Source organism: Paenibacillus sp. R-74696 (assembly GCF_055814915.1).
The window spans coordinates 115,343-173,013 of record NZ_JBPULM010000045.1 but is presented as its reverse complement, the minus strand read 5'-3'; the positions used below and the strand labels follow the sequence as shown (position 1 = coordinate 173,013).

The 57,671-nt window shown below is 50.5% G+C and carries 48 protein-coding genes (2 of these 48 running past the window's edge); 45 read left to right on the top strand and 3 right to left on the bottom strand.

Going from position 1 to position 57,671, the window contains the following annotated elements; genetic code table 11:
• The 9 genes from ACSR9A_RS20915 to ACSR9A_RS20875 form a co-directional block, all read left to right on the top strand.
• Positions 1-631, top strand: the final stretch of a protein-coding gene (locus tag ACSR9A_RS20915) for a M16 family metallopeptidase (protein ID WP_473759308.1). The gene continues 635 nt to the left of window position 1, outside the view; the window shows 631 of its 1,266 coding nt (coding positions 636-1,266); its start codon lies beyond the left edge, outside the window; it ends in the stop codon at positions 629-631.
• Positions 612-1,055 (top strand): dUTP diphosphatase, encoded by a 444-nt coding sequence (gene dut / locus ACSR9A_RS20910; protein WP_341282517.1) that lies wholly within the window; start codon positions 612-614, stop codon positions 1,053-1,055. Before ACSR9A_RS20915 ends, dut begins: the two co-directional genes overlap by 20 nt.
• Positions 1,056-1,156: 101 nt before the next feature.
• Entirely contained in the window at positions 1,157-2,056 is a 900-nt protein-coding gene (gene dpsA, locus ACSR9A_RS20905; RefSeq protein WP_473759307.1) for a dipicolinate synthase subunit DpsA, read from the top strand.
• Positions 2,053-2,646 carry a dipicolinate synthase subunit B gene (locus ACSR9A_RS20900; RefSeq protein WP_046230765.1) on the top strand — a complete coding sequence of 198 codons (594 nt, stop codon included), beginning with the start codon at positions 2,053-2,055 and terminating at the stop codon, positions 2,644-2,646. The genes dpsA and ACSR9A_RS20900 overlap by 4 nt, the downstream gene beginning before the upstream one ends.
• A gap of 47 nt (positions 2,647-2,693) precedes the next feature.
• Positions 2,694-3,728, top strand: a complete 1,035-nt coding sequence (locus ACSR9A_RS20895; protein ID WP_341282519.1) for an aspartate-semialdehyde dehydrogenase — start codon at positions 2,694-2,696, stop codon at positions 3,726-3,728.
• A gap of 67 nt (positions 3,729-3,795) precedes the next feature.
• A complete protein-coding gene (gene dapG / locus ACSR9A_RS20890) occupies positions 3,796-5,007 on the top strand; it encodes an aspartate kinase (RefSeq protein WP_473759306.1) in 1,212 nt (403 codons plus the stop codon).
• Positions 5,008-5,189: 182 nt separating this feature from the next.
• On the top strand, positions 5,190-6,080 hold the full coding sequence (gene dapA / locus ACSR9A_RS20885; RefSeq protein WP_473759305.1) for a 4-hydroxy-tetrahydrodipicolinate synthase: 891 nt from the start codon (positions 5,190-5,192) through the stop codon (positions 6,078-6,080).
• A 134-nt stretch (positions 6,081-6,214) separates the two neighbouring features.
• On the top strand, positions 6,215-6,379 hold the full coding sequence (locus ACSR9A_RS20880) for a hypothetical protein (protein ID WP_473759304.1): 165 nt from the start codon (positions 6,215-6,217) through the stop codon (positions 6,377-6,379).
• 315 nt (positions 6,380-6,694) lie between these two features.
• Entirely contained in the window at positions 6,695-8,374 is a 1,680-nt protein-coding gene (locus ACSR9A_RS20875; protein ID WP_473759303.1) for a ribonuclease J, read from the top strand.
• A 91-nt stretch (positions 8,375-8,465) separates the two neighbouring features.
• On the opposite strand, the gene ACSR9A_RS20870 is transcribed toward ACSR9A_RS20875, so the two are convergent.
• Complete coding sequence (locus ACSR9A_RS20870; protein WP_341282523.1) at positions 8,466-9,701, bottom strand: nitrate/nitrite transporter; 1,236 nt, start codon at positions 9,699-9,701, stop codon at positions 8,466-8,468.
• A gap of 463 nt (positions 9,702-10,164) precedes the next feature.
• Between ACSR9A_RS20870 and ACSR9A_RS20865 the strand changes: the two genes are divergently transcribed.
• The 24 genes from ACSR9A_RS20865 to ACSR9A_RS20750 all read left to right on the top strand — a co-directional run bounded on the left by ACSR9A_RS20865 (position 10,165) and on the right by ACSR9A_RS20750 (position 37,464).
• Positions 10,165-11,475: a molybdopterin molybdotransferase MoeA gene (locus tag ACSR9A_RS20865; protein WP_473759302.1), complete on the top strand. Its 1,311-nt coding sequence runs from the start codon at positions 10,165-10,167 to the stop codon at positions 11,473-11,475.
• Between the two features lie 52 nt (positions 11,476-11,527).
• The gene (locus ACSR9A_RS20860; protein ID WP_473760204.1) at positions 11,528-13,672 is read left to right on the top strand and encodes an FAD-dependent oxidoreductase; all 2,145 of its coding nucleotides are present in this window, start codon (positions 11,528-11,530) and stop codon (positions 13,670-13,672) included.
• A 16-nt stretch (positions 13,673-13,688) separates the two neighbouring features.
• Positions 13,689-15,830, top strand: a complete 2,142-nt coding sequence (gene nasC / locus ACSR9A_RS20855; protein ID WP_473759300.1) for an assimilatory nitrate reductase catalytic subunit NasC — start codon at positions 13,689-13,691, stop codon at positions 15,828-15,830.
• An 83-nt stretch (positions 15,831-15,913) separates the two neighbouring features.
• Positions 15,914-16,660 carry a ClpP family protease gene (locus tag ACSR9A_RS20850; RefSeq protein ID WP_473759298.1) on the top strand — a complete coding sequence of 249 codons (747 nt, stop codon included), beginning with the start codon at positions 15,914-15,916 and terminating at the stop codon, positions 16,658-16,660.
• Positions 16,660-16,878: a YlzJ-like family protein gene (locus ACSR9A_RS20845; RefSeq protein ID WP_473759297.1), complete on the top strand. Its 219-nt coding sequence runs from the start codon at positions 16,660-16,662 to the stop codon at positions 16,876-16,878. Before ACSR9A_RS20850 ends, ACSR9A_RS20845 begins: the two co-directional genes overlap by 1 nt.
• 87 nt (positions 16,879-16,965) lie before the next feature.
• The gene (locus ACSR9A_RS20840) at positions 16,966-19,785 is read left to right on the top strand and encodes an FtsK/SpoIIIE family DNA translocase (protein WP_473759296.1); all 2,820 of its coding nucleotides are present in this window, start codon (positions 16,966-16,968) and stop codon (positions 19,783-19,785) included.
• A 109-nt stretch (positions 19,786-19,894) separates the two neighbouring features.
• Positions 19,895-20,686 (top strand): spore cortex-lytic enzyme, encoded by a 792-nt coding sequence (sleB, locus tag ACSR9A_RS20835; protein WP_473759295.1) that lies wholly within the window; start codon positions 19,895-19,897, stop codon positions 20,684-20,686.
• A gap of 133 nt (positions 20,687-20,819) precedes the next feature.
• Positions 20,820-22,130, top strand: coding sequence for an EF-P 5-aminopentanol modification-associated protein YfmF (yfmF, locus tag ACSR9A_RS20830; RefSeq protein ID WP_473759294.1), 1,311 nt, complete (start codon positions 20,820-20,822; stop codon positions 22,128-22,130).
• A 5-nt stretch (positions 22,131-22,135) separates the two neighbouring features.
• On the top strand, positions 22,136-23,422 hold the full coding sequence (yfmH, locus tag ACSR9A_RS20825; RefSeq protein WP_473759292.1) for an EF-P 5-aminopentanol modification-associated protein YfmH: 1,287 nt from the start codon (positions 22,136-22,138) through the stop codon (positions 23,420-23,422).
• Between the two features lie 14 nt (positions 23,423-23,436).
• Positions 23,437-24,165 carry an elongation factor P 5-aminopentanone reductase gene (gene ymfI / locus ACSR9A_RS20820; protein ID WP_473760202.1) on the top strand — a complete coding sequence of 243 codons (729 nt, stop codon included), beginning with the start codon at positions 23,437-23,439 and terminating at the stop codon, positions 24,163-24,165.
• 106 nt (positions 24,166-24,271) lie between these two features.
• Positions 24,272-24,523 (top strand): DUF3243 domain-containing protein, encoded by a 252-nt coding sequence (locus ACSR9A_RS20815; protein WP_473759291.1) that lies wholly within the window; start codon positions 24,272-24,274, stop codon positions 24,521-24,523.
• Between the two features lie 197 nt (positions 24,524-24,720).
• Positions 24,721-25,488: a DUF3388 domain-containing protein gene (locus ACSR9A_RS20810; RefSeq protein WP_046230848.1), complete on the top strand. Its 768-nt coding sequence runs from the start codon at positions 24,721-24,723 to the stop codon at positions 25,486-25,488.
• A gap of 20 nt (positions 25,489-25,508) precedes the next feature.
• Positions 25,509-26,408 (top strand): helix-turn-helix domain-containing protein, encoded by a 900-nt coding sequence (locus ACSR9A_RS20805; RefSeq protein ID WP_473759290.1) that lies wholly within the window; start codon positions 25,509-25,511, stop codon positions 26,406-26,408.
• 37 nt (positions 26,409-26,445) lie between these two features.
• Positions 26,446-26,937, top strand: a complete 492-nt coding sequence (locus ACSR9A_RS20800) for a YajQ family cyclic di-GMP-binding protein (protein ID WP_046230783.1) — start codon at positions 26,446-26,448, stop codon at positions 26,935-26,937.
• Positions 26,938-27,159: 222 nt separating this feature from the next.
• Positions 27,160-27,735: a CDP-diacylglycerol--glycerol-3-phosphate 3-phosphatidyltransferase gene (gene pgsA / locus ACSR9A_RS20795; protein ID WP_341282534.1), complete on the top strand. Its 576-nt coding sequence runs from the start codon at positions 27,160-27,162 to the stop codon at positions 27,733-27,735.
• Between the two features lie 109 nt (positions 27,736-27,844).
• Positions 27,845-29,092 carry a competence/damage-inducible protein A gene (locus ACSR9A_RS20790; protein WP_473759289.1) on the top strand — a complete coding sequence of 416 codons (1,248 nt, stop codon included), beginning with the start codon at positions 27,845-27,847 and terminating at the stop codon, positions 29,090-29,092.
• A 360-nt stretch (positions 29,093-29,452) separates the two neighbouring features.
• Positions 29,453-30,514, top strand: coding sequence for a recombinase RecA (recA, locus tag ACSR9A_RS20785; RefSeq protein WP_341282536.1), 1,062 nt, complete (start codon positions 29,453-29,455; stop codon positions 30,512-30,514).
• 119 nt (positions 30,515-30,633) lie between these two features.
• The gene (locus ACSR9A_RS20780) at positions 30,634-31,263 is read left to right on the top strand and encodes a RecX family transcriptional regulator (RefSeq protein ID WP_473759288.1); all 630 of its coding nucleotides are present in this window, start codon (positions 30,634-30,636) and stop codon (positions 31,261-31,263) included.
• 231 nt (positions 31,264-31,494) lie between these two features.
• Complete coding sequence (gene rny, locus ACSR9A_RS20775) at positions 31,495-33,036, top strand: ribonuclease Y (RefSeq protein ID WP_341282538.1); 1,542 nt, start codon at positions 31,495-31,497, stop codon at positions 33,034-33,036.
• A gap of 77 nt (positions 33,037-33,113) precedes the next feature.
• Positions 33,114-33,908 carry a TIGR00282 family metallophosphoesterase gene (locus ACSR9A_RS20770; protein ID WP_473759287.1) on the top strand — a complete coding sequence of 265 codons (795 nt, stop codon included), beginning with the start codon at positions 33,114-33,116 and terminating at the stop codon, positions 33,906-33,908.
• A gap of 139 nt (positions 33,909-34,047) precedes the next feature.
• The gene (locus ACSR9A_RS20765; protein ID WP_025335291.1) at positions 34,048-34,308 is read left to right on the top strand and encodes a stage V sporulation protein S; all 261 of its coding nucleotides are present in this window, start codon (positions 34,048-34,050) and stop codon (positions 34,306-34,308) included.
• Positions 34,309-34,525: 217 nt separating this feature from the next.
• A complete protein-coding gene (locus tag ACSR9A_RS20760) occupies positions 34,526-35,101 on the top strand; it encodes a phosphate propanoyltransferase (RefSeq protein ID WP_341282540.1) in 576 nt (191 codons plus the stop codon).
• A gap of 229 nt (positions 35,102-35,330) precedes the next feature.
• On the top strand, positions 35,331-36,920 hold the full coding sequence (gene miaB, locus ACSR9A_RS20755; protein WP_473759286.1) for a tRNA (N6-isopentenyl adenosine(37)-C2)-methylthiotransferase MiaB: 1,590 nt from the start codon (positions 35,331-35,333) through the stop codon (positions 36,918-36,920).
• A gap of 52 nt (positions 36,921-36,972) precedes the next feature.
• Positions 36,973-37,464: a YlbF/YmcA family competence regulator gene (locus ACSR9A_RS20750; protein WP_341282542.1), complete on the top strand. Its 492-nt coding sequence runs from the start codon at positions 36,973-36,975 to the stop codon at positions 37,462-37,464.
• Positions 37,465-37,604: 140 nt separating this feature from the next.
• On the opposite strand, the gene ACSR9A_RS20745 is transcribed toward ACSR9A_RS20750, so the two are convergent.
• Positions 37,605-38,234, bottom strand: a complete 630-nt coding sequence (locus tag ACSR9A_RS20745; RefSeq protein ID WP_473759285.1) for a biotin transporter BioY — start codon at positions 38,232-38,234, stop codon at positions 37,605-37,607.
• Between the two features lie 124 nt (positions 38,235-38,358).
• Here ACSR9A_RS20745 and ACSR9A_RS20740 point away from each other — a divergent pair, with 124 nt between their 5' ends.
• The 3 genes from ACSR9A_RS20740 to ACSR9A_RS20730 all read left to right on the top strand — a co-directional run bounded on the left by ACSR9A_RS20740 (position 38,359) and on the right by ACSR9A_RS20730 (position 41,584).
• Positions 38,359-39,219 carry an ATP-binding cassette domain-containing protein gene (locus tag ACSR9A_RS20740; RefSeq protein ID WP_473759284.1) on the top strand — a complete coding sequence of 287 codons (861 nt, stop codon included), beginning with the start codon at positions 38,359-38,361 and terminating at the stop codon, positions 39,217-39,219.
• A complete protein-coding gene (locus ACSR9A_RS20735) occupies positions 39,216-41,006 on the top strand; it encodes an ATP-binding cassette domain-containing protein (protein ID WP_473759283.1) in 1,791 nt (596 codons plus the stop codon). The genes ACSR9A_RS20740 and ACSR9A_RS20735 overlap by 4 nt, the downstream gene beginning before the upstream one ends.
• A gap of 119 nt (positions 41,007-41,125) precedes the next feature.
• On the top strand, positions 41,126-41,584 hold the full coding sequence (locus tag ACSR9A_RS20730; protein ID WP_473759282.1) for a GNAT family N-acetyltransferase: 459 nt from the start codon (positions 41,126-41,128) through the stop codon (positions 41,582-41,584).
• A gap of 320 nt (positions 41,585-41,904) precedes the next feature.
• Here ACSR9A_RS20730 and ACSR9A_RS20725 read toward each other — a convergent pair whose 3' ends face one another.
• The gene (locus ACSR9A_RS20725; protein WP_473759281.1) at positions 41,905-43,092 is read right to left on the bottom strand and encodes an MFS transporter; all 1,188 of its coding nucleotides are present in this window, start codon (positions 43,090-43,092) and stop codon (positions 41,905-41,907) included.
• 256 nt (positions 43,093-43,348) lie between these two features.
• On the opposite strand from ACSR9A_RS20725, the gene ACSR9A_RS20720 reads away from it, so the two are divergent.
• The 9 genes from ACSR9A_RS20720 to ACSR9A_RS20680 all read left to right on the top strand — a co-directional run.
• A complete protein-coding gene (locus ACSR9A_RS20720; RefSeq protein WP_473759280.1) occupies positions 43,349-46,561 on the top strand; it encodes an efflux RND transporter permease subunit in 3,213 nt (1,070 codons plus the stop codon).
• A 170-nt stretch (positions 46,562-46,731) separates the two neighbouring features.
• Positions 46,732-49,113 (top strand): hypothetical protein, encoded by a 2,382-nt coding sequence (locus tag ACSR9A_RS20715; protein WP_473759279.1) that lies wholly within the window; start codon positions 46,732-46,734, stop codon positions 49,111-49,113.
• A 73-nt stretch (positions 49,114-49,186) separates the two neighbouring features.
• Positions 49,187-50,119 carry an ABC transporter ATP-binding protein gene (locus ACSR9A_RS20710; RefSeq protein WP_473760199.1) on the top strand — a complete coding sequence of 311 codons (933 nt, stop codon included), beginning with the start codon at positions 49,187-49,189 and terminating at the stop codon, positions 50,117-50,119.
• Positions 50,116-51,009: an ABC transporter permease gene (locus ACSR9A_RS20705; protein ID WP_473759278.1), complete on the top strand. Its 894-nt coding sequence runs from the start codon at positions 50,116-50,118 to the stop codon at positions 51,007-51,009. The genes ACSR9A_RS20710 and ACSR9A_RS20705 overlap by 4 nt, the downstream gene beginning before the upstream one ends.
• Positions 51,010-51,047: 38 nt before the next feature.
• Positions 51,048-52,796 (top strand): coiled-coil domain-containing protein, encoded by a 1,749-nt coding sequence (locus tag ACSR9A_RS20700; protein WP_473759277.1) that lies wholly within the window; start codon positions 51,048-51,050, stop codon positions 52,794-52,796.
• A gap of 16 nt (positions 52,797-52,812) precedes the next feature.
• The gene (locus ACSR9A_RS20695; RefSeq protein ID WP_473759276.1) at positions 52,813-53,802 is read left to right on the top strand and encodes an AAA family ATPase; all 990 of its coding nucleotides are present in this window, start codon (positions 52,813-52,815) and stop codon (positions 53,800-53,802) included.
• Entirely contained in the window at positions 53,799-54,842 is a 1,044-nt protein-coding gene (locus ACSR9A_RS20690) for a DUF58 domain-containing protein (protein ID WP_473759275.1), read from the top strand. Before ACSR9A_RS20695 ends, ACSR9A_RS20690 begins: the two co-directional genes overlap by 4 nt.
• Before the next feature lie 60 nt (positions 54,843-54,902).
• Entirely contained in the window at positions 54,903-56,888 is a 1,986-nt protein-coding gene (locus ACSR9A_RS20685) for a BatA domain-containing protein (RefSeq protein ID WP_473759274.1), read from the top strand.
• On the top strand, positions 56,878-57,671 hold the start of the coding sequence (locus ACSR9A_RS20680; protein ID WP_473760197.1) for a VWA domain-containing protein. It continues 2,230 nt past the right edge of the window; only the first 794 of its 3,024 coding nucleotides appear in the window; it begins with the start codon at positions 56,878-56,880; its stop codon lies off the right edge, out of view. The genes ACSR9A_RS20685 and ACSR9A_RS20680 overlap by 11 nt, the downstream gene beginning before the upstream one ends.

Below are 57,671 nucleotides of genomic sequence, written 5' to 3'. Positions count from 1 at the left end.
GCCTCAGCTGGTGGAGGCGCCGGATTTCCGTGGAGATTATATTTTCTATAAGAAGAAAACCGAGCAAAACCATCTTTGCCTGTCCTTTCAAGGCTGTTCGATTTCTGATGAGAAGCTGTATGCGATGGTGCTGCTCAACAATGCGCTTGGCGGCGGCATGAGCTCGCGCCTGTTCCAAGAAATTCGTGAAAAGCGCGGCCTAGCCTATTCGGTTTATTCTTATCACTCCTCTTATGCGGATAGCGGCTTGTTCACCCTATATGCGGGTACAGCGCCGAAGCAAACGAAGGAAGTGCTCGATTTGACGATGGAGCAGCTCGAGGAGCTTGCTTCCAAGGGACTTGAGGATGTTGAGCTTCATCGTGGCAAAGAGCAGCTTAAGGGCAGCCTGATTCTTAGTCTGGAGAGCACAAGCAGCCGAATGACCCGTCTTGGGAAAAATGAGCTAATGCTGGGCCGGCATTACACGCTCGATGAGCTGCTTCAGCGTATTGATTCCGTGACGATGGACGATGTGAGAAGCGTAACGGAGCGTTTGCTTGCGGCACCTTTTGCTGTGGCAATGGTAGGTTCAAGCGAAAAGGCTGCATCTAAACTTGGGAGGGATCGTTTTGTATCGCGTACTGTTTAAAAGAGTAGAGGGCAACGAAGACATCAAGCTTCCTTGCAAAATGTCCGAATGGGCTGCAGGCTTCGACCTGCAAGCCGCTGTATCAGAGCCTGTTGAGCTTGCACCAGGTGAGCGCAAGCTCATTCCTACAGGCTTTGCGATGGCAATGCCAGCTGAGCTGGAGGCGCAAATTCGTCCACGCAGCGGTCTGGCCTACAAGCATGGCATTACATGCTTGAACTCCCCAGGAACGATCGACGCCGATTACCGCGGAGAAGTGAAGGTGCTGCTCGTTAATTTGGGGCAGGAGCCGTTCACGATTGCACGTGGCGAGCGCATCGCCCAAATGGTGTTCCAGAAAGTGCCGGTTGTTACTATTGAAGAGGCAGCCGAATTGCCGGATACGGTGCGTGGCAGCGGCGGGTTCGGACATACTGGCGTTTAATGATTAAGACCGGAGCAGCTGCTCCGGTCTTTTTTTTCACCCATTCTGGGCCCAGGCATAAGATAGTCTATATCTACATGCGCGAGAGAGGAGTGAAGCCGATGCTAACAGGCGTTCAGGTGCTGCTGATCGGCGGCGACGCCAGGCAGCTCGAGGTGATTCGCAAACTGACGGAGCTGGATGCGACCGTGGTCATATCGGGCTTTGACGGCCTGCAGTCAACGCCCGAGGGAGCCGTTCAAGCTGAATATGATGAACGGTTGTTTGATGGGGTAGACGCCTTAGTGCTGCCTGCTGTCGGTACCGATGACCAAGGCGTCATTAGCGCTGTATTCAGCGATAGCGAGATCAGGCTGGAAGAGCGCCATATGGCTCGCTTGCCTAAGCACTGCAAAGTGTACGCGGGTATGGCAAAACCATATTTGAGCGACCTCTGCAAGCAGCATCAGCTGGAATTGGTAGAGTTGTTTGAGCGCGACGATGTTGCGATTTATAACTCTATTCCGACAGCTGAAGGTGCGGTGATGATGGCGATTCAACATACCGATATTACGATTCATGGCTCCACCTGCATGGTGCTCGGATTCGGGAGAACGGGGTTTACATTGGCGCGGACGTTAAAGGGCTTAGGAGCGAATGTACTTGTCGGGGTACGCCGGGGTGAGCATTTTGCAAGAGCGCTCGAAATGGGCTTCGAGCCTTTCTACACCAGCAATTTGCGCCAATATACGGGCAATATTGACTTGCTTTTTAACACAATTCCGACTATGATAGTCACAGCGCAAATTATAGCAAATCTTCCTTCGCGAAGCGTCATTATTGATCTGGCTTCGAGGCCTGGCGGAACTGATTTCCGCTTTGCTGAGAAACGGGCCATTAAGGCGATGCTCGCGCCCGGACTCCCCGGTATCGTCGCACCCAGAACTGCTGGACGAATCATAGCCGATTGTTTAACACAATTGATTATGGACGACTTGATAAATCGGGGGAATGGGGAATGAATTGGTCCGGGCTTACAGTAGGGTATGCATTGTCAGGGTCACACTGCACGTTTGCCGAGGTTATGCCGCAAATCCAGCGGTTTGTAGACGCAGGCGCGAACGTTGTACCTATAGTATCGCAGACTATAATGACGACGGACACGAGATTTGGAACGTCGGAGCAGTGGCAGACACAGCTCAAAGCGATTACTGGCAATGAAATTATTTCGACGATCGTGCAAGCCGAGCCGCTTGGTCCATCGAAGCTTATTGATGTGCTGCTTATTGCTCCATGCACAGGCAACACAACAAGCAGGCTGGCTAATGCGCAGACTGACAGTGCGGTGCTTATGGCATCTAAATCACAGATGCGCAATGGAAGGCCAATCGTCATTGCAATTTCTACGAATGATGGCCTTGGCCTTAATTTGGCGAATATTGCGAAGCTGATCGTAACGAAAAATATTTATTTTGTACCGTTTGGCCAAGATAATCCGGTTCAGAAGCCTAATTCGCTAGTAGCGAGAATGGATTTGGCACTGGAAACATGCGAGGCGGCGCTGCAAGGCAAACAGTTACAACCGCTCATTATTGAGCGTTTTAATTATTAAGCTTTTTATTCTGAGTTTTTATAAGACCGAGGGGAGCATTACGGCAAATGTCAAATCAAAAATTGTTTAACGTTGCAGTAGTTGGCGCAACAGGCGCAGTAGGGGAACAAATACTAAACTTGCTCGATAAGAGAAACTTCCCTATTAAGGAACTGAAGCTTCTGTCTTCAGCGAGGTCTGCTGGTACGAAAATCACATTCAAGGGCCAGGAAGTGACGGTGGAGGAAGCGAAGCCGGAGAGCTTTAAGGGCATTGATATAGCATTATTCAGCGCTGGTGGAGACGTTACGAAGGCGCTCGCGCCGCATGCTGTTGAATATGGAACGGTATGTATTGACAATACGAATGCGTACCGTATGGATCCAAATACGCCGCTTGTTGTGCCTGAAGTGAATATTGACAAGGTTAGCGAGCATAAAGGTATTATTGCCAATCCGAACTGCTCGACGATTCAGATGGTAGCTGCGCTTAAGCCTCTTCAAGATAAATACGGCATTAACCGCATTATCGTATCGACTTATCAGGCGGTATCTGGAGCGGGTGCAAAGGCGATTGAGGAAATGCTGCGTCAGACGCGCGCATCCCTGGACGGCGAAGCAGTTAATCCGGCTATTTTGCCTGTAGGCTCGCTGCCTGTGAAGCATCAAATCGCCTTTAATGCGATTCCGCAAATCGACAAGTTCCAAGAAAATGGTTATACGCTTGAAGAGATGAAGATGGTCAATGAAACGAAGAAAATTTTGGATGACCAATCGATTGAGGTTACTGCTACCTGCGTACGTATTCCAGTCGTTTACGGGCATTCGGAATCGGTTTTTGTTGAGCTGAAAAATAACTACGATCTGGAAGATGTCAAGCAGTTGTTGTCTGACGCCCCGGGTGTCGTGCTGGTTGATGATCCGGCGAATCAGCTTTACCCGCTCGCAACGGAAGCAGCCGGCAAACCGGAAGTATTTGTCGGACGTTTGAGACGCGATCTTGGTCATGAAAATGGGCTTAACTTATGGATCGTATCGGATAACCTGCTTAAAGGGGCCGCATGGAATGCGGTTCAAATCGCCGAGCACATCGCACAGGCTTAACGAATAAACGGTGCAAGGACATGATAGCTGGCGGCATCTTGCCTTTCGGTGATGGGGGAAGAGGTTTATGCGCACTCTCGTTCAGAAGTTTGGAGGAACCTCAGTATCATCTGATTTTGCCAGAAATCATTGTTTGGAGCATATTAAGCGTGAACGCGAAAATGGTTTTGGGCTCGTCGTTGTCGTTTCGGCTATGGGTCGCTTAGGCGACCCATATGCTACGGATACGCTGCTTGATTTAGTACGAAGCAATGGAGATTCGCTTCCGCTGCGTGAGCGGGATATGCTGCTGGGCTGTGGTGAGATGATTTCTGCCGCGGTCTTATGCAGCTTGCTTTGTTCCAAGGGGATTCCGGCTACCATTTTAAGCGGTTATCAGGCAGGCATTATAACGGACGGGCATTTCGGTCAAGCGAGAATTAACGATTTGCGTCCGGAGCAGCTTCTAAAGAATCTTGGTGAAAATAAGGTCGTTATTGTTACCGGATTTCAAGGCGGCACCGAAGGTGGAGAACTGACTACGCTCGGCCGCGGCGGGAGCGATACGTCGGCGACTGCACTTGGCGCTTCGCTGCGTGCAGAACGGGTAGATATTTATACAGATGTCAATGGTATTCTGACAGCTGATCCGCGAATTGTGAATGATGCAAAACCGCTTCTTGTCGTCAGCTATGCAGAAATTTGCAATATGGCTCGTCAAGGGGCTAAGGTCATTCACCCCCGTGCTGTTGAAATTGCCCAGCAAGCGAGAATACCGATTCGTGTACGCTCAACTTTTTCGCTCGATGAAGGAACGTTAGTAACGGACAGTCCGCTCCATGCTACCGGAATGGTAAGTGACCGTCATGTGACAGGCATTGCGCATGTAGCGGGCATTACTCAAATTTCGGTGCAGACGGTGGAAGGCAAGGCGGACGTCCAGTTGCAAGTTTTTCAAACGATGGCCCGTCATCATATTAGCGTAGATTTTATAAATGTAACGCCGAGCGGAGTCGTTTACACGGTATTTGACTACGATGCAGCGAAGGCTGTAGCCGTGCTGGCGGACTGTGGCTATGCACCGACAGCGATTAGCGGTTGTGCAAAGGTGTCAGTCATTGGCGGCGGCATGAACGGTGTTCCGGGCATTATGGCACGTATTGTAGAGGCGCTTACGCTGCAAGGAATTTCCATTATGCAAGCCGCAGACTCCAATACGACCATTTGGGTACTGGTCAAGGATGTGGACATGGCATCTGCGCTGCGCGCGCTTCATGCCAAGTTCGAGCTTCATTTGTAGCAGGAAACAACCGCAATAGACCCGTTTTGCGAAGCAACGCTTTGGGCCCGGGCTTTCGAAGAAGCTTTTGTTTCGCAAAACTTAGATTTAGATGCTTACGAAGAAAGTTTTGCTCCGCAAAACTTTAAAGTAGATGCTTACGATGTGAGTTTTGATCCGCAAAACTTCAAGGAGGAGTCAGAATGGAATATGGAAGGTTAGTTACAGCGATGGTCACCCCATTCGATGCTGCTGGCGAAATTGATTGGGATGCGACTGGACTATTAATCGATTACTTAATTGAAGAACAGCTTAGCGATAGTCTTGTTGTATCTGGAACAACGGGCGAGTCTCCTACACTTACGGATGAGGAGAAAGAAGCGTTATTCCGTTTTTCGGTAGAGCGCGCTGCTGGACGGGCTAAAATTATTGCAGGAACAGGAAGCAATAATACGGCGCATTCCATTCATTTGACGAAGGTGGCTGAGGCGAGCGGGGTTGACGGTGTGCTGCTAGTAGCGCCATATTACAACAAGCCGAGCCAAGAAGGCCTTTATCAGCATTTTAAAGCGATTGCAGAGTCGACGAAGCTTCCGGTTGTATTGTACAACGTTCCAGGCCGGACAGTCGTGAATATTTCAGTTGAAACGACGCTGCGTCTAGCGGCGATTAGCAACATCGTAGCTACCAAAGATTGTGCGTCATCCGATCAGATCATTCAGCTTGTAGCAGGCGCGCCAGAGGGCTTTAAAGTATACAGCGGTGATGATGCGGCGACGCTCCCGACATTAGCAGTGGGCGGCTATGGCATTATCAGTGTAGCTAGCCATGTTATCGGCAAAAAAATGAAGCAGCTTATCGAAGCTTATGTGAGTGGAGATGTTGCTTTGGCGGCCAAGCTAAACGCCGAATGCTTCCCGGTATTTAAAGGCTTGTTCGATTGTCCGAATCCGGTACCGAACCCTGTTGCTCTAAAGCATGTACTGGGACTGCGCGGCTTGCCGGTTGGCGGGGTTAGACTTCCTTTGGTAGGCGTTAGCGAATCGGAAGCTGAATTTTTGCAAAACCTCGTCGATTCCTCGACCGCATTTTAATGTAACCTCTTAATAAATCATGAAGCTGTTGCCTTGGCAACAGCTTTTTTTATATTCACCCCATTTATTTTTCCGACATGCACATTCATGTTATGTTCCATTCATTTGCACTTCCAATTTTACGGATGCGGCTGGTGGCTGACCGTGCAATATTATTTATCGTTATTGCAGTTGTATTTATAATTGCTATCAAATCGACCATGGTGAAGGCGCAATTCTGCTTTTTCATGCCATCACAGCTGCATGGGCAGTCTGCGGTTTTAAAAGCAATGGATGAAGAGGAAACAAACGGAGTGTAAGGTTTGGGAGTGAGAAGCGCAAGCGTTCGCTTTTGCCTTGTGATTTCTACCGCTAAAGCTTTTACAGTTCGGGGAAATCACAGGGGAATGGCGATCGACCCCCAAACCTTTCACGCAGCGCCCCAACGTCTTCCCATTCTTTTCCACTCACCCGGTCCCTCAGCCTTGTATTCGATCTTTTTCATCATGTATAATGAGTTCAAGTGATCGGGTGCGGAAATGATTTGCAAATTAAGCGAAGAATGGAGCAGCTTCCTTCTTGTTTAACAGGAAAAAAACATGACCTCATCAGGTTGGAAAAAGGAGGGATATTCATTGTCCAAAAAAAATGTGCAGGATAAACTGTTGATTTTTGCATTAGGCGGCATTGGAGAAATTGGAAAGAATATGTATGTCATTCAATATGACAATGATATTGTGATTGTAGATGCGGGGCTTAAATTTCCGGAGGAGGATATGCTCGGCATAGATATTGTTATTCCGGACATTTCGTATTTGAAGGAAAATCGCGAGAAGGTACGCGGCATTGTCATTACGCATGGACATGAGGATCATATCGGCGGGCTTTCCTACATGCTGCGCAGTCTTAACGTTCCGGTATATGCCACGAAGCTGACGCTGGGACTCATTGAAGGCAAGCTGAAGGAAGCAGGACTACTGGGCGAAACCAAGCGAATACTCATTAATGCGGAATCGGAGATAGAGCTGGGCAGTATCAATGTGTCCTTTTTCAAGACGAACCACAGCATTCCTGATTCCGTAGGCGTATGCTTGGAGACGCCAGAAGGTGTCGTCGTACACACGGGTGACTTCAAGTTTGACCATACGCCAGTCAATGGGCAATATGCTGACATTAAGCGCATGGCGGAAATTGGGCAGAAGGGCGTGCTTGCGCTGCTGTCGGACAGTACCAATGCGGAACGTCCAGGCTATACGCCTTCGGAGCAAAATGTAGGAGAAGAGCTCAAAGATATATTCCGCAAATCGCCGCAGCGGGTCGTAGTTGCAACGTTTGCCTCCAACGTTCACCGCATTCAGCAGGTGATAAACGCCGCTATTGCTACGGATCGCTATATTGCAGTCGTTGGACGCAGTATGGTCAATGTGGTGGGCATCGCTGGAGATTTAGGCTATTTGAACATTCCAGACGGCATGATTGTAGAACCGGAAGCTGTGAATAAGCTGGCCGCTGATCGCGTCGTTATTTTATGTACGGGCAGCCAAGGCGAGCCCATGTCAGCTTTGACACGTATGGCGCGTTCAACGCATCGTAAAGTCGATATTTTACCGGGAGATACGGTCATTATTGCAGCGACGCCAATTCCGGGCAACGAGCGGTATGTAGGGCGGACAGTGGACGAGTTGTTCCGTCTTGGAGCGAACGTCATTTATGGACCGGGCTCGGTATCCGGTGTCCACGTTTCTGGTCATGGCAGCCAGGAAGAGCTGAAGCTGATGCTTAATCTGATTAAGCCCAAATATTTTATCCCCATACATGGTGAATACCGGATGCTGCGGCAGCATGCTTTGCTGGCCGAGGCAGTTGGCATTGAAAAATCGAATATTTTCGTTATGGAAAATGGCGATACGGTAGAGGTGCAGGGCGGCAAGGCACGCAGAGGCTCAAAGGTTCCGGCAGGCAATGTGCTGATTGATGGCCTAGGCGTTGGCGACGTCGGCAATATTGTGCTTAGAGATCGCAAGCTGCTGTCGCAGGATGGCATTCTCGTCGTCGTGGTGACGCTGCGGAAGCAGGAGGGCACCATTGTGTCTGGACCTGATATTATTTCGCGCGGCTTCGTTTATGTACGTGAATCGGAAGGTTTGCTCGACGAAGCGAACAAAATTGTATCGGCGACGCTGCTGAAGCTGATGAACGATAAAGTGAACGAGTGGGCTTCGCTGAAGACGAATGTGAAGGACGCGCTCGGTCGTTTCCTCTATGAGAAGACGCGCCGCCGACCGATGATTTTGCCAATCATTATGGAAGTGTAGTTGAACAAAAATAAAAAAGAGTGATGAACGCCCGGATAACCGGACCGTTCGTCGCTCTTTTTTTCGTGCAGTTTTTCCAACGCTGTGAAATTTAGCTGCCGACTGCCTGGCCGCCTTCTATTTTGGCTTTGCCGCCGCTGCCAATCCAAGTGCGCTTCCATTCCCTTTGAATGAACGCCAGCATGAGCATGCTGAGCAGGGCAATGCTGCTTAGAATGAGGAAGCCCGGTGTATAGGAGCCTGTCGATTGATAAAGGCTGCCGAGAATAAGCGGCAGGAAGTATCCGCCAACACCGCCCGCTGCGCCAACAATCCCGGTCATGATGCCGATCTCCTTGCCGAAACGCTGTGGCACGAGCTGGAATACAGCGCCATTGCCCGCGCCGAGACACATCATGCCAAGGAACAGCAAGGTGCAGACCACGTAGAGTGAAGGCAGCAGGGAGACGGAAGCTAACATAACACCAGCTCCGACATACAGCGTCATCAGGACACGAATACCCCCAAGCTTATCGGAGAGCCAGCCGCCTACAGGACGGAAAAAGCTTCCGGCGATCACGCAAATGGTCGTAAAATCTGCCGCCTGAATCGCGGAAAGTCCATATTGCGTGTTGAAGAAAATCGTCAAATAGTTGGACATGCCGACGAAGCCGCCGAATGTAACACCGTATAAAAGACAGAACAGCCATGCATCCTTTTGCTTCAGCACTTGTCCATATTCGGACAGCTTTTTCGGAGCGGGCTGATTGGGGCTTTCCTTGGCAAAGATCGTAAAGATGACAAATACGATTGCAATGGGAATAAGCGCAAGTCCGAAAACCGCTTCCCAGCCACCAAAATGCTGTGCCAGCCGATTAGCAAAAAGCGTCGTCAGTACGGTACCGCTGTTGCCTGCTCCAGCGATCCCCATGGCAAGCCCTTGATATTGCGGGGGATACCATCTGCTTGCAAGCGGCAGTGCTGCTGCGAAGGAAGCTCCAGCCACGCCGAGCAATAGAGCAACGAAATGCAGCTCTGTTAAGGAATCAACAAATTTCCAGCCCCAAATGAGCGGAATCATTGTAACGAGCATGCCGATTTGGCCGGTTTTCTTAGGTCCAATATGGTCTGTCATAAAACCTAGCACAAGCCGCAATATCGAGCCTCCCAAAATAGGTAAAGCGACGAGTTTAGCCTTCTGAGCGGCATCCATCGGGAAATCGCTGGCGATAACAACAATGAGCGGTCCCATCAAAATCCAAATCATAAAGCTGATATCGAAATACAAGAAAGAACTGAACAAGGATGGTTTATGTCCACTTTTCCAAAACGCTTTTTTATCTACCATGTCTCTATCTCCTCTATGATTCGTTTTCTCGTGCTCAGTCAGCGTGGGTGATGGCGGTTTTCGCATTCCCGGGGTGCATGGCGCACCGCAATTCCAGCTGTACATATGAAGAAAAGGCCGCAGTCTGCCCCAAGCTAAAGCTCGGACGGATTGCGGCCTCATTGCCGAACGCCAGCACGACTCTGTGCGGACGATAGTTGCTCACCTCATTGTGAACTCAAGCTGAATTATAGAATAACCTCCACTACATGTCAACAAATATTACATAAAACAATTAATCGATTTAAATGCCTAAATCGCGTCATATATATTGACACATGTGTCGAATTCTTTTATGCTCATAATAATCCATATAAAGGCCGCACAATGGTGTGCCGCCGCCCACCGGCAATGAAGCCCGCTCCCTGCTGACAGGGAACGGGCTTTTATGCTTATTTTCAGCTAAATGAAGGAGGAGCCCCCCATGGCGGTTGCCCGTGTAGATCGTGTTGATATAAAAAAAGGTTTAAGCGTTGATGAAGCGGTTCATAGTCTAATCGAACGTACGCTGCCGGGCAAGGTAGAGCAAGTGCTTCTACAGAAAGCCGCTCAGCGAGTGCTTGCCGAGGATTTTTACTCCCCATTTCCTATGCCTCCTTTTCGCCGGGCAGCAATGGATGGTTATGCGCTGCATTCAGCTTTTACCCAGACAGCTTCACCCGCTAATCCGATTCGCCTTATCGTAACTGGCGAGGTGCAGGCGGGGGCAGGAGAAATAGCTTGGCATACAGGCTCAGGCAGTCGTCCCCTCATTAATGAACAGCTGACGGCCGTGCGTATTTTTACAGGAGCTCCTGTGCCTGACTGCTTTGATGCAGTCATTAGACAGGAGGAAATTCAGCTCCCGAGCTTGCAAGGACAGCAAACGGACGCAGTGGTATGGGGAATGCCGCAAATTCAAATCAATCAGCCCGTACAGCCGGGAAAAAATATTGCCGAGGCAGGCGAAGATATTGCTGAAAACAGCCTCGTCATTAAAAAAGGCACCAGACTTGGTTCGAAGGAAATCGCCATTCTTGCCTCTTATGGGCAGGAACGGGCTTCTGTAGTCGCAAGACCCAAGGTCGCCATCATTCCTGTTGGAGATGAGCTGCTGCTTCCGGGCCAGCCCTTGCAGCCGAATCGAATCTACGATGCCAATGGCTTCGCTGTGGAAGCATATTTGCAAGAGCTGGGTGCCTCGGTGGTTCGTTCCTTGCCAATAAAGGATGATGCGGATGTGATTGCTTCGGCGATTAAGCAAGCTGCGGAGCATGCGGATTTGGTTATTACTACGGGAGGCATATCGGTAGGCGATTATGATTGTGTGGCCCGCGCGGCAGATCGCCTCGGTTTTGAGCCATTGTTCACTAAAGTGATGATGCGCCCTGGGCCGCATTCGTCGGCATTTATACATCAAGGAAAGCTGTTGATTAGCCTGTCTGGCAATCCTGCTGCGTGTTACACAGGGCTTGTACTGTTGGTGAAGCCAATCGTACAGCATTGGATAGGTCTCAATGGAAGAAAGGCGGAGTGGAAGCAAGCTGTACTAATGGACGATGTGGATAAGCCTTCGCCCTATCCTCGTTATATCCGTGCTTTTGTATGGATGGAGGCGGGGGAATGGCGGGTTAAGCCGCTGCCGAACGATAAATCGGGCAATATTGCTGCTTTTGCGGGTGCGAATGCACTCGCGGCAATTCCGGGTGAAGGTCTTCAGGCAGGAAGGCATGCCGCGTTTCTTAGTTTGATTTAACAAGCGAATACCATTTTGGCCATTTTACTATAGAACGGAGGTAACGGCTTTGATGAAGCAAAAACTTGTCGTTATCGGCAACGGGATGGCTGGCGTTAAATGCGTAGAAGAAATATACGAGCTGGCTCCTGAAGCGTATGACATTACCATTATAGGGGCAGAGCCACATCCCAATTATAATCGTGTTCTTCTCTCCAAAGTGCTGCAAGGGAATACAGCGCTAGCTGATATTACGTTGAACGATTGGAATTGGTACAGTGAGCGGGGCATTAATCTGTTAACTGGCGAGAGGGTTGAGCGTATCAATGCGGAGGAGAAATGGGTGCTGACAGCATCAGGGAAAAAGATAGCCTACGACCGCCTGATTATTGCAACCGGCTCATCGGCATTCATGCCCGTGCTGCCAGGCATTCAAAAGCCCGGCGTAACGGCGTTCCGCAATATGGAGGACTGCCAGGCGATGATGGAGGCTTCCCAGCGCTTTAAGCGTGCTGCCGTTATTGGTGGTGGGCTGCTCGGGCTTGAGGCGGCGAGAGGGCTGCTTAATCTCGGGATGGAGGTTGATGTCGTTCACAACGCCGGCTATTTAATGAACCGCCAGCTTGACCGGATGTCAGCAAACCTGCTTAAGGATGAGCTGATGAAGCAGGGCATGCGTTTTTGGCTTAACAAGCGGACGGAAAAAATAACAGGTGTCCGCAGGGCAAGTGGCCTGCTGTTCTCGGATGGAACGACGCTTGCTGCGGACCTCATCGTCGTAGCGATCGGGATTAGCCCGAATTTAGCGGTTACAGCGGATAGCGGCATTCGGACGAACCGTGCAATCATCGTTAACGATTATATGGAAACGAATATAGCAGGCATATACGCAGTAGGGGAGTGCGCTGAGCATCAAGAAACCGTATATGGACTAGTTGCTCCGCTTTATGAACAGGCTAAGGTGCTGGCGCGTCATCTGTGCGAGGTAGAAACGGAAGGCTATCACGGCTCCATACCGTATGCACAATTAAAGGTTTCAGGCGTGGAGGTGTTTTCCGCGGGTGTTATCCGCGATGAAGAAGCGGAAACCGCGCTGCAGCATTATGATGCGATGAAAGGTACTTATAAAAAAGTAACGATGCAAGGCGGTATTGTAGCTGGAGCTGTATTATTCGGAGACAGCTCCGAAGGCAGCAAGCTGCTAGGGTATTTGAAACGCCGCGCTGGAATAGGCGTGCTCAAGGAAAGTGATTCAGGCTCCAAAACAGGCGGAGCTGATGCTGTTGCAGCTGCCATGCCGGACGGTGAAACGGTCTGTGCTTGTAATGGGGTAAGCAAAGCGGCTATTGTAGCGGCAATACATGCTGAGGGGCTTGAATCGGCTGATCAAGTGCGCGACAAGACGAAAGCTTCCGGCTCCTGCGGCGGATGCCGTCCAATGGTGGAGGCGCTCGTAGCATATGCTTTATCAGGAGTTGGGGGAGCAGTTAAAGCGGCGCCAATTTGCGGCTGTACGGAGCTTGACCCGGCAGGGCTTAAAGAAGCTATGCTCGGGGATACATTCAGCGATGCTGCTTCAGCAAGAATGACTCTTGAATGGAACAAGTCCGAAGGCTGCTTCATTTGCCAGACAGCGATGGGCTACTATTTGCGGCTGGCTGCAACAAGTGAGGCAGGCGATGTCCTAGGTCAGGCGCAGCTTCATTACCCGACGCTGCAGTCCGTGCTCCTATCTGCTTCTACCCAAGGGGGAGCGTCCTCCAACTGCCCGATTTCGCATGCCGACCGTCTCGAAGTTGGTGGGCCGGGTTATATTGCTGCAGAGCTGGAGAAGGCGCTGGGAAGTCTGGCATCGCCGACCATGCTCAAAGCTTCTGTATCTGCGGGTGCCTTATATCCTGCCGGTGTGCTGGTTCATGATGTCGGTATTGCAGCGTCGCCAGCAGGGTGGGAGCTTTATATTGGCGGACATATGGAAAGCCCGGTCAAGCAAGCTCAACTGCTTATGATAGAGGCAACGGAGCAGCGAGCGGCAGAAACGGCGATAGCCTGTATGCAGTGGTACCGTCAAACCGCCTATTATGGGGAAGCTGTATGGAAATGGCTGGAGAGAGTAGGGCTTATTGCGGTAAGAGAGAAGCTGCTTGACCCTGATTTTCGCGAGGAGCTGCTCGGCAGCTGGCAGCTGGAACATAACCGAGAGACATGCACCGTTTGAGTAGGGAGGAAAAATAATGATAGAGCTAAAAGTAGTTGAGCCGAAAGCGCAAATAACGGCAGTCATGGATACACAGTGCCCTTTTTGCAGCGTGCAATGCAAAATGCGCGTCGAAGAGGAGCGCTCGGCGGCTGGACGTTTTGCTTATAAGGTGACAGCGATCCCGAATGCCGCATCGGAAGGACGGCTATGTGTGAAAGGGATGAATGCGCATCAGCATGCGCTGCATCGCGAGCGCCTTGTTCATCCACTCATTAGACGGGAGGGGAAACTTGTGCAGGCGACATGGGAAGAGGCGCTCGAGCTGGTTTCCAGCCGTTTCCAAGCTTTGCAGGCCGAGCATGGTGTGGATTCCGTCGCTTTATATGGCGGTGGCTCGTTGACGAATGAAACGTCTTATTTACTTGGCAAATTCGCTCGTGTTGGTTTGCGTACTCGCTATATTGATTATAATGGACGCTTCTGTATGTCTGCGGCCGCTTCCGCAGGAAGCAAGACGTTTGGTATTGATCGGGGATTAACGAATCAGTTGAAGGAAATCGAACGGTCGGAATGCCTGATTCTTGCCGGAACGAATATAGCGGAATGCCAGCCGACGCTAATGCCTTATTTTACAAAGGCAAAGGAAAACGGGGCGACCCTCATTGTCATTGACCCAAGAATGACGGGAACGGCCGAGCTTGCGGACATTCATTTGCAGGTGAAGCCAGGCATGGATGCTGCGCTTGTGAATGGCATGCTAAAAGTTATTTTTGACGAGGGACTCATTGATCGGGGGTTTATTCGCAGCCGTACGAAAGGCTTCGCAGAGCTGGAGCAGCATGTAAAGGCGCTGAATTTGGCTGATATTGCCGAAAGCACTGGTGTTTCCGAGTCGCTCATACGCCTCGCTGCGCTCGCATTTGGTGAGGCGAAGACGGGGATGGTTTTTACTGCACGTGGGGTTGAGCAGCATGCCGATGGTCATTTGGCGGTGCGGAATTTTCTCAATATGGTGCTGGCAACGGGGAAAATCGGCCGTGAGGGCTGTGGCTACGGGGCGGTCACCGGTCAAGCCAATGGACAGGGGGGACGAGAGCATGGTCAAAAGGCTGATCAGCTTCCTGGCTATCGACTGATCGAAAATGAGCGTGATCGCGCTTATGTGGCGAGCGTCTGGGGCATTCGCCCAGAGGAGCTCCCCGGCAAAGGGGTGTCCGCTTATGAAATGATGGAAATGGTGCATCGTGAGGAGATTAAAGCTCTACTTGTCATGGGCTCGAATCCAATCGTCTCGAATCCGAATGCAACGCTCGTGGAGGAAGGAATCGCCAAGCTTGATTTTACCGTCGTAGCAGATATGTTTCTGTCCGAAACGGCGCTGCTAGCTGATGTTGTGCTGCCAATATCCGCTTATTTGGAAAATACCGGAACGATGACCAATTTGGAAGGTCGCGTTTTGCTTAGAGAAGCGGGTCGCCTTGCGCCTGGCGAAGCCCGTCATGACTGGGAAGTACTATGCGATCTGGCCAAGAGGCTTGGCCGCGGCGAGTATTTTGCCTTTGAAAATTCGGAGCAAATCTTTAATGAGCTGCGTTTGGCAAGCAAGGGCGGGCTTGCCGATTATTATGGCATTACGTATGACCGGCTGCGCAAGGAGGAGGGCATCTATTGGCCTTGTCCATCGCTTGATCATCCGGGTACGAAACGGCTGTTCGAGAAGTCTTTTGCCCATGAGGATGGGCTAGCCGCCTTCCAAACGGTTGCGAGCGATTCCCCGGCTGAAAAGACAGACCGTGAGTTTCCACTGCTTATGACCAATGGACGGCAGCTGTCCCATTACTTGACGGGCGTGCAGACGCACCGCAGCCCTGCGCTGGAAGCGAGAAATGTGGAAAATCATTTGGAGATTCACCCTAATACTGCAAAGAAATACCGCATTGAAGATGCCTCGCTGGTAGCTGTGCAATCGAAGCGGGGAGTGGTCATATTACGCTGCAAGGTGGCGGACAGCATTCGTGAGGACACCGTATTTATTCCCATGCACTGGGGCGGTGTGCAAAATGTAAATCGGGCGACTAGTCCACAGTTGGACCCTTTTTGCAAAATGCCGGACTTTAAGACAAGTGCGGTAAGCATCCGGCCATACATTGAATATTTACAGGAGCATCAAGCATAAATAAATGCGACATTCCCATACTATGACGAGCCGTAGGTTCTGTCAAAACGGTATTAGCCTTGTTCAAGAGGGGGAATTCGCCGATGTGGCCGTATTCAATGAGTTTAACAGGAGAGCAGCCTGAGCCTTATGATGAAGAGAAGAAAAAGGCGGCTGGGGCGCTTGACGCTTTGCAGCAGCTGGGCCAGGTGAGCATTCCGCAGGCCGAGTCCAATATTTTTTGCATGACGATTATTGGACAGATTGAAGGGCATATGGTGCTGCCACCGCAAAACAAAACGACAAAATACGAGCATTTGATTCCGCAGCTGGTCGCTGCCGAGCAAAACCAGAAGATCGAAGGTGTGCTGATCGTTCTCAATACAGTTGGCGGCGATGTGGAAGCGGGGCTCGCTATTGCTGAAATGATTTCTTCCTTGTCAAAGCCGACCGTTACGCTTGTACTCGGCGGTGGGCATTCGATAGGTGTTCCAATAGCAGTTGCGGGCGACATGTCGTTCATTGCTGCGACAGCAACGATGACGATTCATCCCATTCGCTTAAATGGCACCGTGATCGGTGTTCCCCAAACATTCGAATATTTGGATAAAATGCAGGAGCGCGTCGTTCGCTTCGTTACGATGCATTCCAAGATTCCGGAAGCGACTTTCAAAGAGCTGATGTTTAAAACAGGCGAGCTGACGCGCGATATCGGGACAACCGTCGTCGGCGGAGACGCGGTGAGCCATGGCTTGATTGATGCGGTAGGAGGTCTTGGCGACGCGCTTCGGGAGCTTAGGCGGCTGGTAGAGCAGCGCAGGGTGGCCGGTATGCCGGGGGTGTTTAACTAATGTCCGTTCTGTATACGATTGTTCCGCTGGAAGAAGTGCTTGCAGGCTGGCAGGCGGAGGAGAAAATCAATCAGGGCCGCGAAGTTTGGGTGGATGGCGTTTATATGCAGGTAGAGCCTATTGCGCCAGGGATGGGCAAAGTCATTCGGCTCATTCATTGCGGACTGGATGATTACTTAAATCCGCAGCTTTCGCCAGGAGCTGTTGTCAAATATTGAAAATGGATTTTCCGGTTTAAGGGACTAACGAACGAATAGGAACATTTGTCCACCTATGGTATAATGTTTTACCGGGGGTGACGAACGTTGGCTAAGAAGAGAAGGGGCAAGAAATCGCTCGCAGCAAATTTGAAATATGAGGTTTACGGTATTTTACTCATTACGGTATCGATTATTGCTTTATCGGGAGAGGCGACGGTTGGACGTTCATTGTCCAAACTGTTCGGCCTCTTTCTGGGTAAATTTTACTTTGTGATTGCGCTGATTGGCATATATGTGGGGCTGGTCGTGATGGTCAAACGAATGTGGCCGAAAGGATGGTCGAACCGGAAAACAGGCATGCTTGTGCTCGTGTTAGCCTTTACGCTGTGGAGCTCCATTGCGGAAATTGACCGCAAGCTGGGGGATACGACGCTGTTGTCCGGCAAGGTGATTTTGAATCAGCTGGACAGCGACTTAAGGGGAGAGCTGCTTGCTTCCAATCCGCAGGATTTGCGCCCGCTTAAGGACAAGGCAATTAGCGGAGGTTACGTTGGAGCGCTGCAATATTCCGTGCTTTTCACCTTATTTGGTAAAATTGGCGCCCAGCTGCTAATGCTCGTCATGATTGCAATTTCCATTATGCTCATTACAGGGAAGTCCTATGTGGAGCTGTTCAAGACGCTTCGTACCCGCTTTGTTCGTATGCTCAAGCTGCTCGCAGCAAAATGGTCGGATTATTCCGCCGAGCGGGCTGCGGCGCAATCATCTAGAAATGCAAGTGTAGTATCGGGAGCAAGCACCGTGCTCACTTCGGACAATACGATTGATGATGATGAAGATTTTGTGCCTCGCCTTGCCAAAAATAAAAAGTCGCTGTTTTTCTCCTGGAGGCAATCCGATAAGACGAAAGCTGCCGCAAGCCATGACGAATGGGAACTGGAGGATGAGCCGCTTCATGGTGAGGCTGGTCGTGGCGAAGAAGGCGCGGCAGTACCGCATTGGGCGGAAGATTGGGATCAGGATCAGGACTGGGACAATGAGCAGAACGGATCTGCTGCCCAAACATCGACCGGTACTATTGCTTCATCATCCGCAGCTCCGATGCCAGAGACAAGCGCTAGCTTATGGCCTAGCGAGCAGGAGGATTTGGCTGCCAAAGCTGCTCAGTCATACGCTCATACCGACATAACTGATGAGCAGGAATGGTCAGAGCCGTGGAGACCGCAAGAAACGCAGGAGCAGCAAGAGCTGGTACATATAGAAGGAAACGAAGCAGAGGAAGCGGAAAATAATGCAGTTGAGCAGATGAATGAGGAATTTGAGCAGGCTGTTCAACAGGATATCGAAGAGTATGAAGAACCTCTATTGGATGGCGTGAGAGCGGCAGAGAGCCAACAGATTGCTACTGCTGTATCTGGCTCTAATGCTGGCACAACTGAAGTGAATCATCAAGCAGCGGAAAGCAAGCCGGCGCTAGCACCATCAAGTGTGCCAGTGGTCAAGCCGTACGTTTTACCGCCGTTTACTTTGCTGTCCAAGCCTAGCCATATGGTCAGAGGCGGCATTGGCTCAAGTTCCATGGAGGCGAAGCTTAAGCTAGAGCGGACGCTCGAAAGCTTTGGCGTGAAGGCGAAGGTGCTTGATCCCGTTATCGGCCCAGCCGTTACCCGTTTTGAGGTTGAACCGGCATCGGGCGTCAAGGTTAGTAAAATTGTCAGCTTGACTGATGATATCGCACTTGCGCTTGCAGCCAAGGATATTCGGATGGAAGCGCCTATTCCAGGAAGGTCGGCTATCGGGATAGAAGTGCCGAATATGGAAATCTCCATCGTTACGATGCGAGAAGTAATGGAAACAAAGGAATTTTATGAATCGCCTTCCAAGCTGTCGATTGCCTTTGGCCGTGATATTGCGGGCAAGCCAATCGTGGGCAATTTGGCAAAAATGCCCCATTTGCTTGTAGCGGGAGCGACAGGTTCCGGTAAATCAGTCTGTATAAACGGTATTATTACTAGTATTTTGTACAAAGCAACGCCAGATGAAGTTAAGTTTCTCATGGTTGACCCGAAAATGGTGGAGCTAAACGTCTATAACGGTATACCGCATTTGCTGGCTCCTGTTGTAACAGATCCGCGTCGTGCATCGCTTGCGCTTAAGAAAATCGTTGTCGAGATGGAAAAACGCTATGAGCTGTTTTCAAAATCGGGAACTCGTAATATTGAGGGCTACAACACTTTAATGGCAGATAATCCGAAAGCGGTTCTGCCTTACATTGTCGTCATTGTCGATGAGCTTGCCGATTTAATGATTGTAGCGGCTAACGATGTCGAGGACGCCATTGCCAGACTTGCGCAAATGGCTCGCGCGGCAGGCATTCACCTTATTATTGCGACTCAGCGTCCGTCTGTTGACGTCATTACCGGTGTCATTAAAGCGAACATTCCATCGCGAATTGCTTTTGGTGTGTCTTCTCAGGTCGATTCACGAACGATACTCGACATGGTCGGAGCGGAAAAGCTGCTTGGCCGCGGCGACATGCTTTACTTGCCAATGGGTACCTCCAAGCCAACGCGGGTACAGGGAGCATTCCTTTCCGATCAGGAGGTCGAGGCGCTCGTTGGTTACGCCAGAGGGCAGGCAGAAGCGGAATACAAGGAAGATCTTGTACCGGAAATTGACGAGGAGACGGCTAGCTCTGAAGAGGTCATGGACGAGCTGTATGATCAGGCCGTTCAAATCGTCGTCGAAGCAAAGCAAGCGTCGGTCTCCCTGCTTCAACGCCGTATGCGAATTGGCTACACTAGGGCTGCAAGGCTCATTGACGAGATGGAAGCCCGTCATATTGTGGGTCCATACGAAGGCAGCAAGCCGCGTGAGGTGCTGCTTACAATAGATCAGCTCGAAGCGGGGCGAATTAGCTCTTAAATGCCAGCAGCGAAAAATTTTGCATAGAAGCTGGACTGATTTCTCATACTAGACTTAGGCAACGCTGTTAATTAGCGTACTATCTTGTAAGAGAAAGGCAGATCCTTCTATGAAAAAAAGACTAATGGTCATAACCGCAGTGCTCGTTATCGCCTTGTTCGGCTCCTACTCACTCCGGCATATGAATCAAGTTAAGACATCGGAGACATTCAGCAGTGCAACGCTCAAGATTGGTTCCTCGGGCAAGGATGTGTACGAGCTGCAAGGCAGGCTGAAACATCTGGGATATTTCAGCGGGAAAGTAGATGGGCAGTTTGGAGCAAGCACGAAAAATGCCGTTACCTGGTTCCAATGGAAATTTGGAATGAAGTCGGATGGGGTGGTCGGGGCTTCGACAAAGCTGAAGCTTTGGGAAGCGACCAAAGCTTGGAAGCCGACAGCAGCAGCAGATTCGTCGTCCGGACAAGCTGGTTCGGGGAATACAGCTGCTCCTAGCAATGGCGGCGGAGGTGGAAGCTCGCTTTCCAAGTCCAACAAGCTGGGTCTCAGCGCCAATGATTTGAAGCTGATGGCGAACGCCGTATACGGGGAATCTAGAGGCGAACCCTACGTAGGGCAAATAGCCGTTGCAGCGGTCATTCTAAATCGCCTGCAATCAACTAGCTTTCCGAATTCGATTTCGGGCGTTATTTTTCAGCCGGGTGCCTTTACCGCGGTAGCGGATGGCCAAATTTGGCTGACGCCAAATGAAACAGCTAGCCGTGCGGTTATGGATGCGATAAACGGCCAGGATCCATCAAATGGCTGTTTGTATTATTTTAATCCAGAAACGGCAACCTCTAAGTGGATATGGACCAGGCCTCAAGTGAAAACGATAGGCAAGCACATTTTTTGCATGTAGCGCCTGTACAGAAGCAACCGTTCTGCCTTAACGCAGCTCTGGTTGCTTCTTCCTTTTCGCATCGGTTAGAATGGTATAGGATACTCGAAATTGGAATACATTTACTTGAAGCATAGAACGTTATGCTTTTCGTATGCATAAAAATTTAGTTTGGAAGGAGCTAGCGAAGGTGACACTTTTCGAAAGAGGACAATTTGGTCGAATACGGCTGCATGTGCTGCCAACTAAGCGTTTCAAGACGTTCGCGATTTCCTTGTTTGCCGGGCGCGTGCTTGCAGAAGATACGGTTACAGAGACAGCTCTTATTCCTTTTGTGCTGCGCAGAGGGACGGCGGCGACGCCTGAGACGAAAGCATTTCGCGAGCGACTCGATGATTTGTACGGTGCCGGCTTCGGCTTTGATGTATATAAGCGTGGAGATTCTCAAATCGTCCAATTCCGCATGGATGTCATTAACGATCAATTCGTAGCATCCGACACGCCGCTGCTTGCAGCGTCATTGGGACTGCTTGGCGAGGTGCTGACCGAGCCTTTGCTCGAGAATGGCGCATTCAGCCGTAAATATGTCGATGCGGAAAAAGTGACGCTGACGAAACGGCTGGAGTCAATCGTCAATGATAAAATCCGCTATGCCGCTGAGCGATGCGTTGAAGAAATGTGCGCGAATGAGCCTTATCGGCTGCATCCGCTTGGCAAGCTTGCTGCGATTGAAGGGATAACCCCGGAATCACTCCATAAGCAATACAAGACATGGCTTGGGGAAGCGGCGCTCGATTTGTACGTAGTTGGCGATACTACGCTTGAGGAAGTGACAGCCTACGTACGTGATGCGTTTAAGCTGGCTGACGGAGCAGCGGCGAGCTATCCAGCGGCAGACGTTACTCATCAGGTGCGCGAGGTTCATACGGTTGTAGAGCGAATGGATGTGACTCAAGGGAAGCTGAATTTGGGTCTGCGTACAGGTGTCGCTTATGGGGATGATGATTATGCAGCAGCTCTTATGTATAATGGTGTGCTCGGCGGATACCCTCACTCCAAGCTGTTTTTGAATGTGCGCGAGAAGGAAAGCCTGGCTTATTATGCCGCTTCCCGTCTGGATGGACATAAAGGCATATGCACGGTGCAGTCAGGTATCGAAATAGAGAACTATGAGAAAGCGGTCAAAATTATTCGCGAGCAGCTTGAGAGCATGCGTCAAGGCGAGCTGTCCGAGCTTGAAATGAGCCAGACGAAAGCAATGATAGCGAACCATCTGCGCGAGCTTCAGGATTCTGCTTATGAAATGATCGCTTACGATTTTAATGCGGTGCTGTCCGGTAAGGAAAGAAGCGCCGAGAAGCTGCTTGAGCAGGTGCAGGCTGTTACCGCTGCTGATATTGTCAGAGTCGCACAAAATGTGCAGCTCGATACGATTTATTATTTGCGTGATCGGAAGGAGGCGTAACCACCGTGCAACCATTGGAATATAAGGGCGTACAGGAGACGCTTTATCGTGAAGTGCTGGATAATGGACTTGAAGTCATAGTGCTGCCTAAAGAGGGCTTTCATAAGACATACGCTACATTTTCCACGAAATACGGCTCAGTAGATAATTGGTTCGCAGTCGGCGAAGGGGAAGCGGTCAAAGTGCCGGACGGAATTGCTCACTTTTTGGAGCATAAAATGTTCGAGGAGCCGACGGGCGATATTTTTGCTACGTTTGCGTCCCAAGGCGCTTCCGCTAATGCTTTCACAAGCTTCGACCGCACGGTATATTTGTTTTCGGCGACGGAGCAAATTCCTGCCAACCTGGAGACGCTCATTAATTTTGTGCAAAATCCTTATTTCACCGATACGAATGTGGACAAGGAAAAAGGCATTATTGAGCAGGAAATCAATATGTACAAGGATAATGCCGACTGGCGCGTTTATTTTGGGCTCATTGATGCGCTGTACCATACCCATCCGGTTCATATTGATATAGCCGGCACTGTGGAGTCGATTTATCAAATTGACAAGGAAACGCTGTACCAGTGCTATGAAACCTTTTACCACCCATCCAATATGCTGCTGTTCGTCGTTGGCGGCGTAGATGCGAAGGAAGTATTTGATCTGGTAAGGAACAATCAGGCAGCCAAAAACTTCACGCCGCAGGGCGAAATTCGCCGATTGTTTGAGGAAGAGCCGACTTCGGTCAAAACACCGCATAAAGTGACGAAGCTTCCGGTATCGCTGCCGAAATGCATGTTTGGCTTTAAGGAGAAAAATACGGGGTTATCCAGTGAGCAACTGCTGCGTCAGGAAGTTACCTCCAAGCTGATGCTCGATGTTTTGTTCGGACCGAGCTCAGCTTTGTATGAAGAGCTCTATGAAAGCCAGCTCATATCCGATTCCTTTGGAACCGAATATAATGCAAATCCAGGCTATGCGTTCTCGGTACTTGGCGGAGATACGCCAGATCCAGAGCAGCTGCTTGCTCGTGTTAAGGCTGCTATTGAGCAGGCGCTAGAGAACGGACTGGATGAAATCGCCTTTGAACGCTCTAAAAGGAAAAAAATCGGCGGTTATTTGCGGATGCTGAACTCCCCTGAATCCATCGCTGGCGAATTTACGCGCTACCGCTTCCGCGACAGTGACATGTTTGATGTGCTGCCATTGTATGAAAGCTGTACGCTTGAGCAGGCGAATGAGCGTCTGCGTGAGCATTTTGATTTTAATCAGCTGGCGGTATCGATAGTGGAGAAGCCTGAGGCGTGAAGACGCTGGGGGAGATGACTGTGCTTATTACAGGGGGAAGCCGTGGCATCGGCGCCGCAATTGCGCGGCGCTTCGCGGCAGAAGGCATGAATGTCGTCATCCATTATTTGAATGCCCATGAGGCGGCAAATGAAACTGCGAGGGAATGCTTGCAGCTTGGCGGAGATGCGATGACCATTACCGCTGATTTGCGCTCCAAGGAGCAGCTGCTGCGCATGCGAGACAAGCTTGAGGCGCATAACCGAATGCCTGATATACTCGTCAATAATGGCGGTATCGCGCATTACGGCATGCTTATGGACGTATCGGAGGAAGAATGGGACGACCTGATGGCCGTCAATCTCAAGGGAATGTTTTTGTGCAGTCAGATTTTCATGCCGCGCATGATCGAAAATCGTTTTGGCCGAATCATTAATGTATCTTCCGTTTGGGGGATATCGGGCGCCTCCTGTGAAGTGCTGTATTCCACCTCCAAGGGAGGAATGAACGCTTTTACGAAAGCTTTGGCTAAGGAATTGGCTCCGTCGGGCGTTACGGTCAACGCGGTTGCCCCAGGTGCGGTCAACACGGAAATGATGGATGGGTTTAATGAGGATGAGAAAACAGCGCTGGAGCAGGAGATTCCGCTGGGCCGTCTGGGCCAGCCGGATGAAGTTGCTTCGCTCGTTTATTTTCTTTCCCTGCCGGAATCCTCCTACATTACAGGCCAAGTCATCAGCCCGAATGGCGGCTGGCATACGTAAGGAAAAATGCTGTTTTCTAATGTTACAAGCTCCGCATAATCTGCCTCTTATCGAAGCAGAATAATAACTGTTGATGATTCTTCACAACACAAGGAGGCGAAGGAAAATGTCAACCGTTCTTACAAACTTCGATACGTGGAAGCAGTTTTTGGCTGACAAGGTCCAGCATGCGAAGCAAATCGGTATGGACGACGAGTCCATAGCGAACCTGGCCTTCGAAATCGGATCTTTTCTCGATGAAAAGGTCGATCCGAAAAATGAGGAGCAGCGCGTATTAAAGGAGCTGTGGGATGCAGGCGACGATTCCGAGCGCAAAGTTCTAGCCCGTCTCATGTTAAAGCTGGTACAAAAGGCGTAATTCGCTACATGTTATTCGCAGAAAAGCCTCCCGCACGGAGGCTTTTCTGCGAATATGAATAATAAATGCCGGCAAAGGCCGCAACCGTTTCAATAGTTTTGATGTGAGGTTGCAGGATTGTGGCGAAAATTGTAGAATAAGATTTTGACGGACAACTGGATATGTATGGTCAACAATGTGCTGGGATGGTGATTAGGCTGGAATCAAAACAATGGTATATGGAATATAAGATACATAAGAATAGGCCAGGCTTGCTCGGTGATATAGCTTCTTTGCTTGGTATGCTGGAAGTAAATATAATGACGATTAACGGTGTGGAAGACCGGACGCGTGGCATGCTGCTGCAAACTGATGATGAAGAAAAAATCGTGCTGCTCGGCAAAATGCTGAAAAAGGTTGATAACATTACAGTGAACAAGCTGCGTACACCAACTATCGTAGATATTTTGGCTGTGCGCCATGGAAGATATATCGAACGTGATTCTGACGATCGCAAAACATTCCGTTTCACACGGGATGAGCTTGGTATTCTCGTTGATTTTCTTGGCGAAGTGTTTAAACGTGAAGGTAATCAGGTTATAGGTTTACGTGGCATGCCGCGCGTAGGAAAAACGGAATCCATCATCGCTGGCAGCGTATGCTCTAATAAACGGTGGGCGTTTGTTTCTTCTACGCTTCTGCGCCAAACGGTAAGAAGCCAGCTGTCGGAAGAAGAAATGAACGAAAATAATATTTTTATCATCGACGGCATTGTGAGTACGATTCGTTCCAATGAGCGACATCATGCCTTGCTGCAGGAAATTATGGCTATGCCTTCGACGAAGGTCATTGAGCATCCCGATATTTTTATTAAAGAATCCCAATACGATCACAGCCATTTTGATATTATAATAGAGCTGCGCAATACGCCGGATGAGGAAATAACGTACGAATCGTTCACTGCAAATTACTCGGATGATTTTTAAGCTGAAAGGAGGAAGCAGGCATGTCTAATCTTGGAGCGCTGCTCCGCAAGGCGCGTGAAGAACGCGGGCTGACGCTTGACGATATTCAGGAAACGACGAAAATTCGCAAACGCTACCTCGAAGCCATTGAAACCGGCGATCACAGCGTGCTGCCGGGAAGCTTCTATTTACGGGCCTTCGTGAAAAATTATTGCGAGGCTGTAGGACTTGATACCGAAGAGGTGCTGCGCCTGCACGAGAAGGAAGTACCGAATACCATTACAGAGACGTTAACGGAGCCTGTTACGACAAGGCCGCCCAGACGCGTACAGTCTGTCGGCTCTGACCGTATTGGCAAGCTAGGCTTTAATGTGATGATGTGGTCATTTTTGATTTTGATTGTGGCGGTCGTATGGATTTTTGTCATAAATCAAAAAGACAAACCGTCTGATATGATCGATCAAGGAACGAAAATTACCGATGAATCTGCGCCGCCTACGCCGACACCGGAAGCTGGAGCGACAACGGGTGCTGTTGCACCTACGGTTACTCCATCTCCTACTCCGACGATTCAGGAGGATGTGACGGTTACTTTTTCATCGAAAATCGGCAAGGTCGACCATTATGATGTAGGTCCAGGAACAGCCGTTCACAAGCTGGAAATCAAGGTCGCTGGCGGAAAAAGCTGGATGGAAGTTCGCGAAGGTGGATCTAAGGGCAGCGCGCTGCTATCGGAAAATGCAAACGACGGCTCTACGCTGAACTTTGAATTGACGCAGCCGTTATATATTAACGTTGGCCGCGCCGATCTGGTCACGATTTCAGTTGATGGCGTGCTTGTTCCAGATGGGGATCGGGCAGGCTCGAAAAAAATCCAGCTGAATCCGGCGGCATCGGCGAATACAGGCAGTCCGGAAGCGACTGTCTCGGCTACGCCGTAACAGTGATTAAAGCTATTTTATAGGGGAGTGGAGTTACATGTCTTCAGAAAGTTCATTTGATATTGTGTCCAAGGTGGACATGCAGGAGCTAAACAATGCGATTCAGCAGGCGGAGCGTGAAATCGAGACGCGCTTTGATTTCAAAGGAAGCAAGAGCAGCATTAAGCTTGAAAATGAAGAGCTGGTTCTCGTTTCTGACGATGAATACAGGCTCAACAGCGTTATTGATATTTTGCAATCGAAAATGATTAAACGCGGCGTGCCGATCAAAAATATGGATTACGGCAAAATCCAGTCGGCTTCGGCGAATACCGTTCGCCAGCATGTTAAGCTCAAGCAGGGCATCGATCAGGAGCACTCCAAAAAAATTAATATTTTGATTCGCGATTCGAAGCTAAAGGTGAAAAGCCTGATTCAAGGCGACCAAATTCGCGTAAGTGGCAAAAGCCGTGACGACTTGCAAGCCGTTATGAATTTACTGCGCGGTGCTAATTTGCCGATTGAGCTGCAATTCACAAATTATCGTTAACCGCATGTGACGGTATAGAGGTCCTCTTTTTTCGCTATTTGGCGGAAGAAGGGGGCTTTGTTAAACCTGTTTTTCTTCATTTTGACACCAGATTAAGCAATGTATTATACTTGGTAAGATAGTTTCGCGGAAGGGATCTGGGGAGACGCAGATGACAGAACAGGTGAGTGTAATGACGCGCAATGGCAGGACAGATTTTGTTTTATTCGGGGAGGAAAAGGCATGAATCTCGCCAATAAAATTACGCTGGTTAGAATTATTTTAGTGCCAATTATTATGGTTTTCCTACTCGTTAATATGAATGTGGGCTCAGTTGTATTTGATGACTATTCCATTACATATAACCAGATTATTGCGGCAATTATTTTTATTGTGGCAGCGAGTACGGACGGTTTGGACGGGTATATCGCCCGCAAGAACAAAATTGTAACCAATTTGGGCAAGCTTCTTGATCCACTCGCTGACAAGCTGCTTGTTGCGGCTGTACTGATTTCACTGGTGGAGATGGATAAGCTGGCTGGTTGGATTGCCATTCTGATTATTAGCCGTGAATTCGCTGTTACTGGACTTCGCCAAATTGCGCTGCTTGAGGGCAGTGTAATGGCGGCTAGTAAATGGGGCAAGTGGAAAACAGCTATACAAATTACGATGATCATATCGCTTTTGCTTAACAATTTCCCGTTCGCCTTCATCTCGTTTCCATTCGATTTGATTGCAAGCTGGGTCGCAGTTGCGATTACGCTCTATTCCGGAATTGATTATTTTGTGAAAAATAAACATTTAATACCGGTAGAATAACGATGAAACGCGCTTTGCCGTTTTTTGAAAAGCATCTTCCCTGTTTCGGGGAGGATGCTTTTGCTTACCGAATTATAGCGCTGCCATTACCTAAAGGAGGATGAATAGCATGAAAGCAGAGATTATAGCAGTAGGTACTGAATTGCTGCTTGGACAGATTGTAAATACAAATGCACAGTATTTGTCCCAAGAGCTGGCTGGGCTTGGCATAGATGTATATTTTCAATCGGTAGTCGGAGACAATCCAGAACGTATTCGCAGAGCGATTGTAACAGCGAGAGAACGCGCCGACTTGCTCGTGTTTACCGGAGGCTTAGGACCTACGCTTGATGATTTAACGAAGGATGTGCTGGCTGCTTATTTGAACCGCGGTTTGTCCTTGCACAAGCCTTCTATGGATAAAATCGAAGAGCTGTTCAGCTCAAGAGGCATGCATATGGTTGAAAGCAATCGCAGACAGGCATTGTCTATCGATGGCAGCGTGGCGCTGCACAATGCGGCGGGCCTTGCCGTAGGCAACGCCCTGACAGAGGATGGCACGCATTACATGCTGCTGCCTGGGCCTCCTAGGGAAATGAAGCCGATGATCGACGGGCCGGGCAAGGAATGGCTGCTGACGCTTCTGGGACACGAGCAGCCGCTTTATTCGCGTTTGCTTAAGTTCGCAGGTATTGGGGAGTCCAACTTGGAGGCTAAGCTGCTCGATTTAATTGAAGCACAGGTTGATCCGACAATTGCTCCTTATGCGAAGGAAGGCGAGGTAGCTATTCGTGTTTCTACGAAAGCGGCAACGCAGGCAGAGGCTGACAGCAAGATAGATGCGACAGTGGAACAGATTATTGAACGCATTGGAGAGCATCTGTATGCCCAAGAAGACATTCCACTGGAGGAGGCGGTCATAAGACTGCTTCGTGCGAGCAGACGCAAGCTGGCCAGTGCTGAGAGCTGCAGCGGCGGTCTGTTAGCTGAGCTGATTACGAGCGTTCCAGGAAGCAGTGGGGAATATACGGGCGGCGTTGTAACGTATACGAATGAGATGAAGCATGCGCTGCTTGGCATACCTTTGGCACAGCTAGAGGGCGAAGGGGCCCCTGGCGCGATCAGCGAATCGACAGCTGCGTTAATGGCTGAGCGGATACAGCAGCTTGCAGACAGCGACTTTGGCGCGTCTATAACAGGTGTGGCAGGGCCCGCAGAAAGCGAAGGCAAGCCTGTAGGACTTGTTTATATAGCTATTGCCGAGCGTGGCAAGGAGACGGCGGTTTATCCGCTTCAATTAAGCGGCAGCCGGACGATTATTCGCGTACGTGCTGTGAAAACGCTTCTGTACCGTTTGTGGCTTGCTATCCAGAACTAAAGATCAGAAGTAGAATGTCCAAAGCCAGGCGAAAGGTGTTGCTTTTTGCCGGAAACGGGCGTATACTGAATACAACTTACGGAAGAACCGTGGCGAAGATAACTTTGCTGCGGTTTTTTTTGTTTGGTTCAAGGTGAAACAGCTGTTGCCGTCCTCTGGCGGCACATCGTGTTTCAGTCCGAGAAATATAAGCCTAATTTATACGTGAAAAACTTATAAATGCTTATATTTTTAGAAATTTCAAAGCTGCATGCCTACCGTCGTCTTCACAAAAAAACGAATGTATGTTCGAAAAAGTGCTTGGCAAAGGGTCGGAAAAAGGTTATCATTATATTATAAATAACGAAGGATGTGAGTTGATTGGCTGATCGTCGTGCTGCGTTAGATATGGCTATGCGTCAAATTGAGAAACAATTCGGCAAGGGCTCTATTATGAAACTAGGGGAATCAACACATATGCAAGTGGAGGTCGTGCCGAGCGGCTCGCTTGCTTTAGATATCGCACTTGGAATCGGGGGTTTCCCGAGAGGACGTATTATTGAAGTATATGGACCCGAATCTTCTGGTAAAACGACCGTTGCGCTTCATGCGATTGCAGAAGTTCAACGTGCAGGTGGACAAGCTGCCTTTATCGATGCAGAGCATGCACTTGATCCGTTATATGCAAGCAAGCTAGGCGTCAATATCGATGAATTGCTGCTTTCCCAACCAGATACAGGGGAGCAAGGGCTAGAAATCGCAGAAGCGCTCGTTCGTAGTGGCGCGGTTGACATTGTTGTTATTGACTCCGTTGCGGCACTTGTACCTAAGGCTGAGATCGAAGGCGACATGGGTGACTCGCACGTTGGTTTGCAAGCACGTCTAATGTCTCAGGCACTTCGCAAGTTGTCTGGCGCGATCAGCAAATCGAAGACGATTACGATCTTTATTAACCAACTGCGTGAGAAGGTCGGCGTTATGTTCGGTAACCCTGAGACGACACCAGGTGGACGCGCTTTGAAATTTTATTCCAGCGTACGTCTTGATGTCCGCCGTATTGAGACACTGAAGCAAGGCAATGATATGATTGGTAACCGTACACGTATTAAAGTTGTCAAAAACAAAGTGGCTCCGCCGTTTAAGCAAGCCGAGGTTGACATTATGTATGGTGAGGGCATTTCCAAAGAGGGCACGCTTGTTGATCTGGGTGTTGAACTCGATATTGTACAAAAAAGCGGTGCGTGGTTTTCCTACAATGGCGAGCGCCTCGGTCAAGGCCGTGAAAATGCTAAGCAGTTTTTGAAAGATCATGCAGATATTGCCGACGTCATTGACAAGCAGATTCGTGATGCCAGCAATTTGGTAGCGACTGCCACTCAGGCGACAGGGCTTGGTAAAGAAGAAGAGGACGAAGACGATTTCGACGAGTCTGAATTGGATTAATACGCTAAATTAGTAGCGAAATGGATAATTAATAATGAAGACGCCGTTCCTTTTTAGGGACGGCGAACTTGTTTTAGGCAACATTTACAACTAGTTGCAAAATGTAATTTGGAGGGCCTATGATTGAAATCAGAGCGGTCGAGAAAGACAGTAAGCACCGAAGCCGCTATCTTATATTCGCGGAAGGCGAAGAGCCGATTTTATCGGTTCATGAGGATCTGTTGATCCGCCATACGCTGTTTAAAGGACAACTTCTGACAGAGTCGCAAATAGAAGAAATTGGCAGCGAGGACGAGCGGTATCGCGCTTATGCGATGGCTGTTTATTATTTGGGCTTCAAGCCGCGGACAGGCAAGCAGATAGAGCAGTATCTGCATCGGAAGCTAATTGCTCAGGATCATATTAATTACACCATAGAGCGTTTAGAAAAGGAACATATTGTGGATGATGAACAGTATGCGATGCAATTTGCCGCTCAGCGAATGAAAAGCAGCCAGAAAGGCAGGCGTTACATTCAGCAGGAACTTATGCAGCGGGGCGTGTCGAAAACAGCAGCGCTTGCTGCTACTTCAGCAATTGACAGTGATATGGAGTTAAACGCAGCTATTGCTACCGCTTCCAAAAAGTGGCGAACCATAAAAGGAGAGCTGTTTGAGCGCAGACGCAAGCTGGCGGCATTTTTAATACGAAGGGGCTTTCCTGTAGACATTATTAAAGCCGCAGTAAAATCAGCGGAAGAGAATGCATAATCAATGAAGCAAAAAGATCAACTTGGGCTTTTGCTTGACAAGTGATTTTACCAAAAGATAAAATGAGTTTGTATTCCTTCCACATCAAATCTATTTTCCTTCCAAAAATTGATTTGAGAAGATTATTTTCGGCAAGTTGTTAGAAGATGAAAACGGTATGGAAACCGACTAAAATCAAATATCATTCCAAGCGTTTGCTTTTGTGAATGCAACGAGGAGGTGAACAAGAGGATGGATCCTATTTGGACGATCTTGATCAGTCTCGTTGTTGGCGTTATTTTCTTTGGAGTTGGTTATTTTATTCGAAAGTCGATTGCCGAAGCCAAAATTTCCAGTGCTGAGCAGGCTGCTATCCAAATCGTAGAAAATGCGAAAAAAGAAGCAGAAGCCCAGAAGAAGGAAACGGTGCTGGAAGCGAAAGATGAAGTCCACAAACTTCGTACCGAAGCTGAAAAAGACATTCGTGAACGTCGTAATGAGGTTCAGCGACAGGACAGACGTTTACTCCAGAAAGAGGAGTCGTTGGATAAAAAATTAGAAGCGCTGGAACGCAAAGAAGAATTAGTTGCCAACAAAGAGAAACGGATCGATGAAACCCAAGAACAGATTGATACCATCTATAAGCAGCAGCTTAGCGAGCTGGAGCGAATTTCCGGCTTGACGATGGAAGGTGCGAAATCGATTATTTTGTCTAATGTTGAACAGGAAGTACGACATGAGACAGCGCAGATGATCAAGGAAATCGAGCAGCAGGCAAAAGAAGAAGCAGATAAAAAGGCACGTGATATTATATCGCTCGCTATCCAACGTTGTGCGGCTGATCACGTAGCAGAAACGACTGTATCAGTCGTCTCCTTACCGAATGAGGAAATGAAAGGCCGCATTATCGGACGCGAAGGTCGTAATATCCGCGCTCTGGAAACATTGACCGGTATCGATCTCATTATCGACGATACACCGGAAGCGGTCATCCTGTCTGGCTTCGATCCTATCCGGCGTGAAATTGCCCGAACTTCACTTGAGAAGCTTGTCGCTGACGGACGTATCCATCCTGCTCGTATTGAAGAGATGGTTGAGAAATCACGCAAGGAAGTGGATGAGCGTATCCGTGAATACGGGGAGCAAGCTACTTTTGAGGTGGGTGTACATGGCTTGCATCCTGACTTGATTAAGATTTTGGGAAGACTCAAGTATCGGACAAGCTACGGTCAAAACGTGCTCAAGCACTCCATGGAGGTTGCTTACTTGACTGGACTTATGGCTGCCGAGCTGGGCGAGGATATTACACTCGCAAAGCGTGCAGGCTTGCTGCATGACATCGGTAAAGCACTTGACCATGAGGTTGAAGGCTCACACGTTGAGATTGGCGTTGAACTGGCTAAGAAATACAAAGAGCATCCTGTTGTTATTAACAGTATTGCTTCCCACCATGGCGATTGTGAAGCCACTTCGGTTATCGCAATGCTGGTTGGTGCAGCTGACGCTTTGTCGGCAGCACGTCCAGGCGCACGCCGTGAGACGCTCGAAACGTACATCAAGCGTCTGGAGAAGCTGGAGAATATTTCGGAGTCATTCGATGGTGTTGAGAAATCGTATGCCATCCAGGCCGGACGTGAAGTGCGCGTTATGGTACAGCCTGAGAAGATTGACGATACAGAAGCATTCCGACTCGCTCGCGACATTACGAAGAAGATTGAAAGTGAGCTTGATTATCCAGGCCACATCAAAGTCACCGTTATTCGTGAGACACGAGCTGTGGAATACGCGAAGTAAAAAGCATAGCAACGCGGAAAAGTGGCTGCCCTGCAGCCACTTTTCCTGTCTGAATAGGTAAAAGGAAGTGAGCAGCAATGAACGTATTATTTATTGGGGATATTGTTGGAAGTGTAGGGCGTGCAGCCGTTAAGCAAGTGCTTCCAGCGCTTAAATCGAAATACAACCCGCATATTATTATCGTGAACGGTGAAAATGCAGCAGCAGGCCGGGGCATTACTAAAAACATTGTCAATGAGCTGTTTGAATGCGGTGTTCACGGGATTACGATGGGCAATCATACATGGGATAACAAAGATATTTTTGATTGGATTGATGATGAGCCCCGTATTGTAAGACCTGCGAACTACGCGGAAGGAACGCCGGGACAAGGCATGGCGATCATTAAAGCGAACGGCAAGCAGCTGGCGATAATAAATTTGCAGGGAAGAACGTTTTTACCACCGATTGATTGTCCATTCCGCAAAGCGGATGAGCTCATCGAGGTGGCGCATGAAACGACGAAAAATATTTTGGTCGATTTTCACGCGGAAGCGACTTCGGAAAAAATTGCAATGGGCTGGCATCTGGCTGGTCATGCATCTGTGGTTGTAGGAACGCATACGCATGTTCAGACGAATGACGACACGATTTTGCCAGGCGGCACAGCCTACTTGACGGATGTAGGCATGACGGGCCCGAAGGACGGAGTGCTGGGGATGGAGCGCAATGCGGTGCTGCATCGGTTTATGACTCAAATGCCTACCCGTTTTGTCGTGGATGAAGGCAAGTGGCATTTGCATGGCGTGTCGATCCAAATCGATGATGCGACAGGCGAAACGACCAAATTCCAAAAAATCAGACTGGTTGAAGAAGATTGGCTGCTCATGTAGCAGTCTTTTTTTGTTTAAAATTTAGATAATTCAGAACAGTTCGTTAATTTCGGCGATAAAAGCAGGAATTTTTCTACCTCTCTCGAATACTATTGCTAGTAGTGGAATCCATCCATCATTCCCGAGGAGGTACATTTTTATGGATGTATTAAAAGTTTCAGCAAAGTCCAATCCAAATTCCGTTGCAGGTGCGCTGGCCGGAGTTTTACGTGAACGCGGCGCCGCTGAATTACAAGCTATCGGGGCGGGTGCACTAAATCAAGCGATTAAGGCAGTTGCGATTGCGCGAGGATTTGTTGCTCCCAGCGGGGTGGATTTAATTTGTATACCAGCATTTACAGACATTGTGATTGATGGCGAGGATCGGACGGCGATTAAGCTCATTGTTGAGCCTAGATAAGCGCTTAAACGAAGCCTTAAGTCGTTAGAGAAATGTAGAAAAAAGTTCATATGTAACGCCTGCCTACATTCGCGTAAGCAGGTTTTTTGCTTTATAGTGACATATGTTGTTGTGAGTTAAAACAAATAAATGTTATGATTATTGAGCAGGTTGCAGATAAGACGCATGATCCTTGTGGCAAGGAAAGCAGATCAATAAGCGAAGGGAAGTAAATGCAATGACACAAAAATTAGTACCTGTAGGGGTATCGGCACGCCATATTCATTTATCTGAAGAGCATGTCGCGATTTTATTTGGAGAAGGCTACGAGCTGACGGAGGCGAAAGCACTCTCTCAGCCAGGACAATATGCAGCAAATGAAACGGTTGCCGTAATCGGACCGAAATCTTCTTTTCCTAAAGTAAGAATTCTTGGGCCTGTCCGTAAGGCGACACAGCTTGAAGTTTCACGAACGGATGCTTTCTCGATTGGCGTAAATCCGCCGGTTCGCGAATCCGGTGATATTAGCGGCTCCGCTGGCATTACACTGAAAGGTCCAGCTGGAGAAGTGACGATTGAGGAAGGCGTTATCGTTGCAGCCCGCCATATTCATTTCCACACGAGCGATGCTGAAAAGTGGGGCATTGCCGACAAGCAAAAGCTGAAAGTGCGTTTTGGTGGAGATCGTGGCGTCGTATTTGAGGAAGTGATCGCCCGTGTATCCCCAGATTTCGCATTGGACATGCATATTGATACGGACGAAGCGAATGCGGCTGGCATTAAAAATGGCGATACAGCTGAAATTGTAGGCTAATCATTATTTTGTAGTAGGTCCTACTTATTATTGAAACGGATAGCGGCGAATGAGCTGCTGTCCGTTTTTTTATTTTTTAAAGCAAAATAGGAAGGCGTTTTCAAGATTTGTTGGAAAAAATAGAGCATTAGCAGCATCAATAATGGATTCGATGGACTTATATGTGTTATAATTTCTTATTGATGTTTAAACACGGGTGAGCACAAGGATATAAGGATGTGACTAAAGCATGACAAAGGGGAACTCGGCGGATTTGAAAGCCGCTAATAAAGATAGGGATTACTCGAAATATTTTGATTTCTCTGATGCGAAGGTGCTTAGCGAGGAAGACGGCAAAATCACCTATCGAATCAAAGGGCGCAATATTCAAATCAATGCTGCTCCGAACCACAAGGAAGAGAAAAAACGGGGCAAAGAGGACATAGAGGTTCATTATGATTTTTCCATACCGGAGGAATTCCGGACGCTGGGCAAAGGCAAGTTTTATTTGATTCAAACGTACGGCTGCCAAATGAATGAGCATGACACGGAAGTTATGAAGGGCATGTTCGAGGAAATGGGCTATACGGCGACGGACGATCGGACTGAGGCGGATGTGGTGCTGCTTAATACATGTGCGATCCGCGAAAATGCCGAGGATAAAGTATTCGGGGAGCTGGGACATCTTAAGGTGCTGAAGCAGCAGAAGCCGGGCTTGCTGCTCGGCGTATGCGGCTGCATGTCGCAGGAGGAATCGGTTGTCGGACGTATTTTGCAAAAGCATTCCTTCGTCGATATGATTTTTGGCACGCATAACATTCACCGCTTGCCATTCCTGCTGCAAAATGCCTATTTCAGCAAAGAGATGGTTGTCGAGGTATGGTCCAAAGAAGGCGATATTATTGAAAACATGCCGAAGAAACGTGAAGGCATGCGGGCTTGGGTTAACATCATGTATGGCTGCGATAAATTTTGCACGTACTGCATTGTGCCTTACACAAGGGGCAAGGAGCGGAGCCGCAGGCCGGAGGACGTCATTGCCGAGGTAAGGGAGCTGGCGAGACAAGGCTTCCAGGAAGTGACGCTGCTGGGGCAAAACGTGAACGCTTATGGCAAAGATTTTGAAGATATCGCCTATCGCTTTGGCGATCTCATGCACGATATGTCTAAAATCGACATTCCGCGCGTTCGTTTTACAACGAGCCATCCTAGAGATTTTGATGATCATCTCATTGAGGTGCTGGCACAGCGGGGCAACTTGGTCGAGCATATTCATCTGCCTGTTCAATCGGGCAGCACGGAAGTGCTTAAACGGATGAGCCGCAAATACTCGCGTGAAATGTATTTAGAGCTTGTAGGTAAAATTAAGGCGGCTATCCCGGATGCGATGCTGACCTCTGATATTATCGTCGGGTTCCCTGGCGAAACGGATGAGCAGTTCGAGGACACGCTCTCGCTCGTTCGCGAGGTGGGCTTTGACTCCGCCTATACCTTCCTCTATTCGCCGCGTGAAGGTACGCCTGCTGCCGGTATGGAGGATAATGTTCCACTTGATGTCAAGAAGCGTCGGCTGCAGCGTCTGAATGATTTACTTAAACAGATGAGCCTGGAAAGCCATCAGCGGTTGATCGGCACGACAATCGAGGTGCTGATTGAAGGTGAGAGCAAAAATAACGCTAATGTGCTAGCTGGACGTACTCGTACGAACAAGCTCGTTCATTTGGAAGGTCCGCAGGAATGGATTGGGCAGCTTATTGAAGCGAAAGTGACGGAAGCGAAAACCTGGTATATTAAAGCAGAGCCTACAGAAACGCAATTGCGTGAAGCGGTTGTGCTCTAAACGATAAAAGGTTAACAGCAAAACTTGATACCAATTACAGGAGAGATGATAAATGTCTGAGCAACAAACGGTCCAAGGAAATACGGAGCATGGCCATCACCATCATGAGCATGGCGAAGGATGCGGGATTCCAAAGTTTGATACGCGTGATTTGCTAATTCGCGAAGACATTATGAAGAAGGCGAAAGAGCTTGCTGACCTGATTTATACTTCTGAGGAAGTGCAGCAGTACCGCCGTGCGGAAAACCAAATTCAAGGCAATACGAAAATTCAGGAATTGATTGCGACTGTGAAGAAAAAGCAAAAGGAACTTGTCGCCTTTGAAACGACTTTCAAAAACGAAACGATGGTCAAAAAGATCGAGCAGGAAATGGAAGTGCTTCAGGATGAGCTGGACGGCATTCCGATCGTAACGGAATTCCAGCAAAGCCAGTCCGACATCAACTATTTGCTGCAGCTCGTTATTTCCATTGTACGGGATACGGTTTCTGAGAAAATCAACGTTGAGGCAGGCTCTGAGGAAGCGCCTGCTGAGTGCGACTAACGACTTGTCTAGACTTTCGTTCGTGGAATCGGGAAAGCGAATGAAACAGGAAAGGGGCTGCGCAATGGCGAAATACCATTGCTTGCAGCCCCTTTTTTTATAAAGAAAGTACGGTAGAGTGCATTATAAATGCGTACGCATTAAACGGCTGTCGGGAATGAAGCAGCGGCTTCTGTATTTTTCTTGCCAGTTGAAGCTTGAATCCTTAAAATATACGGCTTTAACGCCATCGTTATAATGACCGCCAATACGGACTTGGCAGCATCGCCTGGCAGGAATGGGTAGCAGCCATTAATCATTGCTTTTTGAAAGGAGAGGCCTGTTACTTGCATTAGCCAAGGAATTCCAATTACATAAGCGAAAAAAGAACTAAACAGCTCGAAAATGACAAACAGCAAAATAGCGGTTGCGATGCGGTTTTTTGCTGCAAAAGAGCTATGAAGCAGCTTGGATGAGAAGAAGCCTACAAGCAGAGCGCAAAAGGGGAAGGCTACGAGAAAACCGCCGGTAGGTCCGGCTATCATGCCGAAGCCGCCATTTCCGTTAATAAGCGGAAGCCCGATCGTTGCTAGTACAACGACAATCAAAATGGATAAAAATCCATTGCGTGCACCGAGGAATAGTCCCGCGAGCGCAACGGCCAGCGTTTGCAGAGTTATCGGTACGGGTGAGGCGGCAAACTTGAATTGAAGGCTGCTCATGACAATAAATAAGGCAGCGAATAAGGCTATGTACACCAGGCTGCGAATATTCGTACTGCGTTTGATCAATGAAATCGTCTCCTTTAAAATGATGATTGCTTTTATAATGTTAACCATATATTATTCATTTATGGTTAACAAAATGGATTGTAGCACAGAGCGGCGCTTTGGGGAAGAGGGCAGGTGAAATTTTTTGCACGATTATTTGATACAAGTTGAAGGTCTGACGGTCAGGCCACGCGTTTTTGACATGGCAAGTGAGCAGCTTCCCATTATTAAAGATGTCAGTTTCACTCTGAACGAAGGGGATTGGCTGACGCTGCTGGGGAGCAATGGGAGTGGGAAAAGTACGCTCGCTAAAGTCATTGCCGGGTTTCCTGTGGGTGAGAAAAGCGGGACCTATTTGCTTGGAGCGAAGCTTGCTGCCTACAATAAACCGATTCCAATTGTCATGCAGCAGCCCGAGGCCTCCATGCTTGGCGCAACGCCTTGGGAGGATATTGTATTGATGCTGGAGCAGCATGGGATTAACAGCGAGGCGATAGCTGCGCTTGCGGAGGAGTCGCTTGGTTTAACCGGCTTGCTGGAACGGAAGGACCAAGCGGTTGGCACTTTGTCGGGCGGGCAGAAGCAGCTGACAGCCATTGCTGGTTGTCTGGCGGTAAAAGCCCCTGTGCTTGTGCTCGATGAAGCGACTGCAATGCTGGATCCTGAAGCAAGTCTGGCCACCTGCGAGCAAGTGCGCGAGCTTCACGCTGCAGGGAGCACGATCATATGGATTACGCAAAAGCTGGCTGAGCTGCGACATGGTGATCGAGTCGTCGTGATGGAGCAGGGGCGACTCGTTTTTGACGGGACGACGGAGATGTTTTATGAGCGCAGTGGTATTGAAAAGGGGACGGGAAATGAAGAAGGAGGGCGGAGCTGGTGCGAGCTGCTCGGTTTTGAGGCCCCCTATGCGGTACAGACAGCTTGGGAGCTGGAGAAGCTGGGCATCGTTTTAAAGCCTCTGCCTTTGACCGTAGACAGGCTCGCGGAGGCGCTGCAAAGATGATCGATTTTAGCTGGAGGCTGGAAGCCGTACGCGTCTGTGCAGCAGGAGAACGAGACCAAACGCTTCTGGCTATAAAAGAAAAGCTCGTATTTAAAGAAGGTACGATTACGCTGCTTATCGGCAGCAATGGTGCAGGAAAATCCACGCTGTTGGAAACAATGGCAGGGCTCCGCAAGCTAAGCGGGGGTGAGATTGCGCTTGGTGCTGATTTGCTTTGGGTGAAAAAGGGAAGACGCAGACGTCTTAGCCGCAGCGTCGTGCTGAATACGGGCATAGCGCTCCAGCATTCGGAGTCGCAATGGTTTGCGGCGACCGTGAAGGAGGAGCTCCTCTATTCACTGAAGCCGTATAAGCTGGAGCCGCCGGAGAAGGAACGGCGGCTCCAGCATGCGCTGCAAGCAGCAGGCTTGCCTGCCGAGCTGCTTGCCCGCGATCCTTGGTCGCTCAGCGGCGGACAGCAGCGGCGACTCGCACTGGCTTGCCTGCTGGCATGCAAGCCGCAATGGCTGCTGCTGGATGAGCCGACGGCGGGGCTGGACGCCGAGGGCATCAGCCGCTTGTGCGCCGTATTAGCGGCGCACAAGGCGGCTGGGCGCGGAGCGGTCGTGGCAACGCACGATCCGGGCGCGCTGCTGCCGCTTGCGGACGAAGTCGTCGTGGTCGTGGACGGCTCGGTCCGCGAAGCGGTCGCTGCATCGGCGTGGGCGAATGCCCATGCTGCAGATGCAGCTGCGCCGCAGGCGCTGCGCGCGCTGGCGAAGCTGCGCGGCTTCGCGGCGCAGCCGCCGGGCGGTGGCGCCGCCGTATGGCCGGCGCCGAAGGCACTTGCGGCGGCGATTCATGCCGCCGCCGCGCAGCCGCAGAGCGGCCGGGCGGACGCTCCGGCCGCAGCGGCGCTGCCTGGCGCGGCGGCTATGCCGCTCGCCGCGCCGCAGGCGCCTCCGGCGATGGAGCTGCGCCCATCGCCGGGCGCAGAGCCCACAGCGGCGGACGCTTCGCCGCCGCTGCCTAAACCCAAGCGCCGGCAACTCCCGCCGGCGCAGCCCGAAGCGCAGCGCCTAGAGGCGCGCTTCGATCCAAGAGCGCTCATCGCCGCCTATATGCTGCTGGCGGCGACCATCATCATGCAGCATAGCTGGAGCGGCTTGCTGCTTGCTGGAGCGCTTGCAGCCGCGATATGGCTGCCGCTGCGCACTCAAATGCGGCCGTGGCTCGGTTTTATTCGAGCCTACGCCTTAATCGTTCTGCTCTTCGGTGTTGTAGCCGGAGCACATCTACAGCCATTATCGTTTGATTGGGAGCAATCGGCACGAACGATGCTCCGCTTGGCGACGCTTTTTTGCGCCATGCTGCTTGGCCTGCCGATGCTGCTGCTTATGACGCCGCTGCGGATTCAGCGGGCGCTGGAGCAAACCTTTGGCTGGATGAGTCGATTTAAAGTCCCGATCTCAGCGATCACCTTGACCGTAACCTTAATTTTTCGATTTATTCCGCTGCTGCTTAAGGAATGGGAGCGCTTTGCGAAAATCGCCCATGCACGGGGGAAGGCAATTACGCCAGCCGGCGCTTTGCCGCCTTCGATGCTGGCATCGGCGATTATCCCCTACATTCGTTCGATTTTGCGAATAGCCGAGCAAATGGCAGAGGCGTTGGAGGCGAGAGGGATTGGCAACAATGAGATTCGTTCGACCCAAGGCTTCCGCTTGCGATTTGGCCGTCAGGATGTACTGCTGCTCGGAGTAGCGGTAAGTGGCTCGGTCGTATTATATATGTGGGCTACCCTTTAAAGCTTTTATGATCATAATGATTTAGTGGCTTTCTATAAGATGATGGGGCCGGAGAGCTGTTTAACTTCAGAATATGATTAGCAGCAAGATATGCCACGTTTAGATATAAGGAGCAGGAAATGAATATTAGGAAACTTGGCTCAAACGAAAATTATACAATGGATCTATTGCTGTTAGCAGATCCTTCTCAAAATCTTGTTGAGGAATACGTTAAACGAGGAGAGTGTTTTGTAGCTGAGGAAAACAATCAAATGATAGGAATTTATGTGCTTCTGCCTACAAGGCCTGAAACGGTTGAATTGGTGAACATAGCCGTTGTGGAATCGATGCATGGAAGAGGAATAGGAAAAATGCTAGTTTTGCATGCCGTTCAAACAGCCAGGGAGAGAGGATATAATACAATTGAAATCGGTACTGGAAATTCAAGTATAGGACAATTGGCTCTGTATCAAAAGTGCGGTTTTAGAATAGTTGGTGTTGACTTAGACTTTTTCATCAGGCATTACTCAGAAGAAATTTATGAAAATGGAATTCAATGCCGAGATATGATTCGATTATCTAGATATTTAGATAGGTAAGCTAGCGTTATTTGGTTAGAAGTTAATTCTGTTATTAATACAAAGAAACAACGATCGTTCAATCAAACAGCGACAGCCTAAGACATAATTTTCTCGTCTAGGGCTGCCGCTGCGTCAATGATTTGGATTAGGGCGTGTCTGAAAACCCGTTCAGTGGCACCTTTCACCGCCTTTTCGCCCCCTGCTTCGTTCCGTTTGCTTGACGTACCCCCGGTACGCCTTCACAAGCGCGCCTTGCATGGAACGAAAATTCGGCAAAATTTGCTGTCCTCAGAGTTCTCAGACACGCCCTAGTCAACCTATCGAAATAAAATGATTTATCATGTATTCCCCGCAACATTTCTGCTCGTAGTTCGCTCCTTCATATACCACCATACACTAAGCAGTGCTGCGGCAGCGCCAAGCATGCCGCCGAACCAGAAGCCGCTGTTCATGCCCCAGCTGTCGTTGAGCCAGCCGGCTAGAAAAGGGCCAGAAAACATCCCAATCGAATACACCGCCTGATAAAGGCCCATGGCAGTAGCTCTCCCCGCTGGCTGGACATCACGAATGGCAAGTCCGAGCAGCAGCGGCAAATGCAAGCCTTGGGCAAAGCCGTTTATCGCCTGCGTCAGCGCCAGTATAGCGAATGAATCTGTATAGGCAATGGACACCGTACATATTGTGCTTAGCACGAAGCCGATTCCAATGGTGACCCAATTGCCGAAGCGCGGGGCGAACCATTTGGCCGTAAACATTGAAGCGAGCGCATGCGGCAGCATAAAGGCGAAAACAATCAAAGTCAGCCCATATCCAGTAATGCCCAGCGTCTCTGCCTTGAGTGGCGTAAAGCCAAACATTGTAATGAACAGCACGCCATGTGCGAGAATGGAGAGCAGCGATACTTGAAGCAGCAGCTTTGTGCCGATAATGCTGCGCGCCATTGCGAGTGTCATGCCGACGCGCTCATGCGGCTGTTTCGGCGGTTCTTTTAAAAGCAGGCCTAGCACTAGCCCTACCCCAGCGATAACAGCACCAGTAATGAAAGGTGCGGCATCTCCCCACATATCGGTCACCGTTCCGCTCATCAGCATGCCGAGCATTTGGCCGCTAACGATCATCACGCTAATGCTGCCCATCGCCCGTGCAGCATCTTCTGCGGCAAAATAATTGGCATACATAACTGTAAAAGCAACCCATGTCGAGGCGCATATGCCAGCCATTGCCCGGCCTCCGAGCGGCCATAGCCAGTGTCCCGGCACTAGAAACAGCAAGCAGCTTATGAGAGCAGTCACCATTCCCAGTATTATAAACGGCTTGCGCTTGCCGAAGCGGTCAGAGGCAACTCCAACGGGGAAGCGTATGAGCATTTGAACAAAGCCATAGCTGCCAAGCACAATGCCTATCAACTGCATCGACAAGCCGCGGCCGCTCAAAAAAGGCGATAACGTTGGTACATAAACGTACATCGACGTCCAGTATAAAAGCGTAACAACCGTAAACACCAAGCGCTGTGAAGCAGTAGACATTTTAATAAAACCCCTTTCATCACTACTTTAGCCTACGATCACGCATTTTGTCACCCATAAATACGGTTGTCTATTCAAGGCGAATAAGCGTTAATAGGGATCATTTTTCGGCTTTGCTTGTTAAACATCAAATTACCTTCAGTAGAGGTTTATATTTTCTACTTAAGTTAAATGCTACTAGTACCGTGAAGCAGAAGTGTGGTCCGAATGGGCGAACGTCTGCCAAGTATGGATATGGACTAGGAGTGAGGCAAAAGTGAAAAGCATCATCCGATTTTCGCTCAATAATAAAGTAGCACTGTGGATTTTGACGCTGCTTGTGCTGGCAGCAGGCATGTACGCAGGCCTTCGTATGAAGATGGAGACGCTGCCCGATATTACCGTGCCGATTGTTAGCATTACGACGGTGTTTCCAGGCGCCGCACCAGAAGAGGTGATGGAGAAAATCACCAAGCCTATCGAGCAGCGGACCCGCCATGCGGAAGGGGTAAGTGTCGTGCGCTCGACCTCCTATGAAAATGCATCTTCCGTCGTCATTGAGTATGACTATGGTACCGATATGGACAAGGCGGCAGCGCAAACCAAGGAAGATTTGAATGGGCTAAGCTTGCCCGAAGGTGTGGCAACCCCGCAAGTATCGCGAATTAGCTTGAATGCATTTCCTGTGCTTTCGCTTAGCTTCTCTAATGAAAAAGCAGATATTAAGGAGCTGACACGGACAGTCGAAAATGACGTGCTGCCGATGCTCGAAGGTATTGATGGTGTAGCTAGTGTGCAAGTATCCGGACAAAATGTAAATGAGATCCAGCTAGCCTTTAAGCCGGAGCAGTTGGCGAAATACGGCTTGACGAAGGAGACGGTCAAAGGCTTGATTCAAGGCTCGGCGCTGACCGTCCCGCTCGGCGTGTTTGAATTTGGACAGTCGGAGAAAACGCTCGTTGTGGACGGAAATATTGCGACGTTAGAAAATTTGAAAAACATGGACATTCCCTACAATCCAGCTAATAGGAATGGGGCAGGCAATACTGCTCCCCCAGCAACAGACCGGCAAACAGGGCAATCGATGCAGCCGGTCTCTTCCTTTACAGGTGGCTTGAATGCTGCCAGCGGGCAAGCTTTATCCCCGGCGGCAGGTCTGGTTGACTCTGATCAGGGCTTAGCTAAGGCGATAGCCAGCATGAGCACGCTCCCTACCGTAAAGCTAAGCGAAATTGCAAATATATCGATCATCGGCAAGATCGAATCGATATCGCGGACGAATGGGAAGGAATCGATCGGCGTATCGATTGTAAAGGCGGCTGATGCCAATACCGTTGAGGTCGTGGATGCAGTGAATGCTGAGCTGGTCAAGCTGAAGCAAGCGCAGCCTGCGCTTATCGTGGAAACGACACTGGATCAAGGGAAGCCGATTAAAAAATCGGTGGAGACGATGGTCAGCAAAGCGGTCATCGGCGCCATTTTTGCCGTGTTCATTATATTGATCTTTCTACGCAACATTCGTTCGACCATTATTGCCGTCATTTCGATTCCGCTATCCCTTCTAATTGCTGTTCTGCTGCTAAGCCAGATGGACATTACGTTGAATGTCATGACGCTTGGTGCCATGACGGTGGCGATTGGCCGGGTCATTGATGATTCCATCGTCGTCATCGAAAATATTTACCGAAGGCTCTCGCTTCCAGGTGAAAAACTGTCCGGCAAGGAGCTGTTTCTGGATGCGACCCGTGAAATGTTCATCCCGATTTTTGCCTCGACCATTGTGACGATAGCCGTATTTTTGCCGCTGGGCCTTGTGTCGGGCATGATCGGCGAAATTTTTCTGCCCTTTGCCTTAACAGTCGTATTTGCTTTGCTTGCCTCCTTGCTTGTGGCGGTAACGGTGGTGCCGATGCTGGCGCATCTCATGTTCCGGGGCGGCCTGCCTTCAGGCAAGCGACATGCGGACAAGCCTGGTCGCTTAGCCGAGTGGTACAAAAGCATTCTCCGCTGGTCGCTCAATCATAAGGCTGCTTCGTTTGGCGCTGCAGTAATACTGCTCGTAGGGAGCTTGTTTCTAGTACCGATTATTGGAGTGAGCTTCCTGTCGTCCGATCAGGAGAAAATGATGCTGGTTACGTATAACCCGGCTCCAGGGGAGACGAAGGAGCAGGTGCAGGAGCTGGCGTTACAGGCAGAAAAGCGGCTGCTCGGACGGCCGGGACTGAACATTGTCCAATATGCGGTGGGCGGTGCCAATCCGTTTAGTCCAGGTGCTTCGAAGCAGGCTGTGTTTAATTTGCGATATGAGAATACCTTTCCGGCGTTTGACGATGAAAAGCAGCAGGTGGTCGCCCTGCTCGGGAAGGTTGGGGGACGTGGCGAGTGGAAGCAGCAGGAGTTTAGCGGCGGGGCGCTAGGCGGATCTGGCTTGTCCATTACTGCATTTGGCCCAGATATGGCTCTATTGGAACCCGTTGTCAAACAGTTGGAAGAGAAGCTCAAAAAGAATGCTCATTTGACAAATGTCGCAACAAGCCTTGCTGCAACCTATGAGCAGTACCGTCTGGTCGCCGATCAGCGGAAGCTAAGCCAATATGGCTTGACGGCAGGACAGGTGGCGGCGGCGCTCAGCCCCGTTCGGAGCCAGCCTGTACTTGGAACGGTTAAGCAGGAAGGAGCCGAGCTAAACATTTATGAGAAGCTGGAGCAGGCAGCCTATGCCAGCAAAGCAGAGCTCGAAAAGGTCGTGCTGATCTCTCCGCTTGGGGCGCAAGTAGCGCTCAGCGATGTCGTAACGATTAAGGAGGGACAATCGCCGAATACGATTACCCGGCAGGATGAGCGCGTTTTTGCGGAGGTGACGGCGGATGTGGTTTCTTCCAATGTAGGAGCTGTATCGGCGGAGCTGCAGCAAATGCTGGATGATATGCCGGCTGCAGCGGGGATCAGCTACAAGCTGGGTGGGGTGAGCGAACAAATTAATGAATCGTTCACGCAGCTTGGCATTGCAATGCTGGCTGCCATTGCGATTGTCTATTTTGTGCTTGTTCTTACGTTTGGCGGCGCTTTGACTCCGCTTGCTCTGCTGCTTTCGCTCCCATTTACGGTAATAGGCGCATTGCTTGGCCTGCTTCTAGGCAGGGAGACGATAAGCGTTACATCGCTCATTGGCGCGTTGATGCTTATTGGCATCGTCGTTACGAATGCGATTGTTCTGGTGGACCGGGTCATCCATAAGGAAGCGGAGGGACTATCTGTCCGTGAGGCGCTGCTCGAAGCAGCAGGCACGCGCCTCCGTCCGATTTTAATGACCGCTATTGCGACGGTCGGCGCATTGCTGCCGCTTGCGTTCGGGTTTGAGTCAGGCGGGCTTATTACAAAAGGGATGGCGCTGACTGTTATTGGCGGCTTAACGAGCTCAACCTTGCTGACGCTGGTAATCGTTCCTGTATTTTATGAAATTTTTCACCGCAGGCCAAAATCATTTTAAAAAAAGCAGCAAGTATAAATACGTTATGCTTAAGCCTGGGATCGCTTTATGCGAACTAGGCTTTTCTTTTTCCTGCATTGGATGAATTATGTAAAATTATGAAACATTTTCGTCGTTTTTTGCGTTAGGTAATAGGATGAGTACATATAAAAATAGGGAGGGGTCTGTCTGTGAGTCGAATAGGTTTTAAATTCAAGCTTTTTGTCATGATGATTATGATCGTTAGTTTATGTGCAGACCTTGGAACAACGGGCTCGAGAGCCTATGCCGAAGCGGCAGGCATTGAGCTGAAAACGGAAGCAGGCTATCAGGGCAGTGTGAAAATGGATAAAAGAATGCCTGCCCATCTTACGCTGATGAATCGGACGAATACCGACTTAAAGGGCGAGGTCGTCATTTCGGTTATTTCGCCTTATGGCGGGATGACGACCGATTATGTCGTACCGGTCGAACTGCCGAAAGAAACGCCTGTTGAGCTTACGGTTTCATTGCCAGGTACGCAGTTGAGCAAAGACAATAACAAAATCCGCTTTTTTGAAGGCGCTTCTGCCAAAGGGAAGGAAGTAACAATCATTGGCAAAGCCTTTTTGGACAGCAATAGCACAGCCGATTACACCTTTGGGGTTCTCGCAAGCGATCCCGATACGTTAAATTTCATGCCTTCGCTGAATGTGCGAGGCTACCAAATTTCCGTCATGCCGCTGACGCCGGAGCAGCTGCCGGATGAAGCTTCACTGCTTGATTATTTTGATGTCCTTGCCATTAATGATGTAGCGACTTCGGATTGGAGCGAGCAGCAGGTGGCGGCCATTACAGGCTGGATCAGCAAGGGAGGCACGCTTATTCTCTCGGGAGGCGCAGGCTACAGCAAAACAGCGAAAGCTTTTGCAGCTATTGCGCCGGTTGAGTCGGATGGCGGGACGGTGTCACAGCCGATATCGCCTGAAATGGTGAACGCAGGTGAAGCGAAAAGTGCAAGCGCAGGTGATATGACGCTGTCGACAGGCAAGCTTGCTGCTGGGGCAACAAAGCTGTTAGGCGGGGAAACGCCGATTGCGGCCGAGCGCAAGCTGGGACTGGGCAAGGTGCTGTACATTGCCTTTGATCCCGCATTGGAGCCGATTGCTTCTTGGTCGGGAAGTGCCACATTGTACGCCAATTGGCTGCAAAGCTCGCTATTTCCAATGCAGCAGGGCTATACGAACGGCAATAATACGTATTGGAGCTTTCAACAAATCGTAGATCAGTTTCCATCCATTTCACCGCCTAATTTTGGTCTCTTGCTCGTCATGTTTATCATTTATATGATTGTTGTAGCTCCGGTGCTGTATTTGGTGCTGCGAAGGGTAGACAAGCGGGAGTGGTCGTGGTGGCTCATTCCGCTCATCTCCATCATTTGCGGTGCCGCTATTTTCTTCTTCGGCGCTGAAAATAAACGTTTTATGTCTACCCATTCGGTCCAAACGGTGCAATTATCTGGCCAAGGCGAAGGAGTTAAATCTGGTGCGTTTTCGATTTTCGTTCCGAATGGCGGCGAAGTAGCTGCCCGTTTCGATGAAACGCTCCCCCTAACACCTTATGCATCAGGCAGCAGCACCGGCGACTTGAATTTGCGCAGCGACAGCAGAGTGGTGAGCCTAGAAGGACAAACGACAGCTGAGTGGAAAAATGTAGAATATTGGTCGACACGCAAAGCCGTATTTGAAAATGTCCCGATGCAGGAGCAGGTCGGACAATTCAAGGTGTCCTACGAGAGCAGCAACGGGCAAATAGGTTATAAAATTAAAAATGACACCTTGAATGATTTAAATCAGGTGGTTGTCGTGATGAACGGCAGCAGCTATTCAATTGGTGATTTAAAGCAAGGCGAAGAAGGTTCTGTGCTCATTTCCAATAGTCCCAACACAGGCATGGGATATTTTAACTACGGCAGTCTGATATTCCCGTATCAGGGCGGCAGTCAGGATACGTTCAGCAGGCAGCGTACGCTGGTTGATGCGTATTTCAATACGAACTACAGTTCCTCGACTATGCCGATGATTTATGGTCCGGTTGTGCTCGGATTCAGTGAAAATGAAGATGCATTTTTTACCGTTAATAACAATAAGGTGAAGGCTGCTAATTTGACGATGTGGGTGCAAAGCCTGGGTGAGATGGAGCCGGATGAAAACGGCCGCCTAATCGTGCCTGCAGGCTTCGTAAATCCCGTTATTATTGAAAAAAGTGTCAATCGATTAGAGAATTTTGGGAACTCTACTTTTTCGATTGGGCAAGGTGAGCTGGTGCTGGAATACAGATTCCCTGAGCGTGAACAGCTGACATACGATCAATTGGACATTCACCTTGACCCTTCCCAATCCGGGCAAAATTTGAAGTGGCTCATTTGGGATGAAGAACAAGGTAAATGGCTGAAAGTAGCAGCGGAAATGGAAGATCCTTCGAATTATCTCATAGATGGCTTCAAATTGCGGATGAAGCTGATCGTTAATACCGATATAGAAACGAGAATGCCGCAAGTGGCAGTGGAAGGCGAGGTGGCAAAGCATGAATAAGGAAGAGCAGGCGCAAGAAAAAGTGGAGCATGAAGCGGGGGGTTCGCCCGAGCAGGATCAGGCAGTCGTTCCGATGATTGAAATTAAAGGACTCAGCAAGTCTTTTGGCTCATTCCATGCCTTAAAGTCGCTTGATTTGACGATTGCCAGGGGCAAAGTGTTTGGTTTTGTAGGGCCGAATGGCGCGGGGAAATCAACGACGATGTCCATTTTGGCTACACTGCTCTCGCCTTCGTCGGGCTATGCGAAAGTGGATGGCTTTGATGTGACGAAGCATCCGGCAGAAGTGAGAAAGCGGATTGGGTATATGCCGGATTTCTTCGGTGTGTACGATCAATTTAAAGCGGTCGAATATTTGCATTTTTATGGTGCCAGCTATGGAATACCCAAGAAGGAACGGGAAGAGCTTATTCCGCAGCTGCTTGAGCTGGTCAATCTCAGCGACAAACGGGATGCTTATGTCGATACGCTGTCGCTCGGCATGAAGCAGCGGCTGTGCTTGGCGCGCTGCCTTGTGCATGATCCCGATTTGCTTATACTCGATGAGCCGGCTTCCGGTCTTGATCCGCGGGCGAGAATCGAAATGCGGGAAATTTTGCTTGAGCTGAAAGCAATGGGTAAAACGATCATTATTTCCTCGCATATTTTGCCAGAGCTTGCGGAGATGGTCGATGAAATTGGCGTCATTGAGCATGGGCAGATGATTGCCCAAGGCAATGTGTCGGAAATCCAGAACCGGCTGCGGGTGAAGCGGATCTTATATATTCGGCTGCTGGAACGGCTGGAAGAGGCTGAGCAGTTTTTGCAGGAGCAGCCGCATGTGACGCGTCTGATGCGCGATGAGCGGGGCATACATGTTCATTTTAGCGGACAGGATCTCGAACAGGCAGAGCTGATCAGCGAGCTGATAGCTGCGGGTTACCGCATCGTTTCGTTTAGCGAAGGGCAGACGAATTTGGAAGATGTCTTTTTGGAAATTACGAGAGGAGGGGACGGCTTCGAATGAGAAACGATACCGTAAGCAAAGATTGGCGCAGCAAGCTGATCAATCCGGTGCTGGATAAGGAATTCCGCTTGCGGATGCGGACGCCGCGCACGATGTGGACGCTGCTTGCCTATTTATTCGCCATTGGGCTGTTTGCCCTTAGCTCCATTTATTTGCTTAATATGAGCTCGGGCAATGCGGCCTCCTTTAATCCGAGCGAAAGCCGGATGCTGTTTTATTTTCTCAGCTTCGTACAGCTCGGCCTCATTTCCTTTATGGCCCCGGGCCTCACGGCTGGCGTTATAAGCGGCGAGCGTGAACGGCAGACACTTAATCTGCTGCTTACGACGCAGCAAAGCTCGACGACGATTATTTTAAGCAAGCTGCTGTCTTCTCTAAGCTTTATGATTTTAATCGTCATTAGTACGCTTCCTGTATACAGCATGATCTTTCTGTTCGGCGGCATATCGCCGTCGCAGCTGCTGCTCATCTTTTTCTTTTATTTATTTTTGATGATCGTCATAGGAGCCTTCGGCGTTTTGTTCTCCACCATCATCAAGCGGACGATGATTGCTGTTATTTTGACCTATGGCGTGACCTTGTTTTTGTACGCGGGCACAGCGCTCATTGGTTATGTAGCGCTAATGGTATCTATGCAGGTTTCAGGATACAGCGGTTCTAACGAATGGATCGCTCATATTTTTGCATGGAATCCAGCGGTGGCGATGTACAGCATTTTGGACCCTAACATAACCAGAGAAATTGTTTATACGGGATCTAATTCAACAGCATCTGAACCGTTTCTGCAGCTCTGGCAGGAGTTTATGCTCATTTATCTCGTATTGGCCGCTCTAGCCATTTGGTTAAGCATTCGCTACCTGCGTCCTCGTATGAAGCAAAGCGGGAAGTAGCATATAAGAAGTCGGGTTTAAAGTAGGAGGGAGCGCAAATGGCGCCAAGCGGAAGCAGTCAGGCTAAAGAAGATCAGCAGCTTCCTGAGCTGCTATTGCCGGTGCGACTGAGATTGACCATGTTCACCATGTGCAAGCATGGGCTGAAAGGCTTGCTTATAGGCAGCTCGGCAGGCTTGCTGCTGCTCGTTGCAAGCAGGCTGTGGCCGCTGCTTCATGCGCGGCCAGCGGCTGTGGTTTTGGCGGCAGTGGGCCTGCTGGCGGGGCTGCTGTACGGTCTTTGGCGGCGCGCCTCGCTGCGCGATGCGGCGAGAGCGATGGATCGGCACGACACGGATGATGCCGTGTCGACTGCGCTTGATGGATGGCTGCGCCCGGCTGGGCAGCCATCTGCAATTGTACTGCTGCAGCGGCAGGAAGCCATTGCTGCAGCGAAAGCTTATGCCGCTATGCTGAGCAAGCGGCTGCCTTGGCCCGCATGGCCGGCGTGGAAGCGGGCCGTGCTGGGGGTTAGCGCGGTATGGGCCATATCCGCGCTTTTGCTCGTATGGGCGAATCCGCTGGATCATTTGGCGGAGGAGCGGGCTGCTGAGCGGCAGCAGCTTGAAGAGCTGCGGGAAGAGGCGGCTGCGCTCGCGGAGGAAGCGGAGCGGGCAGATGTGCCCGAGGAGGCGAAGCGGCAGCTTGCTGAGCCGCTTGAGAAGCTGCGCAGCAAGCTGGAAGAAAACGACAGCGACATAGAGGCGGCGCTTGCCGAGCTGGCCGAGGCGATGCGCGAGCTTGAGCAGACGGCGGAGCTGGCGAAGCAATCGGCGTCGCAGCTGGATGAGGCGGCGGAAGCGATGCAGCGCGAGCCCGCACTGAAACAGCTGGGAGCTGCGCTGCAGGACCGGCTGGAATCGGGCATGAGCGAAGCGATTAGCGATATGCGCTCGGAGCTGCACAAGCTGACGCCTGAGCAGAAGGAGCAGCTGGCACAGGCGTTGGAGCAGCTTGCCGAGCAGCTGCCGCAAGACAAGGAGGCGCTCGCCTCCGCATTGGCAGAAGCCGCGGAGCAGGCGCGCAATTCCGAAGCGGAAGGTGACGCTTCGGGCGAGACGGAGGGCGGCGATGGCCTCGCCGCCCTAGAAGAAGCGCTGGCCGGCGAATTATCGCAGGCTCAGCTGGAACAGCTGGCTAGCGCAATGGCGAGCCAGCTTGGGCAAAGCGGACAGCCGCTTGCGGGCCAATTGGCTGCAAGCGGCGGCTCCGTGCCGCCGAGCTGGGCAGCGGCGGCCTCCGGCAATGGCTCGCCGAGCGGCAGCAGCGCTGGCGGAGCATCGGGCTCGCCGAGCGAGCCCGGATCGAGCGCGGCGTCGGGAAGCTCTGGCGCCTCCGGCAGCGGCGAGCCTTCATCCAGCGGTGCTGGGACAGGAGCCGGTGCCGGTCAAGGAGCAGGCGCTGGTGCCGGAGCCGGGTCTGGTCAAGGCCAGGGCGCTGGCAGCGGCTCGGGCAGTGGGCAAGGAGGCTTGCAAGGCGGTACCGGAGCGGGTGGACGAACGCTTGTAACAACGCCGCGCACGATGGCAGGCGAGGGCAATGTTCAGGAGGATGGCGGACCATCGACTGGCGGCCAGGAGCAAACGGGGGGCAAGTCACCGATGATTGACGGAACGACACGCCCTTACGAGGAAGTATACAGTGAGTATGCAACCGAGGCGAAAAAAGCGCTTGGACGCTCCCAGCTGCCGCAGGCCATGCAGGATAAAGTAAAGCAATATTTCGACAACATACAGCCGAATCGATAAGGAGCGTGGTGGACAAATGATTGAATCCAAGGAACAGATTACACAGGCGGCTGAGCGTATAGCTGCTCTGAAAGAGGAAATTGGAAGCGTCATTGTAGGGCAAAAAACGGTAGTTGAGCAGCTATTATGGTGCTTGCTCGCAGGCGGACATGCGCTGCTGGAAGGCATCCCCGGTCTCGGGAAAACGATGCTTGTCCGCACGGTTGCGGATACGATTTCCTTGCAATATTCAAGGATTCAATTTACGCCCGATCTGATGCCCGCAGATATTACGGGAACGACGCTGATTGATTTTACCGAGCAGGGCGCGGCGGGACGCAGCTTTCAGCCTGGACCGATCTTCGGTAATCTAGTGCTGGCCGATGAAATTAACCGTGCTACGCCCAAAACACAAAGCGCACTGCTTGAAGCGATGCAGGAAGGCACGGTGACAGCTGGCGGAGAAACTCGCCAGCTGCCGCGTCCTTTTTTTGTATTGGCGACGCAAAATCCAATCGAGCAGGAGGGGACATACCCGCTGCCGGAAGCGCAGCTTGACCGTTTTCTGCTCAAAATCGGCGTCAGCTATCCGACGCGCGAGGAGCTCAAAGAAATTGTGCTGCGGACAACGGCAGTAGCTCAGCGCCGCGCTGAGGTCAAGATGACTGGGGATGAGCTGACCGAGCTCCAAGTGTATGCCAAGCATATTCTGGTTGCAGACGATGTGCTGGACATGGCGGTTCGGCTAGTGATGATGACGCATCCTGCAGAGGCAGATGCCCCTGACGATGTGAAGCGTTATGTCAGATTTGGCGCTGGACCGCGGGCGCTGCAAGCGATTGTGGCGGTCAGCAAGGTAAGGGCGCTTTGCAGCGGCAAGCTGCATGTATCGTGGAGTGATATTCGCGAGGTAGCTGTGCCAGCGCTTCGACATCGGGTCGTGCTCGGTTATGAGGCACAGGCAGCAGGCATAACGACGGATCAGATGACCGAATCCATCTTAAACGCATTGGAGCTGACAAGATGAATGGGCAAGGCAGCGGTTCTGGGAGCGGAGCCCGGGATTCAGCGTTCAGCGGCGCTTTAGCCAAGCTATTCCCCGATACGTCCTTGCTGAATCGATTAGAGCGCATGAAAGTGGCTGCGGGCAGCCGAGTAAAGGGCACGATGGCTGGCAAGCGCCGCTCCAGCACGCTCGGCGGCTCGCAGGAATTTGCAGACTATCGCCCTTATGCGCCCGGCGACGACATTCGCCGTTTGGATTGGAATGTGTATGGGCGAACGGGCAGAGCATATATGCGGCAATATTGGGATGAGCAGGAGCTTACATTGCATGTGTACGTTGATATATCCCCTTCGATGAATTTTGGCGGCGAACAGGCCAATAAGCTGCGCTGCGCCTTGCAGCTTGCAGCTTGCGGCGGATACGCTGCACTGTCAGGCGAGGACCGCATTGCGGTCAAGCTGTTTGGCGGCTCAGCTCCGGCAGAGCTTCCAGCGCTGCGCGGAAGGGGTTCCGCTGCGCGATTGTTTCATTTTTTGGCAGCGGCACTAGAGCAGGCAGCGGAGCAGCAGTCTTTTCACCCAGACGATGGGCTTAAGTCTTCTGCGATGGGTGAAGGGACAGCAGCTATGCAGCAGCAGGCGGCAGCTTTGTCCATGCGGGAAGCTACTGCGCAGGCTGGACAGCTTCCGCATCGTACGGGCGTTACTTGGATTGTATCCGATGCGATGTATGAAGCGGGCATTGAGAATACGCTGCTCAGCCTGCTTGCTGCTCGGCAGCAGGTTGTTTTTCTCCATTTATTGAGCCCTGAAGAGCTAAATCCGTCTTTGACAGGCGAGCTGAATTTGCTTGACAGTGAACTCGGAACGGGCAAAGAGGTTGCTTTAGGCAGTCGTTTGCTGGAACAATATCGTGATACGGTGAACGAATACTGTAATGAGCTCAAGAAGCTTTGCGCCGAGCGCGGAGCCCTTTATATTTTTATTGATACGAGCAAGCCAATGGAACAAACGATTCAGCATACGCTGCTTCGCGCTGGTGTGCTGCACAGCCATAGTTAAGATTGAACTGGAACTAATAATGAGGAGCAACTTAGAACTCAGGTGAAAGGAGGAGGGAAAATGCAGCTGCTATCGCCGCTATCTGCATTATTCGGCTTGGCGCTTCCAGCTATTGTTTTAATGTATTTATTCAAGCGCACGTATATGGATACCGAAATTGCGAGTCATATGCTGTGGAATCGCATGCTGCGAGAGCAGGAGGCGAATCGTCCGTGGCAAAAGCTTCGTACACGGCCGCTTATGCTTTTGCAGCTTCTCGCAGCTGCTATTCTAGTGCTGGCGCTCATGCAGCCGTATCTCACGACAGATAGCCGCAGCGGCAGTCATACCGTCATCGTATTTGACCGCTCGGCAAGCATGACAGCGGCTATGCCTGGCGGAAGCTCGCAAGGCAGCATGCTGGCCGCCGCTGTACAGCAGGCGGAGCTGTGGCTGAGCGAGCAGCCGAAAGGGGAGCTTATCACTTTGCTTGTAACGGGCGAGCAGCCCCGCATTATTTTGTCCAAGGAAACGGACCATGAGCTCGTGCTGCAGCAGTTGAAAACCATTACGCCAGATTTTGGTACACAGGACAACGTAGCAGCTTTATCACTAGCGGACTCGCTGCTTGCGAATGAACAAGGCGGTCAGATATTGCTGTTAACCGATGGCAGGTGGCAGGACGCAGACTCCGTTAACCTGCTGACCCTTCATGCGAAGCTTGAGCAATTCAAGCTTTCTGCCCCGCAAGCTGGCAGCAATAATAGCGCTATTTTGTATTTTGGCATTCATGCAGCAGTTGGGGAAGACGGCAAACGTGCAGGCATAGTGACCCTGCGAAATGACAGCCTTGCGTCTAAGCATCTTGAGCTTGCCGTATATGCGGACAAGGAAGCGGAGCCTGCGGTGAAGAGGTCGGTCAAGCTTGAGGCTGGGGGCTGGACGAGCGTAGATATTAACGGTCTGCCGGAAGAAGCGAGCTATTACACCGCCAAAATCAGCGGAGCGACTGATGATTATGCCGCTGACAATATCGCCTACCAGTTTCCGATCGTGTCTAAAGCGCAGCAGGTGCTTTTGGCTACATCAGGCAACTTGTTTTTGGAAAAAGCGCTCCAGCTTGCCGGCGTAAAAACGATAAAGGTTGATCCATCGCAGTATGTTCCTTCCAATGAACATGTTAAGGATATCGACTGGGTCATTATGGATGGCGACACAGCAAAGCTTCGAACGGACAAAAGCTGGCAGGAGCTGTTTTCCTCCAAGCCTGTCTGGTATATCGACCATCCGGAAGCGACCGAGGAAGAGACAGCTTCGCCTGCGAATAGCAGGGTGGCGCTGTCCGAGCATCCCGTTACCGCCTATCTTTCATTTGAAGATACCCATATCGGACGGATGGTGAAGGCGAAGGATGCTGGGACTTGGGGAGAAGCGATTGTTACATATGGCGGCTTGCCAGCCATTTATGCTGGCTCGGTGCAAGGAAGGCCGCAGCTGCGCTTTACCTTTGACATGCAAAGCAGCGATTTGCCGCTGCGGCCGGAGTTTCCCGTGTTAATCGTGCAGGCTGCGGATTGGATGAGCGGAGGGAGTCAGGCACAGCTTGGGACGGCGGATGCCGGAAGTACGCTCCAGCTTGCTTTTTTAAATGAGACAGTTAGTGCCAAGTGGGAAATGATCGAAGCTCTAGGCGGTTATAGCGAAAAATCACTGCCCGACAGCAAGCTGGCTGCCGCACTTGCAGCGCAAGAGCCAGCTGTCGCCCCGGCGGTTCCGGGTTTGTACCGTTTAATCGAGCAAGATGCAGAAGCGGAAACGATCGGTAAGAGGATGCTTGCTGTAACAGCGGCTCCCTCCGAAAGCGCATCGATGTCCGCAAATTCCGAAATCAAGCCGCTTGCCGCTGGTTCAACTGAGACAAGTGAAAAGCAGGCTGAAGCGGGGGGGGCTGCGGGAAGTGTGGAGACGGCAAATGCTGCAAACGCTTTTGCCGTATGGCTCGCGCTTGCACTGCTTATGCTGATGCTGGTGGAATGGGAGGTGTATAGGCGTGGGAATGCAGGCTAATTCGCCTTGGGCGCTCCTTCTTCTCATTCCGTGGGCAGTGGCGGTTTGGTGGATGATTCGAGGTACGCTGCGGCTGCAAGGCACTCGTAAAAAGATAGCCATAACGCTGCGTGCATTTATTCTGCTGCTGGTCATTGCGATTGCTGCATGTGTGCAGCCATATTTGCGTATCGAGCAGCGAAACGTTATTTTTGTAGCAGATCGTTCCGCATCCGTCAATGCCGATGCCGCTCTAGGAGAGTGGATTGCCAAAGCCTCGGCTGCGAAAGACGAAGCCGACCAGAGCGGAATTGTGTCCATCGGACTAGATGCCGCCATCGATAAAGTGCTTTCGCCTGATCAGCTTCCGAGTGCGGAACGATATACGTTTCGATCAGGCGTGAATGAAAACTTCACGGATCTGTCTCAGGCGCTGCGTCTTGCGTCAGGCATGCTGCATGAAGCCGGAGGCGGCAAAATCGTGCTGCTCTCCGATGGCGCAGAAAACGCCGGAAGCATGCTGCGCCAAGCGGAGCTGCTGGGGCATGCAGGCATTGAGGTGGATGTCGTTCCGGTAGCTGCCCCGCAGCGGGTGGACGCCTCGCTCGAAGCGATGGACGTTCCGCAAACGCTGCGTCAAGGCGAGAAATTTACGTTTGAATTTACGATTAACAGCACATCATCAGGTACGGCCAAGCTGAGGCTCTATGAAGACAACCGCGAGCTGTCAACAAGCGAAATTGTGCTGGAGCCGGGCGAAAATCGTTTTGCGCTGCAAAGCGCTGCGCTGGAACCGGGCTTTCA

What these genes read in the sequence shown, in the direction of transcription:
- ACSR9A_RS20865 (WP_473759302.1), top strand. Translation starts at nt 10,165, where the DNA reads ATGGCGGTTGCCCGTGTAGATCGTGTTGATATAAAAAAAGGTTTAAGC.
- ACSR9A_RS20900 (WP_046230765.1), top strand. Translation starts at nt 2,053, where the DNA reads ATGAATTGGTCCGGGCTTACAGTAGGGTATGCATTGTCAGGGTCACAC.
- ACSR9A_RS20770 (WP_473759287.1), top strand. Translation starts at nt 33,114, where the DNA reads ATGAACGTATTATTTATTGGGGATATTGTTGGAAGTGTAGGGCGTGCA.
- ACSR9A_RS20700 (WP_473759277.1), top strand. Translation starts at nt 51,048, where the DNA reads ATGGCGCCAAGCGGAAGCAGTCAGGCTAAAGAAGATCAGCAGCTTCCT.
- ACSR9A_RS20695 (WP_473759276.1), top strand. Translation starts at nt 52,813, where the DNA reads ATGATTGAATCCAAGGAACAGATTACACAGGCGGCTGAGCGTATAGCT.
- ACSR9A_RS20730 (WP_473759282.1), top strand. Translation starts at nt 41,126, where the DNA reads ATGAATATTAGGAAACTTGGCTCAAACGAAAATTATACAATGGATCTA.
- ACSR9A_RS20710 (WP_473760199.1), top strand. Translation starts at nt 49,187, where the DNA reads ATGATTGAAATTAAAGGACTCAGCAAGTCTTTTGGCTCATTCCATGCC.
- ACSR9A_RS20780 (WP_473759288.1), top strand. Translation starts at nt 30,634, where the DNA reads ATGATTGAAATCAGAGCGGTCGAGAAAGACAGTAAGCACCGAAGCCGC.
- rny (WP_341282538.1), top strand. Translation starts at nt 31,495, where the DNA reads ATGGATCCTATTTGGACGATCTTGATCAGTCTCGTTGTTGGCGTTATT.
- ACSR9A_RS20750 (WP_341282542.1), top strand. Translation starts at nt 36,973, where the DNA reads ATGTCTGAGCAACAAACGGTCCAAGGAAATACGGAGCATGGCCATCAC.
- ACSR9A_RS20815 (WP_473759291.1), top strand. Translation starts at nt 24,272, where the DNA reads ATGTCAACCGTTCTTACAAACTTCGATACGTGGAAGCAGTTTTTGGCT.
- ACSR9A_RS20805 (WP_473759290.1), top strand. Translation starts at nt 25,509, where the DNA reads ATGTCTAATCTTGGAGCGCTGCTCCGCAAGGCGCGTGAAGAACGCGGG.
- dapG (WP_473759306.1), top strand. Translation starts at nt 3,796, where the DNA reads ATGCGCACTCTCGTTCAGAAGTTTGGAGGAACCTCAGTATCATCTGAT.
- ACSR9A_RS20845 (WP_473759297.1), top strand. Translation starts at nt 16,660, where the DNA reads ATGTCCGTTCTGTATACGATTGTTCCGCTGGAAGAAGTGCTTGCAGGC.
- ACSR9A_RS20690 (WP_473759275.1), top strand. Translation starts at nt 53,799, where the DNA reads ATGAATGGGCAAGGCAGCGGTTCTGGGAGCGGAGCCCGGGATTCAGCG.
- ACSR9A_RS20895 (WP_341282519.1), top strand. Translation starts at nt 2,694, where the DNA reads ATGTCAAATCAAAAATTGTTTAACGTTGCAGTAGTTGGCGCAACAGGC.
- dpsA (WP_473759307.1), top strand. Translation starts at nt 1,157, where the DNA reads ATGCTAACAGGCGTTCAGGTGCTGCTGATCGGCGGCGACGCCAGGCAG.
- ACSR9A_RS20705 (WP_473759278.1), top strand. Translation starts at nt 50,116, where the DNA reads ATGAGAAACGATACCGTAAGCAAAGATTGGCGCAGCAAGCTGATCAAT.
- ACSR9A_RS20725 (WP_473759281.1), bottom strand. Translation starts at nt 43,092, where the DNA reads ATGTCTACTGCTTCACAGCGCTTGGTGTTTACGGTTGTTACGCTTTTA.
- ACSR9A_RS20735 (WP_473759283.1), top strand. Translation starts at nt 39,216, where the DNA reads ATGATCGATTTTAGCTGGAGGCTGGAAGCCGTACGCGTCTGTGCAGCA.
- nasC (WP_473759300.1), top strand. Translation starts at nt 13,689, where the DNA reads ATGATAGAGCTAAAAGTAGTTGAGCCGAAAGCGCAAATAACGGCAGTC.
- ACSR9A_RS20685 (WP_473759274.1), top strand. Translation starts at nt 54,903, where the DNA reads ATGCAGCTGCTATCGCCGCTATCTGCATTATTCGGCTTGGCGCTTCCA.
- sleB (WP_473759295.1), top strand. Translation starts at nt 19,895, where the DNA reads ATGAAAAAAAGACTAATGGTCATAACCGCAGTGCTCGTTATCGCCTTG.
- ACSR9A_RS20870 (WP_341282523.1), bottom strand. Translation starts at nt 9,701, where the DNA reads ATGGTAGATAAAAAAGCGTTTTGGAAAAGTGGACATAAACCATCCTTG.
- yfmF (WP_473759294.1), top strand. Translation starts at nt 20,820, where the DNA reads ATGCATAAAAATTTAGTTTGGAAGGAGCTAGCGAAGGTGACACTTTTC.
- ACSR9A_RS20860 (WP_473760204.1), top strand. Translation starts at nt 11,528, where the DNA reads ATGAAGCAAAAACTTGTCGTTATCGGCAACGGGATGGCTGGCGTTAAA.
- ACSR9A_RS20760 (WP_341282540.1), top strand. Translation starts at nt 34,526, where the DNA reads ATGACACAAAAATTAGTACCTGTAGGGGTATCGGCACGCCATATTCAT.
- ACSR9A_RS20790 (WP_473759289.1), top strand. Translation starts at nt 27,845, where the DNA reads ATGAAAGCAGAGATTATAGCAGTAGGTACTGAATTGCTGCTTGGACAG.
- ymfI (WP_473760202.1), top strand. Translation starts at nt 23,437, where the DNA reads ATGACTGTGCTTATTACAGGGGGAAGCCGTGGCATCGGCGCCGCAATT.
- pgsA (WP_341282534.1), top strand. Translation starts at nt 27,160, where the DNA reads ATGAATCTCGCCAATAAAATTACGCTGGTTAGAATTATTTTAGTGCCA.
- ACSR9A_RS20800 (WP_046230783.1), top strand. Translation starts at nt 26,446, where the DNA reads ATGTCTTCAGAAAGTTCATTTGATATTGTGTCCAAGGTGGACATGCAG.
- ACSR9A_RS20850 (WP_473759298.1), top strand. Translation starts at nt 15,914, where the DNA reads ATGTGGCCGTATTCAATGAGTTTAACAGGAGAGCAGCCTGAGCCTTAT.
- dapA (WP_473759305.1), top strand. Translation starts at nt 5,190, where the DNA reads ATGGAATATGGAAGGTTAGTTACAGCGATGGTCACCCCATTCGATGCT.
- miaB (WP_473759286.1), top strand. Translation starts at nt 35,331, where the DNA reads ATGACAAAGGGGAACTCGGCGGATTTGAAAGCCGCTAATAAAGATAGG.
- ACSR9A_RS20765 (WP_025335291.1), top strand. Translation starts at nt 34,048, where the DNA reads ATGGATGTATTAAAAGTTTCAGCAAAGTCCAATCCAAATTCCGTTGCA.